Annotated in this window: 56 protein-coding genes, 1 tRNA gene, 1 other RNA gene and 1 riboswitch (1 of these 59 running past the window's edge); of the genes, 32 read left to right on the top strand and 26 right to left on the bottom strand. The window is 72.5% G+C overall.

Features of this window, described 5'->3' with window-relative positions; genetic code table 11:
* Positions 1-36: the 5' portion of a VanZ family protein gene (locus NUV38_RS12690; protein ID WP_257729467.1), read on the bottom strand. Its footprint begins 495 nt before the window's first position; 36 of the gene's 531 nt are visible here — the first part of the coding sequence; the start codon lies at positions 34-36; its stop codon lies off the left edge, out of view.
* Positions 37-124: 88 nt separating this feature from the next.
* Between NUV38_RS12690 and NUV38_RS12685 the strand changes: the two genes are divergently transcribed.
* Positions 125-1,165 (top strand): hypothetical protein, encoded by a 1,041-nt coding sequence (locus NUV38_RS12685; RefSeq protein ID WP_257729466.1) that lies wholly within the window; start codon positions 125-127, stop codon positions 1,163-1,165.
* Positions 1,166-1,228: 63 nt separating this feature from the next.
* Positions 1,229-2,593, top strand: a complete 1,365-nt coding sequence (locus NUV38_RS12680) for an NAD(P)/FAD-dependent oxidoreductase (RefSeq protein ID WP_257729465.1) — start codon at positions 1,229-1,231, stop codon at positions 2,591-2,593.
* A gap of 120 nt (positions 2,594-2,713) precedes the next feature.
* Here NUV38_RS12680 and NUV38_RS12675 read toward each other — a convergent pair whose 3' ends face one another.
* The 6 genes from NUV38_RS12675 to icmF all read right to left on the bottom strand — a co-directional run bounded on the left by NUV38_RS12675 (position 2,714) and on the right by icmF (position 9,029).
* On the bottom strand, positions 2,714-3,466 hold the full coding sequence (locus NUV38_RS12675) for a helical backbone metal receptor (RefSeq protein ID WP_257729464.1): 753 nt from the start codon (positions 3,464-3,466) through the stop codon (positions 2,714-2,716).
* Positions 3,463-3,630 carry an MmpS family transport accessory protein gene (locus NUV38_RS12670; RefSeq protein ID WP_257729463.1) on the bottom strand — a complete coding sequence of 56 codons (168 nt, stop codon included), beginning with the start codon at positions 3,628-3,630 and terminating at the stop codon, positions 3,463-3,465. Before NUV38_RS12670 ends, NUV38_RS12675 begins: the two co-directional genes overlap by 4 nt.
* Positions 3,631-3,691: 61 nt before the next feature.
* On the bottom strand, positions 3,692-4,192 hold the full coding sequence (locus NUV38_RS12665) for a thioesterase family protein (protein WP_257729462.1): 501 nt from the start codon (positions 4,190-4,192) through the stop codon (positions 3,692-3,694).
* Between the two features lie 79 nt (positions 4,193-4,271).
* Positions 4,272-4,967, bottom strand: coding sequence for a hypothetical protein (locus NUV38_RS12660; protein WP_257729461.1), 696 nt, complete (start codon positions 4,965-4,967; stop codon positions 4,272-4,274).
* Positions 4,968-5,078: 111 nt separating this feature from the next.
* On the bottom strand, positions 5,079-5,636 hold the full coding sequence (locus NUV38_RS12655) for a hypothetical protein (protein WP_257729460.1): 558 nt from the start codon (positions 5,634-5,636) through the stop codon (positions 5,079-5,081).
* Positions 5,637-5,801: 165 nt separating this feature from the next.
* Positions 5,802-9,029, bottom strand: a complete 3,228-nt coding sequence (gene icmF / locus NUV38_RS12650) for a fused isobutyryl-CoA mutase/GTPase IcmF (RefSeq protein ID WP_257729459.1) — start codon at positions 9,027-9,029, stop codon at positions 5,802-5,804.
* A gap of 56 nt (positions 9,030-9,085) precedes the next feature.
* On the opposite strand from icmF, the gene NUV38_RS12645 reads away from it, so the two are divergent.
* From NUV38_RS12645 to NUV38_RS12635, 3 genes are all read left to right on the top strand, one after another.
* Positions 9,086-9,592, top strand: a complete 507-nt coding sequence (locus NUV38_RS12645; RefSeq protein ID WP_257729458.1) for a MarR family winged helix-turn-helix transcriptional regulator — start codon at positions 9,086-9,088, stop codon at positions 9,590-9,592.
* Positions 9,589-9,957, top strand: coding sequence for a hypothetical protein (locus NUV38_RS12640; RefSeq protein WP_257729457.1), 369 nt, complete (start codon positions 9,589-9,591; stop codon positions 9,955-9,957). The genes NUV38_RS12645 and NUV38_RS12640 overlap by 4 nt, the downstream gene beginning before the upstream one ends.
* An 830-nt stretch (positions 9,958-10,787) precedes the next feature.
* A complete protein-coding gene (locus NUV38_RS12635; RefSeq protein WP_257729456.1) occupies positions 10,788-12,161 on the top strand; it encodes a GntP family permease in 1,374 nt (457 codons plus the stop codon).
* A gap of 45 nt (positions 12,162-12,206) precedes the next feature.
* Here NUV38_RS12635 and NUV38_RS12630 read toward each other — a convergent pair whose 3' ends face one another.
* The 3 genes from NUV38_RS12630 to NUV38_RS12620 form a co-directional block, all read right to left on the bottom strand.
* Complete coding sequence (locus NUV38_RS12630) at positions 12,207-12,659, bottom strand: hypothetical protein (RefSeq protein WP_257729455.1); 453 nt, start codon at positions 12,657-12,659, stop codon at positions 12,207-12,209.
* On the bottom strand, positions 12,656-14,557 hold the full coding sequence (locus NUV38_RS12625) for an acyl-CoA dehydrogenase (RefSeq protein WP_257729454.1): 1,902 nt from the start codon (positions 14,555-14,557) through the stop codon (positions 12,656-12,658). The genes NUV38_RS12630 and NUV38_RS12625 overlap by 4 nt, the downstream gene beginning before the upstream one ends.
* An 89-nt stretch (positions 14,558-14,646) precedes the next feature.
* Complete coding sequence (locus tag NUV38_RS12620; protein WP_308219696.1) at positions 14,647-15,342, bottom strand: metal-dependent transcriptional regulator; 696 nt, start codon at positions 15,340-15,342, stop codon at positions 14,647-14,649.
* Between the two features lie 96 nt (positions 15,343-15,438).
* Here NUV38_RS12620 and NUV38_RS12615 point away from each other — a divergent pair, with 96 nt between their 5' ends.
* From NUV38_RS12615 to NUV38_RS12565, 10 genes are all read left to right on the top strand, one after another.
* On the top strand, positions 15,439-15,591 hold the full coding sequence (locus NUV38_RS12615; protein ID WP_257729453.1) for a hypothetical protein: 153 nt from the start codon (positions 15,439-15,441) through the stop codon (positions 15,589-15,591).
* A gap of 86 nt (positions 15,592-15,677) precedes the next feature.
* Positions 15,678-16,166 carry a ribonuclease E activity regulator RraA gene (gene rraA / locus NUV38_RS12610; RefSeq protein ID WP_257729452.1) on the top strand — a complete coding sequence of 163 codons (489 nt, stop codon included), beginning with the start codon at positions 15,678-15,680 and terminating at the stop codon, positions 16,164-16,166.
* 95 nt (positions 16,167-16,261) lie between these two features.
* A riboswitch (cobalamin riboswitch) is annotated at positions 16,262-16,331 on the top strand.
* Positions 16,332-16,416: 85 nt separating this feature from the next.
* Positions 16,417-18,285, top strand: a complete 1,869-nt coding sequence (locus tag NUV38_RS17105) for a hypothetical protein (protein WP_308219695.1) — start codon at positions 16,417-16,419, stop codon at positions 18,283-18,285.
* Positions 18,282-19,133 carry an LPXTG cell wall anchor domain-containing protein gene (locus NUV38_RS12595; protein WP_257729451.1) on the top strand — a complete coding sequence of 284 codons (852 nt, stop codon included), beginning with the start codon at positions 18,282-18,284 and terminating at the stop codon, positions 19,131-19,133. Before NUV38_RS17105 ends, NUV38_RS12595 begins: the two co-directional genes overlap by 4 nt.
* A gap of 22 nt (positions 19,134-19,155) precedes the next feature.
* Positions 19,156-20,301, top strand: coding sequence for an energy-coupling factor transporter transmembrane protein EcfT (locus NUV38_RS12590; RefSeq protein ID WP_257729450.1), 1,146 nt, complete (start codon positions 19,156-19,158; stop codon positions 20,299-20,301).
* The gene (locus NUV38_RS12585) at positions 20,285-21,955 is read left to right on the top strand and encodes an ABC transporter ATP-binding protein (RefSeq protein ID WP_257729449.1); all 1,671 of its coding nucleotides are present in this window, start codon (positions 20,285-20,287) and stop codon (positions 21,953-21,955) included. Before NUV38_RS12590 ends, NUV38_RS12585 begins: the two co-directional genes overlap by 17 nt.
* Positions 21,952-22,758 (top strand): ECF transporter S component, encoded by an 807-nt coding sequence (locus NUV38_RS12580; RefSeq protein ID WP_257729448.1) that lies wholly within the window; start codon positions 21,952-21,954, stop codon positions 22,756-22,758. The genes NUV38_RS12585 and NUV38_RS12580 overlap by 4 nt, the downstream gene beginning before the upstream one ends.
* A gap of 31 nt (positions 22,759-22,789) precedes the next feature.
* On the top strand, positions 22,790-23,434 hold the full coding sequence (locus NUV38_RS12575) for a hypothetical protein (protein ID WP_257729447.1): 645 nt from the start codon (positions 22,790-22,792) through the stop codon (positions 23,432-23,434).
* A gap of 29 nt (positions 23,435-23,463) precedes the next feature.
* Positions 23,464-24,219, top strand: coding sequence for a 2-phosphosulfolactate phosphatase (locus NUV38_RS12570; protein ID WP_257729446.1), 756 nt, complete (start codon positions 23,464-23,466; stop codon positions 24,217-24,219).
* Positions 24,220-24,312: 93 nt separating this feature from the next.
* Positions 24,313-24,645: an Lsr2 family protein gene (locus NUV38_RS12565; RefSeq protein WP_257729445.1), complete on the top strand. Its 333-nt coding sequence runs from the start codon at positions 24,313-24,315 to the stop codon at positions 24,643-24,645.
* A 15-nt stretch (positions 24,646-24,660) separates the two neighbouring features.
* Here the strand turns inward: NUV38_RS12565 and NUV38_RS12560 are convergent, their stop codons facing one another.
* A complete protein-coding gene (locus NUV38_RS12560) occupies positions 24,661-25,599 on the bottom strand; it encodes an SDR family oxidoreductase (RefSeq protein ID WP_257729444.1) in 939 nt (312 codons plus the stop codon).
* A gap of 120 nt (positions 25,600-25,719) precedes the next feature.
* Here NUV38_RS12560 and NUV38_RS12555 point away from each other — a divergent pair, with 120 nt between their 5' ends.
* Complete coding sequence (locus NUV38_RS12555) at positions 25,720-26,556, top strand: helix-turn-helix transcriptional regulator (protein ID WP_257729443.1); 837 nt, start codon at positions 25,720-25,722, stop codon at positions 26,554-26,556.
* A 108-nt stretch (positions 26,557-26,664) separates the two neighbouring features.
* Here the strand turns inward: NUV38_RS12555 and NUV38_RS12550 are convergent, their stop codons facing one another.
* Complete coding sequence (locus NUV38_RS12550) at positions 26,665-27,813, bottom strand: TDT family transporter (protein WP_257729442.1); 1,149 nt, start codon at positions 27,811-27,813, stop codon at positions 26,665-26,667.
* A 93-nt stretch (positions 27,814-27,906) separates the two neighbouring features.
* Here NUV38_RS12550 and NUV38_RS12545 point away from each other — a divergent pair, with 93 nt between their 5' ends.
* On the top strand, positions 27,907-28,812 hold the full coding sequence (locus NUV38_RS12545; protein ID WP_257729441.1) for a LysR family transcriptional regulator: 906 nt from the start codon (positions 27,907-27,909) through the stop codon (positions 28,810-28,812).
* 171 nt (positions 28,813-28,983) lie between these two features.
* Here the strand turns inward: NUV38_RS12545 and NUV38_RS12540 are convergent, their stop codons facing one another.
* Positions 28,984-31,140 carry an MMPL family transporter gene (locus tag NUV38_RS12540; protein WP_257729440.1) on the bottom strand — a complete coding sequence of 719 codons (2,157 nt, stop codon included), beginning with the start codon at positions 31,138-31,140 and terminating at the stop codon, positions 28,984-28,986.
* Between the two features lie 147 nt (positions 31,141-31,287).
* On the opposite strand from NUV38_RS12540, the gene NUV38_RS12535 reads away from it, so the two are divergent.
* Entirely contained in the window at positions 31,288-31,689 is a 402-nt protein-coding gene (locus NUV38_RS12535) for a DUF302 domain-containing protein (protein WP_257729439.1), read from the top strand.
* A gap of 435 nt (positions 31,690-32,124) precedes the next feature.
* Here the strand turns inward: NUV38_RS12535 and NUV38_RS12530 are convergent.
* Positions 32,125-32,209: transfer RNA gene (locus NUV38_RS12530), tRNA-Ser, on the bottom strand.
* A gap of 62 nt (positions 32,210-32,271) precedes the next feature.
* On the opposite strand from NUV38_RS12530, the gene ffs reads away from it, so the two are divergent.
* Both ffs and NUV38_RS12520 read left to right on the top strand, forming a co-directional pair.
* Positions 32,272-32,367, top strand: an RNA gene (gene ffs / locus NUV38_RS12525) — signal recognition particle sRNA small type.
* A 58-nt stretch (positions 32,368-32,425) separates the two neighbouring features.
* Positions 32,426-33,211, top strand: coding sequence for a hypothetical protein (locus NUV38_RS12520; RefSeq protein WP_257729438.1), 786 nt, complete (start codon positions 32,426-32,428; stop codon positions 33,209-33,211).
* Here NUV38_RS12520 and NUV38_RS12515 read toward each other — a convergent pair.
* From NUV38_RS12515 to NUV38_RS12490, 6 genes are all read right to left on the bottom strand, one after another.
* Positions 33,201-34,016, bottom strand: a complete 816-nt coding sequence (locus tag NUV38_RS12515) for an ABC transporter permease (RefSeq protein ID WP_257729437.1) — start codon at positions 34,014-34,016, stop codon at positions 33,201-33,203. The genes NUV38_RS12520 and NUV38_RS12515 overlap by 11 nt on opposite strands.
* Positions 34,013-34,900 carry an ABC transporter ATP-binding protein gene (locus NUV38_RS12510; RefSeq protein WP_257729436.1) on the bottom strand — a complete coding sequence of 296 codons (888 nt, stop codon included), beginning with the start codon at positions 34,898-34,900 and terminating at the stop codon, positions 34,013-34,015. The genes NUV38_RS12515 and NUV38_RS12510 overlap by 4 nt, the downstream gene beginning before the upstream one ends.
* Entirely contained in the window at positions 34,897-35,991 is a 1,095-nt protein-coding gene (locus NUV38_RS12505; protein ID WP_257729435.1) for a sigma-E factor regulatory protein RseB domain-containing protein, read from the bottom strand. The genes NUV38_RS12510 and NUV38_RS12505 overlap by 4 nt, the downstream gene beginning before the upstream one ends.
* Positions 35,992-36,176: 185 nt before the next feature.
* Positions 36,177-37,313, bottom strand: a complete 1,137-nt coding sequence (locus tag NUV38_RS12500; RefSeq protein WP_257729434.1) for an acyl-CoA dehydrogenase family protein — start codon at positions 37,311-37,313, stop codon at positions 36,177-36,179.
* Positions 37,314-37,320: 7 nt separating this feature from the next.
* On the bottom strand, positions 37,321-38,478 hold the full coding sequence (locus tag NUV38_RS12495; RefSeq protein WP_257729433.1) for an acyl-CoA dehydrogenase family protein: 1,158 nt from the start codon (positions 38,476-38,478) through the stop codon (positions 37,321-37,323).
* Between the two features lie 118 nt (positions 38,479-38,596).
* Entirely contained in the window at positions 38,597-39,910 is a 1,314-nt protein-coding gene (locus tag NUV38_RS12490; protein WP_257729432.1) for a threonine/serine exporter ThrE family protein, read from the bottom strand.
* Between the two features lie 109 nt (positions 39,911-40,019).
* Here NUV38_RS12490 and NUV38_RS12485 point away from each other — a divergent pair, with 109 nt between their 5' ends.
* Entirely contained in the window at positions 40,020-40,715 is a 696-nt protein-coding gene (locus NUV38_RS12485; protein ID WP_257729431.1) for a GAF and ANTAR domain-containing protein, read from the top strand.
* Positions 40,716-40,718: 3 nt separating this feature from the next.
* Here NUV38_RS12485 and NUV38_RS12480 read toward each other — a convergent pair whose 3' ends face one another.
* Together NUV38_RS12480 and NUV38_RS12475 are read right to left on the bottom strand one after the other, a co-directional pair.
* Complete coding sequence (locus NUV38_RS12480) at positions 40,719-41,468, bottom strand: GAF and ANTAR domain-containing protein (RefSeq protein ID WP_257729430.1); 750 nt, start codon at positions 41,466-41,468, stop codon at positions 40,719-40,721.
* Positions 41,469-41,547: 79 nt separating this feature from the next.
* Complete coding sequence (locus NUV38_RS12475) at positions 41,548-42,099, bottom strand: hemerythrin domain-containing protein (RefSeq protein ID WP_055966146.1); 552 nt, start codon at positions 42,097-42,099, stop codon at positions 41,548-41,550.
* 74 nt (positions 42,100-42,173) lie between these two features.
* On the opposite strand from NUV38_RS12475, the gene NUV38_RS12470 reads away from it, so the two are divergent.
* The 4 genes from NUV38_RS12470 to NUV38_RS12455 are packed head-to-tail and all read left to right on the top strand — an operon-like array spanning position 42,174 to position 45,527.
* The gene (locus NUV38_RS12470) at positions 42,174-42,806 is read left to right on the top strand and encodes a hypothetical protein (RefSeq protein WP_257729429.1); all 633 of its coding nucleotides are present in this window, start codon (positions 42,174-42,176) and stop codon (positions 42,804-42,806) included.
* Positions 42,803-43,660 (top strand): SDR family oxidoreductase, encoded by an 858-nt coding sequence (locus tag NUV38_RS12465; RefSeq protein ID WP_257729428.1) that lies wholly within the window; start codon positions 42,803-42,805, stop codon positions 43,658-43,660. Before NUV38_RS12470 ends, NUV38_RS12465 begins: the two co-directional genes overlap by 4 nt.
* A 34-nt stretch (positions 43,661-43,694) precedes the next feature.
* Positions 43,695-43,973 (top strand): Rho termination factor N-terminal domain-containing protein, encoded by a 279-nt coding sequence (locus NUV38_RS12460; protein WP_257729427.1) that lies wholly within the window; start codon positions 43,695-43,697, stop codon positions 43,971-43,973.
* Between the two features lie 48 nt (positions 43,974-44,021).
* Positions 44,022-45,527 carry a fused MFS/spermidine synthase gene (locus tag NUV38_RS12455; RefSeq protein WP_257729426.1) on the top strand — a complete coding sequence of 502 codons (1,506 nt, stop codon included), beginning with the start codon at positions 44,022-44,024 and terminating at the stop codon, positions 45,525-45,527.
* Between the two features lie 161 nt (positions 45,528-45,688).
* Here NUV38_RS12455 and NUV38_RS12450 read toward each other — a convergent pair whose 3' ends face one another.
* Positions 45,689-46,345 (bottom strand): sigma-70 family RNA polymerase sigma factor, encoded by a 657-nt coding sequence (locus NUV38_RS12450; protein ID WP_257729425.1) that lies wholly within the window; start codon positions 46,343-46,345, stop codon positions 45,689-45,691.
* A gap of 118 nt (positions 46,346-46,463) precedes the next feature.
* On the opposite strand from NUV38_RS12450, the gene NUV38_RS12445 reads away from it, so the two are divergent.
* The 3 genes from NUV38_RS12445 (at position 46,464) to NUV38_RS12435 (ending at position 48,234) form a co-directional block, all read left to right on the top strand.
* Positions 46,464-47,126: a class I SAM-dependent methyltransferase gene (locus tag NUV38_RS12445; protein WP_257729424.1), complete on the top strand. Its 663-nt coding sequence runs from the start codon at positions 46,464-46,466 to the stop codon at positions 47,124-47,126.
* A gap of 75 nt (positions 47,127-47,201) precedes the next feature.
* Positions 47,202-47,987 (top strand): sigma-70 family RNA polymerase sigma factor, encoded by a 786-nt coding sequence (locus NUV38_RS12440; RefSeq protein ID WP_257729423.1) that lies wholly within the window; start codon positions 47,202-47,204, stop codon positions 47,985-47,987.
* A gap of 73 nt (positions 47,988-48,060) precedes the next feature.
* On the top strand, positions 48,061-48,234 hold the full coding sequence (locus NUV38_RS12435) for a hypothetical protein (protein ID WP_257729422.1): 174 nt from the start codon (positions 48,061-48,063) through the stop codon (positions 48,232-48,234).
* A 47-nt stretch (positions 48,235-48,281) separates the two neighbouring features.
* On the opposite strand, the gene NUV38_RS12430 is transcribed toward NUV38_RS12435, so the two are convergent.
* On the bottom strand, positions 48,282-48,791 hold the full coding sequence (locus tag NUV38_RS12430) for a hypothetical protein (protein ID WP_257729421.1): 510 nt from the start codon (positions 48,789-48,791) through the stop codon (positions 48,282-48,284).
* A gap of 147 nt (positions 48,792-48,938) precedes the next feature.
* Here NUV38_RS12430 and NUV38_RS12425 point away from each other — a divergent pair, with 147 nt between their 5' ends.
* A complete protein-coding gene (locus NUV38_RS12425; RefSeq protein ID WP_257729420.1) occupies positions 48,939-50,123 on the top strand; it encodes a zinc-dependent alcohol dehydrogenase in 1,185 nt (394 codons plus the stop codon).
* 24 nt (positions 50,124-50,147) lie between these two features.
* Here NUV38_RS12425 and NUV38_RS12420 read toward each other — a convergent pair whose 3' ends face one another.
* Together NUV38_RS12420 and NUV38_RS12415 are read right to left on the bottom strand one after the other, a co-directional pair.
* Positions 50,148-50,363: a CDGSH iron-sulfur domain-containing protein gene (locus NUV38_RS12420; RefSeq protein ID WP_257729419.1), complete on the bottom strand. Its 216-nt coding sequence runs from the start codon at positions 50,361-50,363 to the stop codon at positions 50,148-50,150.
* Positions 50,360-51,292: an iron-containing redox enzyme family protein gene (locus NUV38_RS12415; protein WP_257729418.1), complete on the bottom strand. Its 933-nt coding sequence runs from the start codon at positions 51,290-51,292 to the stop codon at positions 50,360-50,362. Before NUV38_RS12415 ends, NUV38_RS12420 begins: the two co-directional genes overlap by 4 nt.
* 212 nt (positions 51,293-51,504) lie before the next feature.
* Between NUV38_RS12415 and NUV38_RS12410 the strand changes: the two genes are divergently transcribed.
* The 3 genes from NUV38_RS12410 to NUV38_RS12400 form a co-directional block, all read left to right on the top strand.
* On the top strand, positions 51,505-52,518 hold the full coding sequence (locus tag NUV38_RS12410; RefSeq protein WP_257729417.1) for an alpha/beta hydrolase: 1,014 nt from the start codon (positions 51,505-51,507) through the stop codon (positions 52,516-52,518).
* Between the two features lie 19 nt (positions 52,519-52,537).
* Positions 52,538-53,125, top strand: a complete 588-nt coding sequence (locus NUV38_RS12405; RefSeq protein ID WP_257729480.1) for an LON peptidase substrate-binding domain-containing protein — start codon at positions 52,538-52,540, stop codon at positions 53,123-53,125.
* A 115-nt stretch (positions 53,126-53,240) separates the two neighbouring features.
* On the top strand, positions 53,241-54,440 hold a 1,200-nt coding region (locus NUV38_RS12400; protein WP_257729416.1), incomplete at its 3' end, for a DNA polymerase III subunit gamma and tau.

Raw genomic sequence — 54,440 nt, 5'->3', positions numbered from 1 at the left:
GAGCACGACGGGCCAGACGGGGACCTCGCGAAACATCCGTCGTGCTCCTCTCGTGGTCCACCGGTCGGCCGGCCCATCGTGCACCACGCGGAGTCGGTGGGCCGTGCTGGCTAGGGTGGTCGACATGGCAGAACGCCCTCCGAGGCCACAGGCCCTGACCCTCACCTGCATCTTCGTGGGCGTGGGGTCGGCGCTCCTGCTCGTGAACCTGGTCTCGACGTTGTCGTCGTGGGGCTCCATCGAGCTGCAGGACGCGGTGCGCGAGGCGCTGGCCACCGAGCCGCTGAAGGAGGCCGGGATCGGCCTCGACCAGGCGCTCGACGCCCTGCGGTACGCCGCCTACGTCGGGGTGGTGCTCACGGCCTCGGCAGCGGTCTTCGCGCTCTACGCCGCCCGAGGTCATCGGACGTCGCGGGTCATGCTGACCATCCTGTGCGGCCTGGCGTTCCTGGTGTTCGCGGCGATGGGACTCCCGGGCCTGCTCCCGGCCGCCTTCGCCGGCGTGTGCGGATGGTCGTTGTGGACGGCCGAGTCGCGGCGCTGGTTCGACCAGGTGAACGGTCGGGCCGTGCCTGCTCTCGCGACGGCCACCCGCACCGGCGCGGCTGATCCCTTCGCAGCCGTGCCGCCGTCGTCGTCGCCCGAGGTCGGGGCCCCGGCGGCCTTCCCGTCCGACGGCGAGCAGCCCGCGAACCCCACATCGTCGCACCCCGTGCCGCCGCGCGCCGCCCCCGCCGCTCGACCACGGTCGGTCACCGTCGCCGTGGTCACCACCGTCGTCTCGTGCGCCGTGGTCGGCTTCTTCGGGCTGATCGCCCTGCTGGTGTCGACGATCGGGGCCGACGCCTACCGGTCCGCTCTCACCGAGCCAGGGATGGCGCAGGACTGGCTCCGCTCCGCCGGGGTCGACGCCGACCAGGTCATCGGGCTGCTGCGTCTGTCGTCGGCGGTCTGGCTCGTGCTCAGCGCCATCGGCCTGGCCGCCGCGATCGCCACCGCCAAGCGGCTGCCGGCCGGCGTCGTGACGCTCAGGATCGTCGCGGCCCTGACGGTGGGCGTGTCCGTCTTCTTCCTCCCGCTCGGCATCGTCACGGCTGCAGCGGCCGTGGTCGTGGTCGTGCAGCTGCGCCGCCCCGACGCGCGCGCCTGGCTCGCGCGGGCGTGACCGGGCTCACTGACCCCCTCGTCGGGAGGCGGCCCCCGGAACGGCGCGAGTAGAGTCTGAGGCATGAGCAGCAACGTCGTTCCCGCCCGAAAGCGCCCCCACGTCGTCGTGGTCGGAGGCGGATTCGGAGGCCTGTCGCTCGTCCGCAAGCTCAAGCGCGCCGACGTCGACATCACCCTCATCGACCGGCACACGTACAACACCTTCCAGCCGCTGCTGTACCAGGTCGCGACCGCGTCGCTGAACCCCGGCGACATCACCTGGTTCCTGCGTGCGGTGCGCGCCGACCAGAAGAACGTGCGCTTCGTGAAGGGCATCGTCACGAACATCGACCACCAGGCCAAGGTGCTGAGCCTGCACGGCGAGGTCTCGGTGACGTACGACTACCTGGTGCTCGCCAACGGAGTCACCACCAACTTCTTCGGCACCCCCGGGGCGGAGGAGTTCTCGCTCCCGCTCTACAAGCGTTCGCAGGCGCTGCAGGTGCGCGACCGGTTGTTCGAGAACCTCGAGGAGTTCGCGATCAACGGCCAGGACGAGGACCTGCGCATCATCGTCGTGGGCGGCGGTGCGACCGGCGTCGAGACCGCCGGCGCGTTCGCGGAGTTCCGCAACAACGACATGCCGACGACGTACCCCGAGCTCGACCGCGCGCGGATCCACGTCACCCTGCTCGAGATGGCCCCGAACGTCCTGGGCCCGTTCGACGAGAAGCTCCGTGCCTACGCCGAGCGGTCGCTGCTCAAGCGCGACGTCGACCTGCGGCTCAACACGGCCGTCAAGGAGGTCCGCGAGGACGGCGTGGTCGTCGAGAAGGACGGCGAGACCGAGTTCCTGTCGGCCGGCATCGTGGTGTGGGCCACGGGTGTCACGGCGCACCCGACGGTGCTCGACTGGGACGTGCCGCAGGGCCGCGGCGGCCGCATCGAGGTCGACGAGCACCTGCGCGTCAAGGATCGCGCCGACACGTTCGCCATCGGTGACATCGCGATCGGCCCCGACCCGCTCCCGCAGCTCGCGCAGCCCGCGATCCAGGGCGGCAAGCACGTCGCCAAGCTGATCAAGGCCGAGCTCAAGGGCAAGGCCGACCGGGTGAAGCCGTTCAAGTACTCCGACAAGGGCACCATGGCCACGATCGGCAAGTCGTCGGCCGTCGCGGAGATCACCTACATGCCGAAGCTTACGGGCTTCCCGGCCTGGATCATCTGGGTGGCCCTGCACATCGCGACCCTGCTGGGCAACCGCAACCGGTTCGCGACGCTCATCAACCTGTCGAGCAAGTACCTGTTCTCCGGCAGCCACAACGCGATCGTCGGCGAGACGCCCTACGTGGTGTCCAAGCACAAGCTCGAGATCACCCCCCTGGAGAAGCAGAAGGCCGAGCGTCGCGTGCTCGAGCGCAAGGCCGCCTCGCAGCGCCAGTCCTGACCCGCCCGGGTTCGCGATTCCCATCACCTGATGGGAATCGTGAGCTCACCGGCGGAACACCCCACTCACCATGGCGTGCACGCCATGGTGAGTGAGTGATCTCCAGGGTGAGTGGACGCCTCAGAGGTCGAGGGCGGTTCGCGCCTCGACCAGCGACGGTCCGTACCAGGTGAGCAGCCGGCCCGACACGAGCCGCGTCGGCGCCGACGTGAACGCCTCGGGACCGTCGTCGGGCCCGAACACGTAGGGCTCGTCGGGCAGCAGCACCAGGTCGACGTCCGGAGTGTCGACGTCGGCCAGTTCGACGTGCGGGTACCGCTCGGCGCTCGGTGCCCACCGCCCCACCGACACCGTCCACCCGAGCCGGCGCAGCAGGTCGGCGGTGAACGTGCGCGGACCGACGACCATCCACGGGTCACGCCAGATCGGCACGACCACGGTGCCGCGCGCCGCCGGCGCCGGGCCGCTCCAGGCGTCCTCCGCCGCGACGAGCCAGTCGGGCACACCCCACCCGAGCGCCTCGTCGAACAGACGACGCAGCGACCCGAGCGCCTCGTCCACGGTCTCGATCCGGGTGACCCACACCGGCACGCCGGCTTCCCGCAGACGTCGGACGTCGAGCTCGCGGTTCTCCTCCTGGTTCGCCACCACGAGGTCCGGACGCAGCTGCTCGATCGCGGCGCGATCGGGGTTCTTGGTGCCACGCACGCGCGCGACCTCGAGGTCGGTGGGGTGGGTGCACCAGTCGGTGGCGCCCACGAGCGCGTCGGGGCGGGCGACGGCCAGGCCCTCGGTGATGGACGGCACGAGGCTCACCACGCGGCGCGCCACGCGGGGGACGTCGACGTCGTGGCCGAGGTCGTCGAGCGTCACGACGGGCCGGACTCGTCCTCGCGCCGGGCCTGCGCCCGCTGTCTCGCCTCGGCCTGTGCCGCCCGACGCTCGGCGCCGTCACGGCCCCGCCACGAGGCGATGCCGAACCCAGCGACCACCAGCACCACCACGACTGCGACCGCGATCCAGACCCAGCCATCCATGAGTGTCCCTCTCGTCGATGTCCTTGCTACCCCATCGGGGGTCGCCTCGCCCGTCGAGACGTCAGCGACGCACTCCGAGGCCGCCGCTGAGGGGAAGGTCCCAGTCGGTGCGGTCGGTGGCGATGGCGGCGTCGAGCAGGGCGGCGACGTCGTCGGGGAAGGGGGTCGGCCGGCGGGTCGCGAAGTCGACGTGGACCGAGACCGCCTCCATCACGCAGGACAGCTCCTGCCGGGTGTGGTTGGTCATCAGCGCCGCGGCGTGGAGCACCTTGTCACTGCGGTCGACGATGATCACGCTCACCCCGATCCGGTCGCCCTCGAGGGACTCGCCGAGGTAGCGCAGGTGCTGCTCCGCGGTGAACGTGGTGAGGCCCCGCTCGGAGATGTAGGTCTCCGGCATGCCCAGCTCGTCCTGGTGACGGGCCCAGATCGCGTGCCCGCCGAAGGTGAAGTAGTGCCCGATGTTCATGTGGCGGTTCTCGTCGAGGTGCTCGGGCCCCACCACGTGCTCGTGCACCGTCGGGAGGGCTGCGACCTGGGCGTAGGTGGGGTGCGTCGTCACCTGACCGACCGTATCGGGCGCCGAGCGCGACGAACCCCGGGGCCACGACGTCGGTCGCGGACCCCGGGCTCGCTCCGGCTCAGCGGCCGAGGCCCTCGCGGTCGACCTTGCGGTGGAAGTGCATGCCCGCCAGTCCGCCGAGCATGGCGCCGACGAGTGCGGCCGCGACCACGCCGACGAGGAGCACGACGGCGGCGAGGCTCAGGTCGGACAGGTCGCTCGGGATGCGCGGGAAGGCGTTGAGCTGGTCGAAGACGTCGTAGCGGGTCCCGGCCACGGCACCGAGGACCGCGACGACGATCGCCGCGACGACGGCCCACGCGAAGACGGCGATGCCCTGACGGATGCCGTCGAAGCGCGCCATGCGGCCGGCCACGTAGCCGCCGCTGTAGTACGACACGAGGACGGCGACCAGCACCAGCGCGACGCCGGCCCAGCCGATCTCGTCGGCCGACAAGCCCTGGTCGGCGGCGGCGTCGGTGACGTCGGTGCCCGACACCAGGCCGACCCCGGCGCCGGCCGCGGCGACGAGCGCGGTGAGCAGCACCGTCATGCCGGTCGCGGTGACCCAGCCGAAGAACGCGCAGACGATCTTGACGCCGCCGAAGCGCTCCTTCTGCCTCTCGACGACCTCCTTGCGGTCGACGACCGGTGTCCGGTGGTCGACGTCCGCGGTCGTGTCGGCCTGCCTCGGCTCGTCGTGCCTCGGGTCAGCGTGCCTCGGGTCAGCGTGCCTCGGGTCGGGGGCGGCGGGGTCGTGGTCGTGCGTGCTCATGGCGAGCTCCTTGTCATGGGGCCTGATCGACGACCGGAGGCGTGGACACGAACGTAGACCGGGACCCGAGGCGGCGCGACTCGATGAGCGGCGCCGCCTCCGTGCCGACGCTCAGGCCCGGGGCGGGGACGTGCGGTGCTCGCCCGGCGTCTCGAACGGCTCCGGGTCGACGACGGGTCGATCGGTCACGCCGTGCCCGTCCGCGACGTGCGAGCCATGCGCCGTCGGGTCGGCGGCCGGCGCCTCGGTGCCCGGGGTCAGCGGAGCCTCGCCGACCGAGCCCTGGTCCGTCGCCCGGTGGTCACGCCCGGCGTCGGGCACGTCGGGGTCGAGGCGATCGGCCTCGGCGAGCCGGTCGTCGGCTGCTCCCTGCACCTCGGCGGCCTCGTTCTCGAGGTCGACGGCGTGCTTCTCCAGGCGGTCGGCCTCCAGACGGGCCTCGTCCGCATCGGCGCGCGCGACGGCGGCGCCGGCCTCGGTCTGCTGGGCGGCCACGGCGGCCTCGCGCGCCTCGTCACGGAGCGTGCCGGCCTTCTGCCGATCCCGCTGCTCCTGCTCGAGCCGGTGACGGCGCTTGGCGTCGGCGCTCTTGCGGGCCACCGACACCACGAGGCCGAGCAGCAGCAGTGCCACCACGACGGCGATGACGATCCAGATCCAGGTGTCCATCTCGATTCCCTCCGAGTCCGCGGCCGCACCGTCGGGTGCTGGGGGGCCGCGTCCTACCCCTCCTTGGTAGCGCAGATGGAGCGCGGGCGCGCGTCGGCGGGAGCGAACAGGAGGGGCTCGAGCGGCGTTCCGTGCGTGGGTGGCGGGAGCGCGCGAGACCCTGTCCTAGACGTTGCGCCGGTACTGACCGCCCACCTCGAAGAACGCCTCGGTGACCTGCTGGAGGGAGCAGACGCGGGCGGCGTCCATGAGCACGGCGAACACGTTGTCGCCCTCGACCGCAGCCTGCTTGAGTCGGGCGATCGCGGCCTCGGCCTCGGAGCGGTGCGTCTCCTGGAAGGCGTGCACGCGGTCGAGCTGCGACTGCTTCTCGGCCTCCGTGGCACGGGCCAGCTCGACCGTCGGCGCCTCGACCTCCGACTCCGGACGTCGGAACGTGTTCACGCCGATGATCGGCAGGGAGCCGTCGTGCTTGCGGTGCTCGTAGAGCATCGACTCGTCCTGGATGCGTCCGCGCTGGTAGCCCGTCTCCATCGCGCCCAGCACGCCGCCGCGCTCGTTGATGGCGTCGAACTCGGCCAGCACGGCGTTCTCCACGAGGTCGGTCAGCTCGTCGATGATGAACGAGCCCTGGAGCGGGTTCTCGTTCATGGCCAGCCCCCACTCGCGGTTGATGATGAGCTGGATCGCAAGCGCGCGGCGCACGGACTCCGCGCTCGGGGTCGTGACGGCCTCGTCGTAGGCGTTGGTGTGGAGGCTGTTGGCGTTGTCGTAGATCGCGATGAGCGCCTGCAGCGTGGTGCGGATGTCGTTGAAGTCCATCTCCTGCGCGTGCAGGGAACGACCCGACGTCTGCACGTGGTACTTCAGCTTCTGGCTGCGGTCGTTCGCGCCGTACTTCTCCTTCATCGCCACGGCCCAGATGCGTCGTGCCACCCGGCCGAGCACCGAGTACTCCGGGTCCATGCCGTTGGAGAAGAAGAACGACAGGTTGGGCGCGAAGTCGTCGATGTCCATGCCGCGCGCCAGGTACGACTCGACGTACGTGAACCCGTTGGCGAGGGTGAAGGCGAGCTGGCTGATGGGGTTCGCCCCGGCCTCGGCGATGTGGTAGCCGGAGATGGAGACGGAGTAGAAGTTCCGCACGCCCTCGTCGATGAAGAACTGCTGGATGTCGCCCATCATCCGCAGGCTGAACTCGGTGGAGAACAGGCAGGTGTTCTGGCCCTGGTCCTCCTTGAGGATGTCGGCCTGCACGGTGCCGCGGACGTTCTTGAGCGCGTAGGAGCGCAGCTCGGCGTGCTCGGACTCGGTGGGCTCGCGGCCCTCCTTCTCCCGGAAGCGGGCCACCTGCTGGTCGACGACGGTGTTGAGGAAGAAGGCCAGCACCGTGGGCGCGGGACCGTTGATGGTCATCGAGACCGACGTGGACGGCGACACGAGGTCGAAGCCGTCGTAGAGCGCCTCCATGTCGTCGAGCGTGGCCACGGAGACCCCCGACGTGCCGACCTTGCCGTAGACGTCGGGGCGCGGGTCGGGGTCGCGGCCGTACAGCGTCACCGAGTCGAAGGCGGTCGACAGGCGGGTCGCGTCGCCGTCCTCGCTCAGCAGCTTGAAGCGGCGGTTGGTCCGGAACGGGTCGCCCTCGCCGGCGAACATGCGGGCCGGGTCCTCGCCGTCGCGCTTGAACGAGAAGACGCCCGCCGTGTACGGGAAGTGCCCGGGCAGGTTCTCGCGCCGCCAGAAGCGCACGAGGTCGCCGTGGCCGGTGAAGCGGGGCAGCGAGACGCGCGGGACCTTGGTGCCCGAGAGCGACTCCCGCGTGAGCTGGGTGACGATCTCCTTGTCGCGGACCGTCACGACCTGCTCGTCGCCGGAGTAGGCCTCGACGACGGCCGGCCACTGCTCGATCTGGTCGGCGACGTCGTGCGGGACGGCCTTGCGGGCGGTCTCGAGCAGCGCGGTGACTCCCGAGGCGTCGAGGTCGGCGTCGGCGAGCTCGGTCGCGGTCGTCTCCAGGCGCTGGGCGCGGTCAGCCGCGTCGGCGAGACGCTCGGTCTCGGCGTGGTAGCCGCGCACCGTCTCGGTGATCTCGGACAGGTACCGCACACGGTCGGCGGGCACGACGGCCTGGATGCCGCTGGAGTACCGCACGTCCACGGGCGGCAGCACGCCCTCGGCGACGGGCAGCCCGCGCTCGCCCAGGGCGTCGCGCAGGTGCTGGTAGAGCGCGGTCACGCCGTCGTCGTTGAAGGTGGCGGCCGACGTGCCGAAGATCGGCATGTCCTCGGGCTTCTTGCCGAAGGCCTCGCGGTTGCGGACCAGCTGGCGGCCGACGTCGCGGTAGGCGTCCTTGGCCCCGCGCCGCTCGAACTTGTTGATCGCCACGACGTCGGCGAAGTCGAGCATGTCGATCTTCTCCAGCTGCGACGCGGCGCCGAACTCCGGCGTCATCACGTACATCGAGGTGTCGACGTGCGGGACGATCGCGGCGTCGCCCTGGCCGATGCCGGGGGTCTCGACGACCACGAGGTCGAACGCAGCGGCCTTGAGCACGGCGACGACGTCGTCGAGGCAGTCGGGCAGCTCGTGGGAGCCACGGGTGGCCAGCGACCGGAAGTACGCCCGCTCCCCGTCGAGGGAGTTCATCCGGATGCGGTCGCCGAGCAGGGCGCCGCCGCCGCGACGCCGGGTGGGGTCGACGGCGAGGACGGCCACGCGCAGCTTGTCCTGCTGGTCGACGCGGAAGCGACGCACGAGCTCGTCGGTGAGCGAGGACTTGCCTGATCCGCCGGTGCCGGTGATGCCGAGGACGGGGGAGGGGTGCGCGGCTGCGGCGTCCTGCAGGCGCTGGCGGTCGGCGTCGGCGAGGCGCCCGGTCTCGGCGAGCGTGATGGCCCGGGCGACGGCTGCGCGGTCGCCGGCGAGCACCGCGTCCACGTCGAAGTCGCCGAGGGTGGTGAGGTCGACGTCGCAGTCGCGGACGACGGAGTTGATCATGCCCACGAGACCGAGGCGCTGGCCGTCCTCGGGGGAGAAGATCGTGACGCCGGAGTCGCGGAGCCGGGCGATCTCCTCGGGCACGATGACACCGCCGCCACCCCCGACCACGCGGACGTGGCCGGCGCCCTGCTCCCGCAGCGACTCGACCAGGTACTCGAAGTACTCGACGTGCCCGCCCTGGTAGGACGAGACCGCGACGCCCTGCACGTCCTCCTCGATGGCGGCGTCGACGACCTCCTTGACGGAGCGGTTGTGCCCGAGGTGGATCACCTCGGCGCCCTGGCTCTGGAAGATGCGCCGCATGATGTTGATCGAGGCGTCGTGGCCGTCGAAGAGCGCCGACGCGGTGACGAGTCGGACCGGGTTCGACGGGACGTGGAGGTCAGCCATAGGAACCACAATAGTCGGACATCCAACTAATCGTCCACCCTGGGTAGACTGCCGCCATGACCTCCGTGCCCCCCACGCCGCGGCTCGCGTTCGACCCGCTGGAACGGGCCGGGGAGCTGTGGGAGGAGCGCATCGGCGACGCCACGGCCATGCGGCTCGCGACGTCGATCATGCGGGTGCAGCAGCTGGTGATCGGTCGGCTCGACGCGGCGCTGAAGCCGCACGGCATCACGTTCGCCCGGTTCGAGGTGCTCCGGCTCATCTCGTTCAGCCGCGAGGGGCGCCTGCCGCTCAGCAAGATCGGCGAACGGCTCATGGTGCATCCTACGTCGGTCACGAACGCGATCGACAGGCTCGAGGCGCACGGACTCGTGGTCCGCGAGCCCGATCCGGCCGACCGGCGGCGCACCTTCGCGACCCTCACGCCCGAGGGTGAGCGTGTGGTCGAGGCGGCCACCGAGGCCCTCATGGACGTGAAGTTCGGCGTGGCCGAGCTCGACGCCGACGACCAGCAGGCGGCCTACACGCTGCTGCGGGGGCTGCGGCAGGTCGACTTCACGTGACCGCGCCGACGGCCCCGGCGACGGTGCCGTTGGTCGCGCGGCCGTGGGTGTGGGTGGTGGGCGCGCTGACGGTGCCGTTCCTGCTGCGCCTCGTGCTCGGTGAGGGCGCCCGCCCGTTCGGTTCGGTCGTCCTCTGGATCGGTGTCGTGGGAGCGGTGGTTGCGACCATCGCCAAGGCGCACCGCTGGGCGACGCGGAGGACGCAGGTGGTGGCCTGGGTGAGCGGGATCGGGACGCTCGTCGGCTTCGTCTACGCCTGGACGCGACCGGAGTACGACGCCGGGATCGGCGACGCCGGGCTCGTCCTTCTCGTGACGATGGTGCACGTGGGCGTCGCCTGGGGCACGCGGCCGCCGTCGCGCTGAACCTCGACCTGCGGATGCGGCTGCGTCGGCTCCGAGTGGACCTGCTGGTGCAGCGTCGTCCCGGGTGGGTCTTCCGCTGCTGCTGCGTCGCCGTGGCTGCGAGTCGACCTGCGCTCCGAAAGGGCCTCGACCGGCGGACGGGTCCGGGGTCGGGCGAGCACGCGGAGCGTGGCTCGGGGGACGCAGGGTTCTGCGGTCGTGCGTGAAACGTCGAAGGATGCTGCGTTCGTGGTCGGATCCCGTAGCGAACGCAGCATCGTTCGGGCTTCTGCACTTGAAGGCAGAATCGTGCGTCCCCGGTGGGCGGGAGTGGGCAGGGATTCTCCCTTCTCGTGGACCGTTCCACGGAGAGGGAGAATCCCTGCCCATATGGGCCCCTGTCGTCGCCACGATGCTTCCTTCGCGAGGCACGGTCCACGCGAAGGACCAATCGTTCGTGGATCACGCGCAGATGAAGAATGGTGGCCGCGCCCCGCAGACCCACCCGAGCCCAGACCCCCCGCCCGGTCGAGGCCCTTTCGGAGACCGCCCCGACTCGGAGCCACAGCGACGCAGCAGCAAGCGAGAACCCGGCCGCGCCCCGCAGACCCGGCCGGGCGCAGACCCACCGCTCCGGTCGAGGCCGTCTCGGAGACCGACCCGACTCGGAGCGACAGCGACGCAGCAGCAAGCGAGCGCTCGGCCGACGCGACGCGACGCAGCCGCAGGCCAGCGCCCGACCGAGGCGACGCCGCCGCCGGCGACGACTCGCGCAGCGCAGCCGCAGGCGTCGACCCGGTCGAGCCGACGTCGCCTAGGGTGAGCCCCACATCGAACGAGGGGGGATCGACGTGGAGGTCGTCCACACAGCCATCGCCATTGTGCTGGTCGTCGGGCTGATCATCTGGGTGAAGGTCGATCCGGTGATCTCGCTGGTGATCGCCTCGCTCTACCTCGGCCTCGCGGCCGGGGTCGGGTTCGCGGACACGATCACGGCGATCACCGAGGGCTTCGGCTCGATCATGGCCGAGGTGGGCCTGCTCATCGGCTTCGGCGTGCTCATCGGGGCGCTCCTGCACTCGCTCGGGACCTTCCGCAAGCTCGTGCACGCCCTGCTCAAGGTCGTGGGCGCGAAGCGTCTGCCCTACGCCCTCACCGGCGCACTCTCCACCGTCTTCCCGTCCATCTACGTCGACGTCCAGGTCGTGCTCGCCGCGCCCATCGCGCGCTCGTCGGCACCCCACGTCGGCCCACGCGGCCTGGCGCACCTCGCCGGCGCGATCGGCACCGGGATCTTCGCCGGCTACGTGTTCGTGATCCCCGGGCTCGCGGCGGTCTCGATCGCGGGACTCCTCGACGTCCCCCTCGGCACGTGGATGCTCTACGGCATCGTCCTCGGTCCGCTCACCGCCGTCATCACCACCTACCTGTTCGGGCTGATGCTGCGGGCCGGCTGGTGGAAGCCCGAGGCCGACGAGGCCGAGGACGACCCGATCGACTACGACGACGGCGTCGAGCAGAACACCGCCGGCACTGGCCCGGGCGAGCGCGACACGCTCCACGACGTCGAGGTGCCGCTGTTCACGTCGCTGCTGCCGATCCTCGTGCCGCTCGTGATGATCGCCTTCGGTGCGTTCGCGGAGCTGCTCGACTTCTCCAACGCCTTCATCGCCTTCATCGGCAACGCCAACGTCGCCCTCTTCGTGGGACTGCTCGGCGCCTACGTCCTCGCCCGCGCGGCCGCGGGCACCGAGCGGACCGACAAGGCGCTCAAGACCGGCTTCCACACGACGGGCGAGATCCTGCTGATCACCGGCATCGGCGGCTCGCTCGGCGCCGTCATCGAGGCCACCGGGCTCGACGCCACGCTCGCCGGGCTGTTCTCGGCCAGCGAGGGCGCGGCCGTGGTCACGAGCGTCCTGCTCGCCTGGTTCATCGCCGCCGTCCTGCACCTGGCCATCGGCTCCGTCTCGGTCGCCGCCATCACCGCCGCGGGCATCATCGGCCCGGTGCTCACCTCCATCGAGGTGGCGCCGATCGCCATCGGCCTCGCGATCGCCTCCGGTGCGATGTTCGCGCTGACGGTGAACTCCAACTTCTTCTGGATGTTCAAGTCGTTGCTCGGCCTGACCACCCAGGGCGCCCTGAAGTCGATGACCGTGGTCACCAGCATCGCGTCGCTGGTCAGCCTGCCGATGGTGCTGGCGATCGCCTTCGTGGTGTGACGTCCCACCGCCGAGCGCCCAGGTCCGAGCGCCCAGGTCCGAGCGTCAGGGGTCGACGCGGTAGCGGCCCTCCAGGAACACGTCGACGCCCTGGATCTTCGGCAGGTCGATGCAACCGCTGACGACGCCGAGCACCACCGCGTCGGGACGGATCTCGACCTCCACCTGGTACTCGGCGGGGACAGCCTCCCGGACCCGGTCGGCCAGGTCGGCCGGTGCCGGCTCGGCGAGCTCGAGCGTCGCGTCGACCCGGTGCCGGACCCGGCTCAGGTCGTCGGGGTCGCACCGCTGCGTGTCCGCCAGCCCGGCCAGCTCGTCGTCCGGGGACAGCGCGATCCGCGAGCCGGCCGCGTCGAGGGCGGATCGGAACGCGTCGTCGGTGCGGTCCTGCCAGCGCGCGACGCCCTCGACGTCGACGTCCGGGGAGGTGCATCCGGACGTCGACGTGACGAGGAGGACCGTCGCGCCGACGGCACCCGCGAGGCGTCGAGGGGTCACTGCTTGAGCAGCATCGCGGCGCCGAGCGTCTCCTCCGGCACGCCCAGGCCCTCGATGAGGGTGAGCAGGTGCGGGCGCAGCTCGCCCAGCTGCTCGTTGAGCAGCTGGGTCACGGCCTTGGCGCGCTGGTCGGAGATCCGGTTGTGGGCCATGTACCAGGCGAGGTCGTCCTCGATGACGCTCAGCGCGTACAGCGTGCAGACCTTGCGCAGCAGGTCGGCGGCTTCGGGGTCCTCGCAGCGCGCGATGCCGGCGGTGAACGCCTCGAGCACCACCCGGTCGACGTGCGCCCGTCCGCACCGGATCAGGTGGTCCTGCGCGTCGTTGAAGATGCGGAAGGCCTCGTCGCCCTCGGCCTTCGCGGCCCGCTGCAGACGCCGGGCGGCGGTCTCGATCAGGTGTTCCTCACGGTCCTCGAACAGGCTCAGCTGCGTGCCGCGATCGAGCAGGTCGTGCGCCTCGCCACCGGTGGGCGCGGCGTCGATGAGCCGCTGGATGAGCTGGCTGGCGGCCGTCCGCTCACGAACCGTCTCGGCCACGGTCTCGGCCACGAACCGCACCATGCCGACCGCGTCGAGCCCACCGACCTCCTTGGCGTACGACGTGAGCAGCTCCTTGCTGAGCAGCTGGAGCATCACGTGGTTGTCGCCCTCGAAGGTGGTGAAGACGTCGATGTCGCCGCGCAGCACGGTAAGGCGGTTCTCGGCGAGGTAGCCGGCGCCGCCGCACATCTCGCGCGACTCGTTGATGGTCCGCGACGCGTGCCAGGTCATGATCGCCTTGAGGCCGGCGGCGCGGCCCTCGAGCTCACGCTGCTCCTGCAGGTCGGGGTCCGTCGAGCGCTGCAGCCGGTCCATGCGCGAGACCTGCTGGTTCTGGGCGAACCGGTAGGCGTACGAACGGGCGATGAGCGGGAGCAGGCGACGCTGGTGCACGCGGTAGTCCGCCAGCAGCACCTCGGGCTCGCCGTCCTGGCCGAACTGGCGCCGTTCCAGGGCGTAGCGTCCGGCGATGCTGAGGGCCACCTCGGCGGCGGCGAGTGCCGACCCCCCGACGCTGATGCGTCCGCGCACGAGCGTGCCGAGCATCGTGAAGAACCGTCGGTTCACGTCCTCGATGGGCGAGGTGTAGGTGCCGTCCTCGGCCACGTCGCCGTACTTGTTGAGCAGGTTCTCGCGTGGGATGCGCACCTGGTGGAAGGCGAGACGGCCGTTGTCGACGCCGCCGAGCCCACCCTTGTGACGGTCGTCGCCGATCTCCACGCCGGCGCAGGTCTGCCCCTTCTCGTCGCGGATCGGCACGATGAAGCAGTGCACACCGTGGTTCTCGCCCCGGGTGACCAGCTGGGCGTAGACCGCGGCGACCGTGGCGTGGGCGGCGGCGTTGCCGATGTAGTCCTTCGTGGCCGACGGCGTGGGGGAGTCGACGACGAACTCCTGCGTGTCCGCGTCGAAGGTGGCGGTCGTCTCGAGATGCTGCACGTTGCTGCCGTGGCCGATCTCGGTCATGGCGTAGCAGCCCACGAGGTCGAGCGAGATGAGCCGCGGGATGAGGTCGCGGTGGCGCTCGGTGCCGAGGTTCTCGACCGCGCCGCCGAACAGACCCCACTGCACCCCCGCCTTCACCATGAGCGAGAGGTCGAACTGGGCCAGCATCTCGATGCCGGTGACCGCCATGCCGGGATCGCCGCCACCGCCGTGCTCGGTGCGGAAGCCGGCGGCGGGGACGCCGGTGTCGACGAGACCCTCCAGCTGGCGCAGCGTCCGCTCGCGGGCGGCGTCGATGTCGAGGTCGAGGTCGTACGCCAGGTCCATCTCGGCGAGCTCCCTGCGGGACTGCTCGCGCACGTGGCGCCACTTGCCGTCGAGGGCGATGCGGACTTCTTCGGACAGGCTCATGGACGAAACGCTACTCGTGGGTCGCTTCCGCCGCAGCGGTCCGCGCGAGGTCGGTGGCCAGGACGCCGGGTGGTGGCGTGCAGAGGGTCTCAGGCGGGCGAGACGAAGATCGCCGCCGCAGCCACGTGGCCGACGTCGAGCGTGCGGCCGTCGATCCGGACGGCCAGGGTGCCCGCGAAGTCGTGCCGCTCGTCCAGGTGCACACGGACCCCGAGGACGAGCCCGAGCTCGACGAGGTGGCGCAGCAGGGCCGGGTCGTCGTCGGAGACGCGCACCACGACGAGGTCGGCAGGTGCCTCGACGTCGACGAGTCGGCGTGCGTCGAGCGCGGGCAGTCGACCGTCGGCCGTCGGGATGGGGTCGCCGTGGGGGTCGAACTCGGGGTGGTCGAGCCGCTCAGCGAGCCGCTCGACGAAGTCGTCGCTCACGGCGTGCTCCAGGACCTCGGCCTCGTCGTGCACCTCGTCCCAGGCGTAGCCGAGGTACTCGACGAGGAAGGTCTCGACGAGCCGGTGGCGGCGGACCATCGCGAGCGCGGCCGACCGACCCGACGCCGTGAGGGTGACCGCTCCGTAGCGTCGGTGGTCGACGAGCCCCTGGGCGGCGAGCTTCTTGAGCGCCTCGGAGACCGTCGAGGGCGTCACGCCGAAGCGGTCGGCGAGCGCCTTGGACGAGATGGGGGTGTCGTCCCACTCCTGGCTCGTCCAGATGACCTTGAGGTAGTCCTGCATCGAGGAGGACAGCGTCGCGGAGGGCGGCGTCGAGGAGGGGTGGGCGTCGGGCACCGATCCAGGGTATCGATGGACGGCCGCGGCATCGGCGGCACGAATCTTCGGTGCACCGAACTTCCATGTTGGCCCCGGCCTGGTAGTGTCTGCGGCATGGCGAACATCGCGCACTCCGGCTCGAGCCGTCCGGCACCTCGCCGGCTCACGGCCGCCGAGTCGCGCCTGCTGCGCACCGGCCTGCTCCGCACGGTGCTCTTCGTGGCGGCCTTCGTCGCGTTCCTGGCGATCGGCTCTGCTCTCTCCTGAGGTGTTGCGTGCGTTGCGTACGTCACCGCCGGGCGCGAGCCGCGGCGCACGCGTAGCGTCCTGCTGAGTCGACCGATGGAGGACCCATGACCAGCTGGACCACGCCCGACCTCTGCGACACCCACCTCCCGGATCGGCTGGCGGTCGTCCAGCCGGGTCTGCTGCGTGGCTTCGGTGGCCGCGAGGCGTTCAGCGGCTCGGTCGAGACGGTCGCCTGCTTCGAGGACAACTCGCACGTCAAGCGCCTCGCCGACGAGCCGGGCGACGGCCGCGTCCTCGTCGTCGACGGCGGCGGGTCGCTGCGGCGTGCGCTCCTCGGTGACGTGATCGCCGCCCGCTTCGTCGAGAACGGGTGGTCCGGGCTGGTCATCCACGGTGCCGTGCGCGACGTCGAGATCCTGCGCGACCTCGACCTCGGGGTGCAGGCGATCGCCCCGTGCCCCGTCCGCACGAAGAAGCGCGGCCTCGGCGACGTCGGCGTGGCGCTGACCTTCGGCGGCGTGACGATCCGGTCCGGCCAGTGGGTCTACGCCGACGCCAACGGCGTGGTCGTGGCCGACGCGCCCCTGGTCTGAGACCCTCGTCGCACCTGCGACGCCGGGACGCAGGGCTGTCGTGGGTGATACGGTCCGCCTGTCACTCGACACACAACTCCACGTGCCCGAATGCGGGGAAGCCGGTCCAAGTCCGGCGCTGACCCGCAACCGTAGCCCTCGCTCCGCGAGGGGAGCCGGAACGCCGCATCGGGCGCCTGACCAATCACGCTGTCGCGGTCGCAGCGGGTCCCCTCGGGATCCTCCTGCCTTTGCAGCGGGTGAGGACCCCATGAAGAAGTCCCTGCGTCGCGGCCTCGTCGCGACCGCCGCCGCCGTGGCCCTCGCAGGTGCAGCCGTCGCGGTGCCCACCTCGGCACAGGCCGACGTCGCCGACACCACCGGTGCCTGGCTCGCCGGCGAGCTCGACGACCGCCTGCTGCCGGGCCAGTTCGGGTCCCCGGACTACGGCCTCAGCGTCGACGCGCTGCTGTCGCTCGACGTGCTCGGCGTCCAGGCCGGGGCGATCGGCGACATCGCCGACGCGCTCGCCAAGGACCCGCAGGCCTACATCAGCGGGGAGGCGTTCGGCGACGAGGGCAGCACGTACGCCGGCGCCACCGGCAAGCTCGCCGTCGGTGCCGCGACCGCGGGTCGTGATCCGCAGTCCTTCGGCGGCGTCGACCTGGTCGAGCGGCTGCGGAGCACCATCGCAGCGCAGGGCGAGGAGGCAGGCCGTGCCTCCGACGTCTCGGACTTCGGTGACTACTCCAACACGCTCGGCCAGACCTTCGTGGTCCGCGCACTCGTGGACGCCGGCGACGACCTGGCCCTCGACGCGATCGACTACCTGCTGAAGCAGCAGTGTGCCGACGGCTCGTTCCGCATCGGCATGTTCGCCGAGGCGGTCCCGGACGACCCCGAGACCGAGTGGGACGACAGCATCGCTCCGGTGGACCGGGAGTGCGGCGACCCGACGACCAAGGGCGACGACACGATCAGCTACGACGCGACGGCGCTGGCGGTCACCGCGCTCGTGGAGGCCGAGGACGCCGGCATCGACGGACTCGGCGACGCGATCGACGACGGCGCCGCGGCCCTGGCCGACGCCCAGGCCTCCGACGGCAGCCTGCAGGACGACGGCGTCGCCAACGCCAACACCACCGGCCTCGCGGCCCTCGCCCTCGCCGACGCCGGCGACCTCGACGCAGCGACCGCTGCCGCCGAGTTCGTCGCGACCCTGCGGGTGCCCGACGACGCGAGCGGCGCGCTCGCCGACGAGCGGGGTGCGATCGCCTTCGACCAGGCGGCCTTCGACGCCGCGCAGACGGCCGGTCTGCCCGAGTCGCGTGACCAGTGGCGCCGCGCCACCGCGCAGGCGGCCGGTTCGCTCGCGCTGCTGCCCGACTCCGCCACGCTCACCGTCACCACCGCGACCGACGGCTTCGCTGGGACCGGCCAGGACGTCGGGGTCGTCATCGAGGGCCTGGAGGCCGGCGAGCCGGTGACCGTCACCGCCGGCGACGACGTCGCGAAGGGCGCCGCCGACGACGACGGGCGCGCGGAGCTCGACGTCACCATGCCGTCGGCCGCCGGCACGGTGTCCATCGACGCCCAGGGCGGCTCGCCCGAGCGGACCGGCTCCACGAGCGTCCAGGTGCTCGCCCCTGCCACGTTCGAGCTCGGCGCCCCGGCGTCGGTCGAGGCGGGCGAGTCCTTCGCGCTGGACGTCGACGGGCTCGTCGACGGTGAGGGCTACGAGGCAACGTTCGAGCAGGGCGGCAGCGGCGACGCTGCCCCGGCCGCACGGGCCCTGCCCTCCGGTGGGACTGGCTCCCTGGCGACCCTCGCGGTCTCCGGCGTGGTCGCTCCCGAGGAGCCGGGCGAGTACACGCTGTCCGTGGTCAGCACGGTCCCCGAGCGCAGCGGCAGCACGACGCTCACCGTCGTGGCCGCCGACGCCGGGCCCGGCGCAGGCGGCGACGGTTCCGAGGGCTCCGAGGGCGCCGGCTCCTCCGACGGCGGCGCCACCGACACCGGCTCGCTGCTCCCGTCGGCCGGAACCACGGTCTCCCTGGTGGTCGTGGCCGCCGCGCTCCTGGCGGTGCTGCTCGGTGCGGTGCTGACGCTGCGCCGTCGCCGCGCCGAGGGCGGCGCGTGATCCGCCGCGGCCTCGCGACCCTCCTGGTCTGCCTGGTCGGGGCGGGGAGCCTGGTGGCGCTCGCGGCGGCGCCCGCATCGGCCGCCCCCTGCCCCCGGGGCACCGGGGTGACCGTGGTCGTCGATGGCAACCAGCTCGGTGGCCTCAGCACCACCTGCGTGCCCGGCGGCGGCCGCAGCGCCGCCTCGGCGTTCTCCGCCGCCGGCGTCGCCATGACCTACGCCGCCCGGCAGCAGGGATTCGTCTGCCGCGTGAACGGGGCCCCCGCGAACGCCGGCTGCGTGAACGCCTCCCCGGCCAACGCCTACTGGTCGCTGTGGACGTCCTCGGGCAACGGCGTGTGGAGCTATGCCTCGACGGGCGTCGGCGGCGCGTCGATCCCCGCCGGTGGCTGGGTGGCCTGGAGCTGGCAGGGGCAGTCGGCCAGGTCCGCGCCGAGCGTGACGCCGCAGGGGCCCGCGCCAGCGCCCTCCCCCACGAGCAAGCCGGTCGGCGGCGGCACGTCGTCGGGAGGCTCGAGCTCCGGGTCGGACCCGAAGAAGGCCGACCCGGCGAAGAAGTCCACCCCCGAGAAGTCCGCGACGGCGCAAGCCGCGCGAAAGCAAGAGGCTCAGGAGGGAGCCGCTGCGCAGGAGAAGCAGGAGGCGGCCAAGAAGAAGGCCGCTGCCGACGCCTCCCCGAGCGCCACCGCGCCGTCCGACGACGCCACGTCGCCCGACGACGAGACCCGCGCGACGTCGGCCGACGCCGGGTCGCCGTGGCCCACGCTGGTCGGTGTCGCGGCCGTGCTGGTGCTGCTCGGTGCCGCCGGGATCATCGCGTGGCGGCGGAGGGGAAGCACGCCCTGACCCCCTCTGCCGCGGGGCGGCGATGACCGCTCCCGCCCGTGACCTGCATCCCGGAGCCTGGTGGCTCTGGGCGCTCGGTCTCGCCGCGGCGGCGTCGTTCACCCTCAACCCGCTGGTGCTCGCGTTGATCGCGGCGGTGGTGGTCCTCGTGGTGATGGCCCGCCGCAGCGAGGCGCCATGGGCGATGTCGTTCCGGTTCTACATGTACTTCGCGCTGTTCGTCGTGGTGCTGCGGGTCGTGTACCGGATCCTGTTCGGCGGTGGAGCGCTCGAGGGCGACACGATCGTGCTGCACCTGCCCGAGATCCCGTTGCCCGACGCGGCCCGTGGCATCCAGCTCCTGGGCGACGTGACGTCGACGGCGCTGCTCGGTGCGCTCTACGACGGCATGCGGCTGGCCGTGATCATCCTGTGCGTCGGCGCCGCGAACTCCCTGGCGAACCCCCGTCGCCTCCTGGCCGCGGTGCCCCCCGCGTTCTACGAGGTCGGAACCGCCGTGGTCGTGGCTCTCTCGGTCTTCCCGCAACTCGCCGAGAGCGTGCAGCGGGTCAACCGTGCGCGTCGGCTGAGGGGTGACGCCGGCAAGGGGGTCGGCCGGCTCCGGCGCGTGGTCGTGCCGGTGCTGGAGGACGCCCTGGAGCGGTCGATGACCCTGGCCGCCGGGATGGACGCGCGTGGCTACGGGCGCTCCGGCACCGCGACGTCGCGCGAGCGGCTCGTCACCGGGGTGCTCATGCTCACCGGGCTCGGCGCGCTCTGCGTCGGTGCCTACGCCTACCTCGACGGCACCGCGCCCCGTCTGCTCGCGGGGCCCGTGCTCGTGCTCGGGGTCCTGCTCGCCGCCGCTGCGCTGTGGTTGGCCGGCCGGCGCGTGCAGCGCACCCGCTACCGCCCGGACCGGTGGCGTCGGCCCGAGGTCCTGACGGCGCTGTGCGGCGTCGTGGTCGCCGTCGGGGTCGACCGCGCCTTCGACCTCGACCCGTACGTGGTGGTCCCCGACCTCGAGCGGTGGCCCACGATCGGCGTCCCGCTCGTGCTCGTGCTGCTGGTCGGTGTGCTTCCGGCGTTCCTGGCCCCGCCGCCGGCCCCCGACGTCGCCGGGGGCGCCGACCGCGCCGGTGGCTCGGGGCGCGACGCGGAGGAGGTGGACCGTGCTCGAGCTGCGTGACGTGACCTTCTCCTACGACGACGCGACCGGGACCGGGACGGCGGAGCCGACGCTGCGCGACGTCGGCCTGGTGCTGCCCGACGGCGAGCTGCACCTGGTGTGCGGCCGCACCGGGTCGGGCAAGTCGACGCTGCTCGGCCTGTTCAACGGCCTCGTCCCGCACTTCAGTGGCGGCCTGCTCGAGGGCGACGTGCGCGTCGACGGCACGTCCATCGTGGGCACACCGCCGCGCGAGCTGGCACACCTCGTCGGGTACGTGCCGCAGGACCCGCTGTCGGGGTTCGTGAGCGACGTCGTGGAGGACGAGCTGGCCTACGGCATGGAGCAGCTCGGGCTCGACCCGCAGACCATGCGACGTCGGGTGGAGGAGACGCTCGACCTGCTGGGCATCGCCGACCTCCGACGTCGCGCGCTGCGCACGCTGTCGGGCGGCCAGCAGCAGCGGGTCGCGATCGGCGCCGTGCTCACGATGCACCCCCGGATGCTGGTGCTCGACGAGCCGACGTCGGCGCTCGACCCCACGGCGGCCGAGGACGTGCTGGCCACGGTCGCCCGGCTCGTGGCCGACGTCGGGCTCGGGGTGGTGGTGGCCGAGCACCGGATGGAGCGGGTGATCCCCTTCGCAGACCGTCTCGTCGTGGTGGAGGGAGGTCGGGTGCGCGACGGCGACCCGGCCGACCTGCTGCGCGAGAGTCCCGTCGCGCCGCCGCTGGTGGAGCTGGGCCGGCTCGTCGGGTGGGAGCCGCTTCCGCTCACCGTCCGCGACGCGCGGCGTCGGGCCAGCGACCTGCGACCTCGGCTCGCGGGGGCGCCGACCCGGACCCCGCCGGTGCCGACGGGCCCCCCGGTGCTGCGGGCGCGCGACATCTCGGTCGACTACCGCCGGCACCGTGCGGTCAGCAGCGTCGACCTGACGGTCGACCCCGGCCAGGTCGTCGCGCTCATGGGCCGGAACGGATCGGGCAAGTCGTCGCTGCTGTGGGCGCTGCAGGGCGGACTCAAGCGCGCGAGTGGCTCCGTGGCCGTCGGGGCCGACGGGCTCGACCCGGCGGGCCTGTCGCCCGCGGCCGCCCGCGCCCTGGTGGGGCTCGTGCCCCAGACCGCGTCCGACCTGCTCTACCTCGAGACCGTGGACGACGAGTGCTCGGCGGCCGACACCCACGCGGAAGCCGAGCCTGGACGCTGCCGCGGTCTGCTCGACCGGCTCGCCCCGGGCATCGCCGGATCGCACCACCCCCGCGACCTGTCCGAGGGCCAGCGGCTCGCCCTCGTGCTGGCCATCGTGCTCACGACCTCGCCCCGTGTCCTGTTGCTCGACGAGCCGACGCGTGGTCTCGACTACGCCGCGAAGGCGCAGCTGGCGGCCATCCTGCACACCCAGGCGGCCGAGGGTCGCGGCGTCGTCGTGTCGACCCACGACGTGGAGTTCGTCGCGCAGGTGGCCGACGCCGTCGTCGTCCTCGCCGAGGGTGAGGTGGTCTCGGCCGGGGGCGTGTCCAAGGTCCTGGCCGAGTCGCCCGCCTTCGCCCCCCAGGTCTCCAAGGTGCTGGGCTCGGACTGGCTCACCGTCGCCGACGTCGAGGGAGCGCTCGCACGACCGCCCTCCACCGACGGGTGCGGCCACGCGTCGACCCAGGACGGGGGACGACGATGACGGCGCGGCTGGGCCTGCGCTCGGCCCTCGTGCTCGGCGTCGCGTCGCTCGCGGGCCTGGTCATGTTCCTGTGGCCGTTGTTCATCGAGCCGACCGCAGGGGCGGAGCGGGTCGACCAGCCGTTCCTGTTCATGGCGCTCCTGCCGATCGTCGTCATGGTGGTGGTCGCCGAGCTCACCGAGGGCGGCATGGACGCCAAGGCCCTGGCGATGCTCGGTGTGCTGACGGCGGTGAACGCGGCACTGAGACCCCTGGGTGCCGGGACGGCCGGCATCGAGACGGTGTTCTTCGTCCTCGTCCTCGCCGGGCGGGTGTTCGGGCCGGGGTTCGGCTTCGTGCTGGGGTGCACCTCGTTGTTCGCGTCGGCCCTGCTCACGTCGGGCGTGGGGCCGTGGCTGCCGTTCCAGATGATGTGCGCCGCGTGGATCGGGCTGGGCGCGGGTCTGCTGCCGCGGCGGGTCACGGGACGGGCGGAGATCGCGATGCTCGTGGTCTACGCCGTGGTCGTGGCGTACCTGTTCGGCATGTTGATGAACCTGTCGTCGTGGCCGTTCCAGCTCGGCATCGCCGCCCCCGGGGCCGAGGAGACGCTGCAGCTGGTGCCGGGTGCGCCGATCCTGGAGAACCTGCACCGCTTCCTGGTGTTCAACCTCGTCACGTCGACCTGGGGCTGGGACACGGGCCGAGCCCTCACGAACGCGCTGCTCGTGGCCACCCTCGGACCCGCCGTCCTGGTGACCCTGCGCCGGGCGGCTCGGCGCGCTCGGTACGGGCGGGCGGCGGAGTCGGTCCCGCAGGCCTGAGTCACGCACGCCGTCTGTGACGATGGACGACATGCTTCGCCACGTCCACCACCTGCTGTCCGTCGTCGTCTGCACCGCTGCACTGGCGGTCGCTCCGTCTGCGGCGCAGGCAGCCACCGAGGGTGAGTGCGGGCCCGACGACGTCGTGGTGGTGGTCGAGCCCGCGACGCTCGACGGTGATCGGCTCGTCCGCTGCGCCACGGACCTCGCCGACGACGCCAGCGCCTACGACGCTCTCCAGGCGGCCGGTCTCGACGTCGAGGAGACGCAGGGCTCCGCACCCTTCGTCTGCCGGATCGACGGTCGGCCGGACGCGGCGCAGGAGTCGTGCGGCGCCTCGCTCTCCGGCGACGGGTACTGGGCCTTCCTCACCGCCGACGAGGGCGGCGAGTGGGCCTACGCCCAGACCGGCGTGCGCGACCACGACGTCGCGGTGGGCGAGTTCCTCGCCCTGCGGTACCAGCTGCTCGCGGACGGGGAGGACGTCGTCGTCGAGACGGCCCCCACCGAGCAGACCCGCGCGGCCGCCGAGCTCGTGGCGACGCCTGGCGAGACCGACGACGTGGCCACCTCCACCGGGTACGCCGTCGGGTGGGTCGAGGTCGTCGTCTTCGTCCTCGTGCTCGGCTTGCTCGTGGTCGGCGCCGTGGTCCTGGCACGCCGCCGTCGACCCTGACGGTTCTCGCTGCCCGGCACACTGGGCCCATGCTCACGACTCACCAGCCGGGCCACACGGTCCGCTTCGACTGGGGCCCGGTCGGCGGCCGCGCGATCTCCGAAGGAGCAGACGTCGCCGTCGTCGTCGACGTGCTGTCGTTCACCACGGCGCTGGGGGTGGCGGTGGAGCGCGGCAGCGTCGTGGTGCCGTACCCGACCGGTCGCGCGGACGCGGCCGAGGTCGCGGCGCAGACCGGCGCGGTGCTGGCCGCCGACCGGGTCTCGGCGGGCCCGGACGAGCCCACGCTCTCGCCGGCGCGGCTGCTGCGGGTCCCGCTGCCGGGTCGTCTGGTGCTGCCGTCACCGAACGGGTCGGCCGTGGCGCACGCGCTCGCGGGCTCGGCCACGACGGTGGTGGGCGCGAGCCTGCGCAACGCGGCCGCCGTCGCTGCGTGGATCGCGCGGGAGCACGACGCCGACGACACCGTGGTCGCCGTGGTCGCCGCGGGGGAGCGGTGGAGCGACGGCTCGTTGCGACCCGCGCTCGAGGACCTGTGGGGTGCCGGTGCGGTGCTCGCGGCGCTCGAGGACTTCGAGTGGCCGGGCCTGTCGCCGGAGGCCGCCGCCGCAGCCGACGCCTACCGGCTCGTGCAGGGTCGCGAGGCCGCGCACCTGACGGCCTGCGCGAGTGGCGAGGAGCTCGTCGCGGCGGGCTGGTCCGACGACGTCGGCGTGGCGTCCGAGGTCGGTGCCAGCAGCGTCGTGCCGGTGCTGAGCGACCGCGGTTTCGTCGCCGCGCCGTGAAAGTCGGCGCATTCTGAAACTATTCATGACTTTGGTCCTGAATGCTCCCGTGAAATGCCCGCATTATTGGGTGCTGAGCGATATGGTTCCGGCATGGCGAAAAAGACCGTGGAAAAGTTCTACTCCGACCTGAGTGGCGACGAGATCGACACCCCGGCACCGACGGTGTCGTTCACGTTCGATGGAGTGGGCTACCAGGTCGACCTCACCGAGTCCGAGCGCCAGGCCTTCGCCGACGCCGTGGCTCCCTACATCGCCGTCGGCCGCCGCGCCGCCGGTCGCACCACCCGAAGCTCCTCCTCGGGGGGAGGTTCCGGCGTCGACGCCAAGGCCGTGCGCGCCTGGGCCCAGGAGCAGGGCCTCGACGTCCCGGCCCGTGGCCGCGTCCCGTCCTCGCTCATCGAGGCCTACCAGTCCGCCAACTGACCCGGGCCGGCCGGCTCATCGCTGCCCGAACACCACGCCGGTGAGACGCTCGGAGAGGTCCCAGGACCGCGCGGCGTCGTCGAGGTCGCCGAGCGGCTTCCAGAGGTCCTGCGGACCTGGCGCGCCGCCGGTACCGCCCAGGCCCTGCGGCCCGTAGAAGGACGCCGGGTCCGGGGCCGTCGCTGCCACCAGCGCGGGGAGCGCAGCGCTCTCGGAGGTGCCGACGAGCACGCCCAGCGCGGAGAGCCGGCGGATGACCCGCACGCCTAGCGTGTCGCCCGACCGGCCGACCTCCGGCCGCGCCGCGAGCAGGCTGGTCGGCGCCACGCCCGGGTGGGAGAGGTTGCTCGTGATGCCCCAACCCTGGGCCCGGCTCCGGCGGTCGAGCTCGAGGCCGAACAGGCCCAGGGCGATCTTGGACTGCCGGTACGCGCGCATGCCGTCGTAGGCGCGCTCGAACCCGGGGTCGTCCCAGTTGATGGTGCCGCTCCTGGCCGCAACGCTGACCTGCGACGTCACCCGTGCCCCGCCGGCCACGAGGAGCGGGAGCAGGTGGGCGGTGAGCGCGACGTGGGCGAGATGGTTCGTGCCGAGCTGCAGCTCGAAGCCGTCCTGCGTCGTCTGGCGCTCCGGCGGCGTCATGACACCCGCGTTGTTGACGAGCAGGTGGATCGGATCGCCCTCCGCCCGCATCGTGGTGGCGAAGGCCTCGACCGACGCGAGCGACGAGAGGTCGAGGTCGTGGAGGGTCAGGCGTGCCTGCGGGTGCCGGTCGCGGATCGTCCGCACGGCCGCGTCTCCCTTGGCGCGGTTCCGGACCGGCAGGACCACGTCGGCTCCTGCGGAGGCGAGCGTCCGGGCGATGACGAGCCCGATCCCGTCGCTCCCCCCGGTGATGACCGCGCGCCGACCGGTGAGGTCGGGGACGTCGATGTCGTAGGTCCTGGGTGCCACGGTGTCTCCTGACGATCGGGGCGGCACCTGCCGCCGACCCCACCCTTCGGCACTGCCCCGACCGGATCCAGGGTCTGACGATCCGTGGATGCGCGGACCGGTACGGGGCACGATGGAGCCATGATCGACAGGCCAGGGCTGGCGGACTTCCTCCGCGTCCGGCGCGAGGCCCTGCAGCCGGAGGACGTCGGACTCCCGCGCGGGCACCGGCGCCGCACGTCCGGACTGCGTCGCGAGGAGGTGGCGGTGCTGTGCCACATGTCGGCCGACTACTACACCCGCCTGGAGCAGGAGCGCGGCCCGCAGCCCTCGGAGCAGATGGTCGCGGCCATGGCCCAGGGGCTGCACCTGACCCTCGACGAGCGTGACCACCTCTTCCACCTCGCCGGGCACCGTGCGCCGGAGCGCGGCGCCGAGAGCGACCACGTGAGCCCCGGGATGCTGAGGATCCTCGACCGGCTCGAGGACACGCCGGCGGAGATCGTCACCGAGCTGGGCGAGACGCTGCGCCAGACCCGCCTGGGGGTGGCGCTCGTCGGTGACCTCGCCCGTTTCGTCGGACCCGAGCGCAGCATCGGCTACCGCTGGTTCGCCGTCCCCGGGGCGCGCGACCTCCACCCGCCGGAGGACCACGAGCACTTCTCCCGGATGTACGTCTCCGGTCTGCGCGGCATCGCGGCCCGTCGCGGCCCGACGTCGAGGGCGGCCCGCCTCGCCGCTCACCTCGTGGAGCGGAACGAGGAGTTCCGCGAGCTCTGGGACCGGCACGAGGTGGGCATCGTGCCGCACGAGCTCAAGAGGTACGACCACCCGATGGTCGGACGCCTGGAGCTGAGCTGCCAGATCCTGCAGGACACGCGGCAGGCGCACTCGCTCCTGGTCTACACCGCCGTGCCCGGCAGCGAGAGCCACGAGCGGCTGCAGCTGTTGTCGGTCGTCGGCGCCACGTCGGCCTGACCGGGGTCGCCGGCCTCGGCGACCGACATCGGCACGCGGGTCGGCCCGAGCTGGCTGGCGCCGTGACGTCCGGCCAGGACGTGCGACGTGCGAGGCGTCGTCCAGAGGTCAGGGCTTCTTCAGCAGCGACCCGGTGTGCACGCCGCGAGCGGTGCGGACGGCGACCAGGGCCCAGGCGCCGAGCAGGAGGACGAACAGGGCGCCGGCTGCGACCTGGAGCACGTGGTTGCCGGTCAGCTGGGCGAGCCCGGAGGTGCCGGTGACCACCGTGCCGACCGGGAAGGTGAAGGACCACCAGGTCAGGCTGAACGGAAGTCCTTGCCTGGCCGTGCGTGCGGTGAGGGTGACGGCGATGGCCAGCCACAGCATCGCGAAACCCCACAGGGGAACGCCGTAGACCAGGGCGAAGGCGTGGAACGCGGTGCCGTAGGGGGTGCCCAGCACGCCGGGAGCCACGGTGCCGAGGTGGTGGGCCGCGGTGATCGACTGCCCGATCGGGCCGAGGACGATCCAGAGGGTGGGGACCGCCCCGGCGGCCCCGACCCCGTGGTGCAGGAGACGGTTCCAGATGAGCACGATCATAACGACGCTGCACAGGAGCGTGAGGCCGAAGAACATGTAGCAGGCCAGCAGCATCGTCTGCTGCGCCTGACCGGCCGGGAGGTGGGGCACGAGGGCCGCGCCGGTGGCGGCGCTGACCATGGGTGGCACCACCGGCATGAGCCAGCCGCCGAAGGCGGAGTCCTCCTGGACCTCGTGCGCGGTGAAGGCGCGGATCGGCACCAATACCGCCGTGGTCAGACCGAGCAGGGTCCCGGAGGTCCACAGCACCCAGTCCAGCGTCAGCGCGGCGGTCATGCCGATCAGGTGGTGTCCCACGAGCACCCCGCCGGCGCCGACGGTCATGAGCCCCATCGCGGGGGCGCCGTAGAAGTGCGACATCACCGGGTCGTCCAGGTGGCCACGAGCCACCTCGCCGTGGAGCCGCCAGTGGCCGGCGGTCGCCACGACGACCACGACGAGCAGCGCGAGAGCGAGGACCCAGACCGCGACGGCGAGTCCGGTGATCCCGGGCACCGTGAAGGGCAGGGAGGCCGCAGCGACGGCGACGATGCCGGTGCCCATCACCGAGGCGAACCAGTTGGGTCCGATGAAGCCGAGCGCCGGAGCGCCCTCGAGCTCGCGCAGCCAGGTCGATCCGTCGCGAGGTCCGCGACCGGTGTGCTCCCCGGTCGTTGCGAGACGTGCGGTGGTCATGGCTCCACCGTGGTCCCGTCGAGCCGTCGGCGGTAGAACCCGTCTGCCTGTGGTTCCACAGGTCGAGCCTGTGGACAGGAGTAGCCTGGGGAGGTGCGCAACGTCCCCGACCTCGCGGCCCTCCAGCTCCTGGTGGACGTGGGCACCCACGGGAGCATCGGCGCCGCGGGCCGCGCGAACGGCATCACGCAGCAGTCGGCGTCCGAACGGCTGAGAGCCCTCGAGGCGCAGACGGGGCTGACTCTCCTGCGGCGCGCTGCAGGAGGGTCCACGCTCACCGAGTCGGGAGTCCTGGTGGTGGGCTGGGCTGCTCGGCTGATCGATCTCGCGCGGGAGATCGACGAGTCCATCGTCACCTTGCGCGAGGGGCGGGCCCACCAGCTGAGCGTCGCGGCGAGCATGACCGTCGCCGAGCACCTGCTGCCGCTGTGGCTCGTGCGTCTTCGCCAGCAGCACGACACCGTCGTCAGCCTGACCGCCACCAACAGCGAGCACGTGCGGACGGCCGTGGCGGACGGCTCGGTCGACATCGGCTTCGTGGAGGACGGTGCCGATCCCGGCGGACTGGCATCGCTGGTCGTCGCTCGCGACGAGCTGGGCCTGTACGCGGCACCGCACGACCCATGGGCTCGGCAGGGTTCCCCGCTGACGCCCCACGAGCTCGTCTCCCGACCACTGACGTGGCGCGAGCAGGGGTCCGGAACGCGACGCGTCGTCGACGACGCGCTCGCGGGGCTCGGTCTGACCGCCGCGGTACCGGCCGTCGAGCTGACCACCACGTCCGGCATCCGGTCGGTCGTCGGTGCAGGCAGCCCGCCTGCGTTCATGAGCCGGCGCACGGTACGCAGCGACGTGGAGGCCGGGCGGCTCGTCGAGGTGTCGACCACGGGGCTGGACCTCTCGCGGGACCTCACCGCGCTGTGGGTCGGCAGCGGCCGCCCGCCCGCGGGCCCCGTCCGTGACCTGCTCGCGATCGCCACCAGACCCCAGCCGTCATGACGGTGGGTCCACGCCCCCGCTGGTCCACGCCTCCACCGCGCCCTCGACGCCGAGGAGGACGAGGGTGCCGGCGAGGGCCATGACGGCGCGGTCGATGTTCATGGTGGTGAGGGCGAAGGGGTGGGGCCGGCCCGCTCCGGGGGATGGGGCGGGCCGACCCCGGTCCGGGGGTCAGTCGTGCGCGAAGGTGATGCTCGGCAGGATGCGCCTGAGCCATGCCGGGACGTACCAGGCGGCATGGCCGGTCAGGCGCAGCAGGACGGGCAGGAGCACCAGCCGGACGAGGAACGCATCGAGCAGGACGGCGACGCCGAGCACGACACCCATCTCCTTGGGCGGCAGCGGGCCGGACAGGGCGAAGGTGAAGAACACCGCCACCATGACCGCGCCGGCGGCGAAGATCACCCGGCCGGAGTGCGCGAGGGCTCCGACCATCGCCTCCTTCGGGTCGCCGCTGCGCTCGTAGTGCTCCTTGGCCGAGGCCAGCAGGAAGACGGTGTAGTCCATCGCGATCGCGAAGATCATGGCGAAGAAGAACACCGGCGCCCAGGCGTCGAGGAAGCCCTGGCTCTCGAAGCCGAGTAGCCCTGAGCCCCAGCCCTCCTGGAAGACGAGGCGGGCGACGCCGAACGCGGCCGCCGTCGAGAGCAGGCTGACCAGTGTCCCGAGCAGGGAGATGAGCGGTGCCTGCAGGGCGACGAGCAGCAGCAGGAAGCCCAAGATGAGGATGACGCCGATGACCAGCGGGGTGGAGTCGTCGAGCTGGGTCTTCAGGTCGAGGTTCTCCACGGCGGCACCGCCGACCTGCGCGGTGTCGGGGAGCTCGGCGCGCAACCGGTCGACGGTCGCGGCAAGGGCCGGGTCCGACGGATCGACGGTCGGGACGGCCTGGATCATGGCCAGGTCCGAGCCGTCGGGTGCGGGCTGGGCGGGCATGGCGGCGGCGATGCCGTCGTCGGCACCGATGGTCGCGCCGGCGGCCTGGGCCTGTTCCTTGGCGACGACGATCTGCAGGGTGCCGGGGGCGCCCGGGCCGAACGCCTCCTGGACGCGGTCGTACCCGACGCGGGCGGACGCGTCCTCGGGCAGCACCGTGATGGACGGCATCGCGGTGCTCAGGCCGACGACCGGGGCGGCGAGCGCGACGAGCACGACCAGGGCGGCGGTGCCCCAGAGGAGGGGTCGACGCCAGAGACGCTCTCCCCAGGCGGCGAAGCGTGGCGAGCGGTGCTCACCGGTCCTGACCCAGGGCAGCGCGAGCTTGTTGATGCGGTGGTCGAGCCTGACCAGCACCAGGGGCAGCAGGGTCAGGGTCGCGGCGAGCACGAAGACGACGGAGAGCATGATGCCGCCGGCCATCGAGCGGAACGACGGCGAGGGCACGAGCATCACCGCGGACAGGGAGATGAGCACGGTCAGGCCGGAGAGCAGGACGGCCTTCCCGGCGGTGTCCATCGTCTGGGCGATGGCGCGTTGCGCGGTGAGCTTGGCTCCCATGCGGGCGGCGCGGTAGCGGACCACGAGGAACAGGGCGTAGTCGATGCCCAGGGCCAGGGAGAACATCATGGCGAAGTTCATCGCCCAGATGGAGACCGGGACGAGCTCGTTGATGAGCACCAGGGAGCCGGCCGAGGCGACCAGGCCGGACAGGGTCAGCAGGAGCGGGAGGCCGGCGGCGACCAGGGCTCCGAAGGCGAGGACGAGGATGGCCAGGGTCACGGGCCAGGAGACCATCTCGGACTTCAGCATGGCCTCGAGGTTGGCCTCGTTGAAGTCCGACCACAGCAGCGAGGAGCCGGTCGGGTTGACCTGGATGCCGTTGCCGGACAGGTCCTGCAGGGGGTCCTTGAGGTCGGTGGCGACGCGGACCATCTCGTTGGTGTCGGCACCGGCGCCGGCGAGCACGATGGCCGTGGAGCCGTCCTGGCTCAGGGTCGCTCCGGGCTGGGGTGCGACGACGTCGGCGATGCGCGGCTCGTCCTCGAGCAGGGCGGTGACCTTCGCGATGGTCTCGGCGCCACGCCCCTCGGTGACCTGGCCGCCGTCGCTGTGGACGACGACCTGGATGGCCGAGGAGGCGTTCCCGCCGAAGTGCTCGCGGGCCAGCTCGCGGGCGGCGACGGACTCGGATCCGTTGGCCTGCCAGCCGGCGCCGGACAGGTTGTGCTCGACCTTGGGTGCGAAGACGCCGAGGCCGATGACCAGCAGCAGCCAGGTGATGGTCACGACCTGGCCGTGGGTGGCGACCCAGGTGCCGAGGCGACCGAGTGGGCCGGAGGAGATCGGCGTCTCCCGTCCAGGAGCGGGTGGGTCGATCGTCGATGTCATGCGTTCTCCAGGTGCCGAAGTGAGTGGCCGGGAGGACGATCTTTTATCCCCCCGGGGGGTTCGGCGAGGAATCTAGCACATCCCCCCAGGGGGATGTATGGTCGAGGGTGACGGCACCGCCCGGTGCCCTCGGAACCGAGGAGCGACATGACCCAGCTGACGATGAAGGTGACGACCGCGAAGGGCTACGACGAGACGGTCGAGCTGGTCCGTGCCAGCCTCGGCGACGCCGGCTTCGGCGTGCTCACCGAGATCGACATCAAGGCCACCCTGAAGACCAAGCTCGACGTCGACGTCGAGCCGCAGGTCATCCTCGGCGCCTGCCGACCCCAGCTCGCGCACGCCGCCCTGCAGGCCGACCCGTCGATCGCGGCGCTCCTGCCCTGCAACGTCGTCGTGCGCGCCGACGGCGACCGGACCGTGGTCGAGGCGTTCGACCCCCAGGCCATGACCGCGATGGCCCCTGACGCGGCGGTCGAGCTGCGCGACATCGCCGCAGATGCCCGAGCGCGCCTCCAGGGCGCGCTCGAGACGGTGGAGAACGCCTGACGGAGGAGCCGCGGTCGTGCACGGCTCCCCACGGGGTGGGCGGAGGACAGGCGACTCCGTCGCTCGCAGAGCTCGGTCCTTTCCGTATCCGCTCGCTCGAATCAGCGTCCGGGAACCCCTCGGCGCGGTCGGGAACGACGGAACCCCTCGGGAGGCTCGGCGATCTTGACCGCGGGGGCTGCGGCTGGGGGCGCGCTGGGCCGTCGCGGCTGAAGGCGAGCCTCCGCCGGCTCGTCTCGCACATCACCAGCGCAACGACAAGGAGCCGCACTCGTGTGCGGCTCCTTGCTCGGCGGCGGAGGATAGGGGACTCCGTCCCTCGCAGAGCTCGGTCCTCCCCGAATCCGCCACCCTGGATGTCGGCCGCAGCCCCTCGGCGCCGGCGAGCATGACGAAGCCCCTCGAGCTCGATGAGCCGAGGGGCCACGTCCGACGCGGAGGATAGGGGATTCGAACCCCTGAGAGCTTTCACTCAACCCGCTTTCCAAGCGAGCGCACTAGGCCACTATGCGAATCCTCCGCCGACGAGCGTACCCGTCGCATCCCGCCTGGAGGGCACCGGGTCAGCCCCCGTATGCTGGCCGCAGCCCCTCGCGTGGCGCTATCTCACCCAATCCCCCAGGGCCGGAAGGCAGCAAGGGTCAGTGGGCTCTAGTGGGTGCGCGAGGGGTCCTCACGTTCCCGGGGCTCCTTCGAGCCCGCGCCTCGCTCAGGGGTCGTCGGCGAGGATGGGCCCGTGCTCGACGACCTCGCGCCGCAGCGGCGGCGCACCTTGCTGGCGGGGTCGGCGCTGCTCGTGGCCGTGGCGCTGGTCGCGGCCGGCATCGGGGTCGTCCGCGCGCTCGACCGCGCCGAGCCCGCGCCGCAGGACGAGCTCGGACCCGTGCTCCTCGTCTCGGGCTACGGCGGGCGCGTGGCGTCGCTCGACCCTCTCCGTGACGCGCTCCGGTCGGCCGGTCGCGACGTCGAGGTGCTCGAGCCCGACGGCGACGGCAGGGGAGACCTGCGCGCCCAGGCCGCTGCACTCGGCCGCGCCGCCGACGCGGCGCTCGACCGCTCGGGCGCGGACTCGGTCGACGTCGTGGGGTACTCCGCCGGCGGTGTCGTGGCCCGGTTGTGGGTGCGCGACGAGGGCGGTGCGGACGTGGCTCGACGGGTGCTGACCATCGGCTCGCCCCACCACGGCACCGACGTCGCCGCGCTGGCGGTCGAGATCGCGGGCAGCTGCCCTACTGCGTGCGAGCAGCTCGTGCCCGACAGCGACCTCCTGCGTGGCTTGAACGCCAGCGACGAGACCCCCGCCGGACCCGAGTGGGTCACGCTGCGCTCCGACGCCGACCGGGTGGTCGTCCCCACGGACTCCGCGGAGCTCGAGGGCGCGCTCAACCTGCGGGTGCAGCAGCTCTGCCCGCGCGCGGGCACCACGCACCGCGCGCTGCCCGGTGACGCCGCGGTGCTCGCGACGGTGGCCTCGGCGCTCGGTCGTGGCGCCGTTCGAGCGCCGACCGACGTCAGCTGCTGACGTCCTTGCTCGAGAAGTTGGCCCACGCCGCGCCCAGGAAGACGACCAGGTAGGCCGTCTGGGCGGCGACGCCGCGCACCACCTCGGTCCACCGGATGGGGTCGCGGAACAGGTCGACGAACGCGAGCCAGTAGCGGGTCGGCAGGTACGGCTGCAGCACGTCGGCCGCCTCGAGGCCGAGGAGCACCGTCGAGCCGATGAGCACCGCCACCGTCCCGAGCGCGGCGGTCAGCCCGGACTCCACGATCGTGGAGAGCAGCAGCGCGAGCGCGGCCACGCCCAGCATCATCCAGGTCACGTAGCCGAGCGCCAGGACCGTCCGCTGGATCATCTCCGTCTGGCTGAGGGTGGAGCCGGAGACGCTGGTGACCGTGCCGCTCGGATCCCCGTCGCCGAGCAGCAGCCGTCCGAGGACGTAGGCGACGACCGCCACGACCAGCACGGCCACGAGCACGAAGGCCACGACGCTCACCAGCTTCGCCACCAGCAGCCGGGTGCGACCGACGGGGCGGACGAGCAGGTAGCGCAACGTGCCGGTCTGCGACTCGCCGGCGATGGCGTCGCCCGCTACGACCGCCACCGCGACCGGCAGGAACAGCGGGAGCACGATGCCGAGCGCGGCCAGCGGGAACAGGGTGCCGTCGGTCAGGACGGCGGACAGGAACGGGGGCCCGGTGCCCGGTCGCGGACCGAGCTGCGTGGTCGCGAGCAGCACCGCCACGAGCGCGGGCAGGGCGTTCAGCATCGCGATGACCACCCACGTGCGTCGGCGCCGCAGCATCGCGGCCAGCTCCACCCGGATCATGTGGCCTCGCTCGCGCGCAGCACGACGTCCTCCAAGCTGACGCGCAGCGGCCCCACGGAGTCGACGCGGACGCCGGCGGACACCAGCCGTGCGTTCACCCGGGCCGGGTCGTCGGACACCACCACCAGGCGCTCCCCGGCGGACGACTCCACGGCCTCGCCGAGCAGGGCGACGGCACGCTCGACGTCGCGGGTGCCCACCACGACGCGCCCGCTGGGAGCCACGAGGGTCTCGAGCTGGTCCTGCAGCACCAACCGCCCGCGGTCGAGCACCCCCACACGGGTGCACATCTGCTCGATCTCGCTCATGAGGTGGCTGGACAGGAAGATCGTGGTGCCGTCGCGGTTGAGTGACAGCAGCAGCTCGCGGATCTCCCGGATCCCTTGTGGGTCGAGTCCGTTGGTGGGCTCGTCGAGCACCAGCAGCCGCGGCCGACGCAGCAGCGCACCGGCCAGGCCCAGGCGTTGGCGCATGCCGAGCGAGTACGCACGCACGGGCCGTCGGTCGGCCGGGTCCAGGCCCACCTGCTCGAGCACCTCGACGATGCGACCGGACCGTCCCCGCCGCCGCGCGTCGGGCCCGGCGGCGTCGAAGGTGGCGAGGTTCCTGCGCCCCGACAGGTACGGGTAGGCGCCGGGTCCCTCCACCAGGGCGCCGACGCGCGGGAGGACCGACGCGGCCGACGCGGGCATCGCCTCGCCGAGCACCTCGGCCTCCCCGGAGGTGGGCAGCACGAGGCCCAGCAGCATCCGCACCGTCGTGGTCTTGCCGGAGCCGTTGGCGCCGAGGAACCCATAGACGTCGCCCTCGCGCACGTCGAGGTCGATGCCGTCGACGGCCGGCACGCCGCGGTAGCGCTTCGTCAGCGCACGGGTGCGGATCATCGCTGCCCCACCTGCTCGGCCAGCTCGGCTGCGGCGTCCGCAAGCACGTCGGGCGTCACCGTCCCGGCCAGCAGGAAGGTGCCCCGCCCTCGACCGCCCTCGGTGAGCAGCACCGAGAGCGGACCGATCTCCAGTGAGGTGCCCGCGTCGGTCCGGACGGCCGCCGACCTGTCCAGCTGCTCGCGCACCTGGCCGGCGAGGCCGCGGCGCAGCGGCACCGCCACCAACGCGGTGGGTCCGCGGCCGTAGACGCCGACGGCCCCGAGCTCCTCGGGGTCGCCCCGGCGCTCGAGCCCCGCGACGGCGTCGGGGAGCGTGAACGGCGCGAAGGCGTTGGCGCCCGCGGCGACGTCGATCGCGTCGCGGAAGCCCACACGGGCGCCCGGGGGAGCGGTGAACGTGGTGGTGCCCGGATCGGGGGTCGTCGGGTCGAACCGGGTGACGGTGGTGGACACCACGGGCAGGTCCGAGGCGGTGCCCACCACGTCGACGCGCAGCGCCAGACCGGTCTCGGCGTCCGCCCACACGTCGACCTGCTCGATGGTCGACTGCTCGTCGGCCGGCTCCAGCCGCAGCCCGGGCGCCGACCGGCCCGCCACGCGTCGCTCCGGCAGACGGGACAGCTCGGCGGGCTCGGCCCCGGCGAGCAGCCGCCGGGCCAGCCGTGACGGCACGAGGTCGGACGCGTCGGGCAGGCGGACCGTGGCGTAGGGGGACGACGTGGCGCGCTCGGACTCGAAGCGCCAGGTGGTGAGCAGCTCGCCCTCGCGCACCAGGTCGGTCTCGCCGCTCGACCGGACACGGTCCACGCGCCACTGCTCGTCCGAGCGCCACCAGACGCGCAGGGTGCTGGTGTCGCCCAGCAGGTCGGCGACCCCGGCGAACGAGTCGGTCTCCGGGATCTGCAGCGAGCCGCGGCTGCGCACCTCGCCCGACCACCCCAGGTCGCGTGATGCGGTGATCCGCTCGAGCAAACGGCTCGCCGAGACGTCGGAGGCGTCGGCCGGGAGCAGGCGGGGAAGCACCGGCGCCGCGGCCAGCAGGGCCGACACCAGTGCCACGAGCAGCCAGCGTCGGGCGGAGGGCTTCATCTGCTCACCACGGTACGAGGTGGGGCCCCGCCCCGCCGGGTGGAGCGGGGTGGATCCGGGGCCGTCGAGTGCGCCGGTGGCGCGCGGTGGCGCGGCTGCCCTCGACGCACGACAGCCGCACGTGGCGCCGGAAAAGGATCTGCGCCACGTGCGGCTGGATCGTGGGTCGAGCCGCGCTCCGCCCGTCAGCCGATGGGGTCGACGACGCCGTGGTCGGCCACCGAGCGGGCCAGCGTGAGCAGGTGCTCCGAGCCGTCGCCGAGCGTGTGGTCGATCGCGGTCAGACGGCTCGTGTAGTGGCCGACGGAGTACTCCGCGGTCATGCCGATGCCGCCGTGCAGCTGGATCGCCTCCTGGCCGATGTGACGGCCCGTGCGGGAGACGAGCCGCTTCGCCCGCGCGGCGGCCTCGACGGCCCGGTCCGGATCGTCCTGGAGGACCAGGGTGGCCCAGGTGACGATGCTGCGGGCCAGCTCCGCCGACACGTACAGGTCAGCGGCACGGAACGTGAGCGCCTGGAACGTGTTGAGGGTGACGCCGAACTGCTTGCGCGTCTTCAGGTACTCGGTGGTCGTGCGCAGCGCGACCTCCATGGCGCCGACGGCCTCGTGCGACAGCGCGATCTGCCCTCGCGCGACGGCCTTCGCGACGGCAGCCTCGGCGTCCGCGCCCGCGTCGCCCAGGGGCGTGGCCGCAGCGCCGTCGAACGCCACGCGCGCCGCGCGACCGCCGTCGTGCGTGCGGTAGCCGATGCGGTCCACGCCACCGGCGGAGGGGTCGACGACGAACACGCCGACGCCGGCGTCGGTACGGGCCGTGACGACCAGCAGGTCGGCACGCTCACCGTGGAGCACGGGCTCCTTGACGCCCGTGAGCGCCCACGCCGCTTGCCCAGAGCCTGTCGAAGGGCCGGACTCGGCGGCCACGACCGCGTCGTCGACGTCGTGGTGGGCGAAGGAGAGCACCAGGGCGCCCTCGGCCACGCGGCCGATGACGTCGGCGCGCTGCTCGGCCGAGCCGAGGTCGGCCACCAGGCCGGCGGCCAGGATCGTCTCGAGGTACGGCTCGGGCGCGAGCACCCGTCCGATCTCCTCGGCCACGATCGCGACCTCCACGGGTCCGGCGCCGAAGCCGCCGTCCTCCTCGGAGAACGGCAGTCCGAGCGCACCGAGCTCGGCGAGCTGCTGCCAGGCCTTCTCGGAGAACCCGGGGTCGGTCTTGGTGACCTCGCGGCGGGTCTCCGACGAGTCGTAGGTCTTGCTCAGCAGGCCGCGCACCGCGTCACGCAGGGCGGTCTGCTCGGAGTCGAGGGTGAAGTCCATGGCTGCCTCACAGTTCCAGGATGGTCTTGGCGATGATCTGACGCTGCACCTCGTTGGAGCCGCCGTAGATCGACGCCTTCCGGAAGTTGAGGTACTGCGGGGTGCTGACGCGAGCCCAGTCGGGCACGTCGGAGCCGTCTCCGGCGCCGGACGCGAGCGAGAGCGGGCCGGCGAGGTCGACGTAGAGCTCGGTGACGGCCTGCTGCAGCTCGGTGCCGCGCAGCTTGAGCACCGACGACGCCGGGTGCGGCTTGCCGTCGGCGGAGTGGGCCACGACGCGCAGCGCCGTCAGCTCGAGGGCGAGGATCTCGTTCTCGAGATCCGCCACGCGAGCCGCGAGCAGCGGGTCCGACGTGAGTCGTTCACCCGCCGCCTCCTTGGCGGCGGACAGCCAGCGCTTCGTCGAGCCCACGGGCGCCACGCCGACGCGCTCGTTGCCGAGCAGGAACTTGGCGTAGTCCCAGCCGCGGTTCTCCTCGCCCACGAGGTTCTCGGCCGGCACGCGCACGTCCTCGAAGAAGACCTCGTTGACCTCGTGGCCACCGTCGATGAGCTCGATGGGACGCACGGTCAGGCCGGGCGACGTCATGTCGATGAGCAGGAATGAGATGCCCTGCTGCTTCTTGGGCGCGTCGGGGTCGGTCCGCACGAGCGTGAAGATCCAGTCGCCGTACTGGCCCAGGGTGGTCCACGTCTTCTGGCCGTTGACGACGTACTCGTCGCCCTCGCGCCGGGCCGTGGTGCGCAACGACGCGAGGTCGGAACCGGCGTCGGGCTCGGAGAAGCCCTGGGACCACCAGATGTCGAGGTTGGCCGTGGCGGGCAGGAAGCGTTCCTTGAGCTCCTGGGAGCCGAACGCGGCGATGACCGGACCGACCATGGACGCGTTGAACGCGAGCGGGATCGGCACGCAGGCCAGCTGCATCTCCTCGTGCCAGATGTGGCGCTGCAGTGGGGTCCAGTCCTTGCCGCCCCACTCGACGGGCCAGTTCGGCACGGCGAGACCGGCGGCGTTCAGCGTCTGCTGCGCCTCGACGATCTGCTCCTTGCTGAGCTCGCGCCGAGCGGCGACGGTGTCGCGGATGTGCTGCGGGACCTGGGTGGTGAAGAACGTGCGCATCTCCTCGCGGAATGCGGCGTCCTCCTCGGACAGACGAAGCTTCATGGGGACTCTCCGGGTGGGTAAGCGCTTGCTTAATCGTCACGATACGCGCTGCACCCGTCACCCTGCCAGGTGCCGGGCCCCACGGCTCGACGAACGACGGCCCTGCGGGCCGGCTCGGTCAGCCCTTCTGGCGACGGGCGGCGGCAGCGCGCAGCGGCCCGACGAGGCGGGGTCCGGCCAGTCGACGCTCGAGGCGACGTGCCTCGCGTCCGAGCGGCTGGGCCACGTACTGTCCGAGCAGCACGCCGGAGGCGAGCGCCACGGCGACGCCCGCCGCGGTGATCATCCAGAGCAGCCCGAGGAGGTTCTCGGCAGCCAGCAGCGACAGTGCACGGAAGATCGACAGGCCCGGCAGCAGCGGCACGATGCACGAGACGACGACGACGAGTGGCGGCACCCTGAAGCGACGGGCCACCGAGTAGCCGACGAAGCCGACGGCGAACGCAGCGAAGCCCGCCGCGGCGGGTCGCCCGACGTCGGCCTGGGTGAGTGCGGCGTAGGCGCCCGAGGTGACGGCGGCGAGCAGCCCGATGGGCACGACGATGCGCTTGGGGGAGTAGGCCGAGAGCGCGAAGGCACCGGCCGTCACGCCGGCCCCGGCCATCACCTGGGGCAGCTGCGAGAGGCCGGAGGCCCCCGGGTCCAGGGCGAAGTCGACCCCCAGCCACGCGCCGACCTGCAGGCCGGCGGAGACGCCGACGATGATGCCGACGGTCGCGATCATCACCTCCATGATCCGGGCGTTGGCCGTGATCGAGAAGCCGGTGAGCGCGTCCTGGATGGCACCGATGAAGCCGAGTCCGGCGAGCAGCATGATGATGGCGGCCGTCACCACCAGGGACGGGTTGACCATCGCGGGCGTCGCGGCCACGGCCACGGCGATGAGCGTGGCGAGGAGCGCTCCGGCCACCTGGGAGTAGAAGAAGGGCAGCCGCAGACGCTCGATCCGTCGTTGCAGGACCTCGATCGCGGCGCCGGCGACCCCGGCCACGGCCAGCACGATCCAGTCGCCGCCCAGCAGGAGCGCCACGCCCGCACCGGTGAGGCCCCAGCTGGCCGTGATCGCCCAACGCGGCCGGGGGTGGCCGGTGGAGGCGATCCGAGCGACGCGGGACGCGGCCTCCTCGCGGTCGATCTCGTCGGTGAGCAGCGCGGTGACGAGCAGGTCGACGGCGGTCAGGTCGGCGTAGTCGACCTCGCGGTGGGTCACGTGCCGGCGCATCACGATCGGCAGGTCGTCCACGCTCTCCTGGTGGCTCAGCGTGAGCGACGTGAAGGTCACGTCGACGAGCGTCTGCCGCAGTCCGAGGTGGTGGGTCACCGAGGCCATCGTGGCGGTCACGTCGGCCGCGCCCGCACCGTTGGACAGCAGCATCTCGCCGATCCTCAGGGCGAGGTCGAGCGTGCGCTGCACGTCCTTGGAGTCCGTCATGATCACCATGGTGCCGAATGGTCTGGAGGCTCTCTACGGGTGGCCCGGCGCGATCGCACGGCCGCTGGGAGACCGGCTCGGTATCCTCCCCTGGAGGAGGAACTTCGACATGGCGGAACAGGTGGACGACGGGCTCGACGACCGGCTGGCGGCGATGGCCCGCGAGCTGGCCACGCAACCCACGGCGGAGCGCACCGCCGAGCGGCTGACGTCGTTGGCGCTCGAGCTGGTCCGTGGTGCCTCCGACGCGGGAGTCTCGCTGGTGCGGGCCCGCCGCCGGATCGAGACCGTGGCCCCGACCAGCGAGCTCGTGGCCCGGGCCGACGACCTGCAGCACAGGCTCCACGAGGGTCCGTGCGTCGACGCTCTGGACGCCGACGAGATCGACGCCCCTGACCTCACGAGTGACGAGCGTTGGCCACGGTGGCGTCCCGAGGTGGTCCAGGCCGGTGTCCGGGCCATGTTCTGCGTGCAGCTGAACCTCGACGACCGGGGCCTGGGTGCCCTGAACCTGTACGGCAGCTCCGTCGACGCCTTCGACGAGGAGGACCGCGACGCAGCCCGTCACCTCGCGAGCCACGCTGCCATCGCCATCGCGTCGTCGCAGGAGCGGGAGTCCCTGCAGGAGGCCCTCGCCAGCCGCACGGTGATCGGCCAGGCCGAGGGCATCCTCATGGAGCGCTTCGGCGTCGACGCCGACCAGGCGTTCGCGGTGCTCGTGCGGTACTCGCAGCACCACAACGTGAAGCTGGCGCAGGTGGCGCGCGACCTGGTCCACACGCGCAGCCTGCCCGGGATCGACTGAGCGTCAGTCCTGCGAGGTCCCCTCGTCCGGCAGGTCGCCTTCCTCGACCAGTCGACGCGCGACGTCGCGGAGCTTGACGTTGTGGTGCTGGGAGTGGCGGACGAGCACCTGGAAGGCCGCGTCGACCGTCAGCCGGTAGCGCTCCACCAGCACGCCGACCGCGATGCCGATGTCGCCACGCGCGTCGAGGGCGCGACGCAGGCCGTCGCGGTCGTGCGCGACGCCGAGCGTGACCGAGGCGAGGCCACCCAGCTCGGTGGCGCGCAGGCGCGCCTCGTCGTCGAACGCGTCCGGGTCCGCGGCGTACAGCTCGAGCCGGCCGGGCTCGCCGCTGCGGCTGGACAATGGCACCACGACGACCGACCGGTGACCCACCGCTGCGACCTGGCGACCCCAGGCGCGCCAGCGCGGGTCATCGACGACGTCCCGGACGTGGACGTGGGCGGCGGGTCCGACGTCGGCGAGCGTGAGGCCGGCTCCTGGGCCTCCAGGGAGGCCGAGCGCCTCCATCGCCTCGGGCGACGTCGCCGCGAGCGCCGGTCGGCCCGAGGCATCCGGCACCATCACGGCCGCTGCGTCGCACGGGACCACGGCGAGTGCGAGCGAGGCGATGCGGTGCGCGACCGACTCGGTGGGCGGCGGCTCGACGCGGTGCGCCGAGGACGCCGAGGGGCTCGGCCCGAGCGGCGTGGAGCCCGAGTCCTCGGGCGAGGACGGCGACGAGGGTGGAGCAGGACGGGTCAGCGCGACCACCTCCTGGTGCGTGAGGTCGTCGGCTGCTGCTCAACCGAGAGGTAGCGAACCACATCGGCGTGGTCCGACCCGCGCCGGGTCAGTCCTCGTCGATGAGACCCTCGCGCCGCGCCTCGCGGACGATGCGTCGCAGGTTGTCCAGGCGTCCGCAGTCCGCGTCGATCTGCTCGTTGCGCTCGGTCGCGAAGGCCTCGCCGAGCTTCGCGAGGACCTCGGGTCCGAGCTCCTCGCGCGCCGGGTTGAGGATGGTCAGCTCCTCCTCGGTGAGGTGGTGGCTGACGAGTCGGGTCAGCTCCTCGACGGCGTCGTCGAACTTCTGCGTGTCGGTGGCGGCGCACTCCATGACCGCGAGCAGGGCCTCGTTGCCCTCGGCGTGCTCGTGCTCGCCGTGGTCGGCCTCGTGCGCGTCGACGGCGCGACGCTTCTTGAGCTGCGGGTACACGTGTCGCTCCTCGGCCTCGGCGTGCGCGACGTGCAGGGCCGAGAACGCCTGACGCACGGCGTCGCGGTCGGAGGCGGTGCTGCGCAGCTGGCGCAGCAGGTCCTCGAAGCGGCGGTGGTCGTCGAGGATCAGCTCGATGACGTCACCCGAGACGGGGCGGCCCAGGTCGATGGTGGTGGAGGAGGTCATGGCGCGAGCGTAGGCACGCGCGATCGGTCGCGCACGTCGTGCATGAGTGCCTCGGTCGTGGGTACGTGCCCGCCATGACGACCCGGATCGGACTGGACCAGGGCCGACGATCGGCCCTCGTGCTGAGCATCGCCCACGCCGAGGACGTCGAGCACCTGCAGGAGCTCGAGGAGGACTCTTCCCCGGACCCGGTGCTGTGCCTGGTGCCGACCGACGTCGAGCCGGACGCGGAGGTCCAGGCGCTCTGGCACCGTGTCGCGGAGCACCGCTTCGTCGTGGTGCTGCGCTACGGCCTGCCCGGTTCCGAGGCCCCGGACCTCCGTGGGGGTGGTGAGCTGGCTGCGCCTGCGGTGCTGGCCGCCATCTCGCGCGTGGCGGCCTGGACCACCGAGCAGGACGAGCCCGGCCTGCGGCTCATGGTCCTCGAGCCCGCCGCGCAGGAGGGCGCCCGCGGGACCCTGACGGGTGAGCCCGAGATGCAGGACCCGACGATCCGCGCGAACGTCGACGTGTGCACGACAACGGAAGGAGTCACGATGACCATCGCCCCTGACGACCCGTTCGCGGTGCCCCAGCCGGACGCCGATCCCACGGCGGAGCTGGGTGCCGATCCGGAGGTCCGGCCGATCGAGCCCGACGACCCGGACGACGTGCCCGAGGTCCCCCTCGAGCCGACGCCGGCTCCCGACGAGACGGGGATCCGATGAGTGACGGCTTCCCCGCCCAGCAGCAGGACCCGCCCGGCAGCACCGCGGCGATGGATCCTCGGCCGGACCACGGCGAGCAGTCCTACGTCGGCCACGGCCGCCTCGAGGGCAAGGTCGCGCTCGTCACCGGAGGTGACTCCGGCATCGGCCGCGCGGTCGCGATCGCCTACGCACGCGAGGGAGCCGACGTCGCCTTCACCCACCTGCCCGACGAGAGCGACGACGCCGCCGAGACCGGTCGCCTGGTCGTCGAGGCCGGCCGTCGCGTGCTGGCCCTCGAGGCGGACCTGCGCGATCGCGCCGCCTGCGACGACGTGGTCGCGCAGACGGTGCGCGAGCTGGGCGGGCTCGACGTGCTGGTGAACAACGCCGGCTACCAGATGGCACGCGAGGAGGGCATCGAGGCGCTGACCGACGAGAACCTCGACCGGGTGCTCAAGACCAACCTCTACGCCGCGTTCTGGCTGACCCGCGCGGCGGTGCCGCACCTGCGGGAGCGCGGGGGCAACGTCATCAACAACACGTCGATCCAGGCCTACGAGCCGTCGACCTCGTTGCTGGACTACGCCTCGACGAAGGCGGCGCTCAACAACCTGACGGTCAACCTGGCCGCGGAGCTGGGCGCCGACGGCATCCGCGTGAACGCGGTGGCGCCCGGTCCCATCTGGACGCCGCTGCAGCCCGCCACCCAGCCGGCGGAGAAGATCGAGCAGTTCGGCTCGGACACGCCGCTGGGCCGCGCCGGCCAGCCGGCCGAGGTGGCTCCCGCCTTCGTGTTCCTGGCGTCGGAGCGCGACGCGAGCTATGTGTCGGGCACGGTGCTCGGTGTCACCGGAGGCAAGCCGGTCTTCTGACCGGACCCCACGATCGAACCACAGGAGGTGCGCCATGCCGGCAGGCAAGGACGCGAGCGACGAGCCGTCGCTGAAGAACCCCGAGATGTACGAGGCGCTACGTGACGACGGCGCCTCGAAGGAGAAGGCCGCTCGCATCTCCAACGCGGCCGCGCGCGACGGGGAGAAGACCGTCGGCAGGCGCGGAGGCGAGTCCGGCTCGTACGAGGACTGGACGGTCGAGGACCTGCGCGGCCGAGCGAAGGAGCTCGGGCTCGAGGGCTACTCGGACCTGCGCAAGGACGAGCTGATCGAGAAGCTGCGCCACCACTGAGGCGTGGTCCACCCTGCCGGGGGTGGGAACGGCTGGAAGACTGTCCGCATGACCGACGGAGAGTCCGCCAGCGTTGCTCCCGCCCCCGAGGGTGGGTCGCCCCCGCTGAGCGACCTCGCCGCCGCCGTCCTGGTGTTCGGCTCGTCCGCCGCGGTGCTGGTGGTCGAGATCGTCGCGCTGCGTCTGCTGGCCCCCTACCTCGGCCTCACCCTCGAGACGTCGACCACGGTCATCGGGCTCGCGCTGGCCGCCATCGCGGCCGGCTCGTGGGCCGGCGGCAGGGCGGCCGACACGATCGACCCGCGCCGCGCTCTCGCGCCTCTGCTCGCCGTCTCGGGCCTCGTCATCGCCGCCACGCCGTTCGCGGTGCGCAGCGTGGCCGACCCCGAGGCCGTGGGGCTGCTGTACCTGGTGGCTGCGGCGACGATCGTGGTGCCGGGCGCCCTGCTCTCGGCGGTGACGCCGATGGTCACGAAGCTGCTGCTGCGCACCCTCGACGAGACCGGCACGGTCGTCGGACGTCTCTCCGGCATCGGCACGGTCGGCGCCATCGTGGGGACCGTGCTGACCGGCTTCGTGCTCATCTCGCACGTCCGGGTGAGCGCGATCCTCGTCGGGCTGGGTGTGCTCCTGGCACTGGCCGCGGCCGTGCTGGAGCTGCGTCTGCGAGGTCCCGGCTTCGGCCTGCTCGCCGTCGGCGGCGCGATGGTCGTCGGCGGCACCGCGGCGCTGGCGCCCAGCGGGTGCGAGGTCGAGACCACCTACCACTGCGCATCGGTGGAACCCGGAGGCTCGACGCCCGACGGACGTCTGCTCGTGCTCGACGGCCTGCGTCACTCGTTCGTCGACCTCTCCGACCCCGAGTACCTCGAGTTCGCCTACACCCGGGGCTACGCCGCCGTGGTCGACGCGATGTTCCCGACCTCGGAGGCGTTGACCGCCCACCACCTCGGCGCCGGGGGCGTGACGATGCCCCGGTGGCTGGCGTCGACGCGTCCGGGCACCACGAGCGTGGTCTCGGAGATCGACGGCGGCGTGGTGCAGCTCGACCGCGACGAGCTGGGGCTCGAGACCAGCGACGCCCTCCAGGTGAAGGTGGAGGACGCCCGGCTCGGCATGCGCGACGTCGAGCCCGGCAGTCTCGACCTCGTGGTCGGTGACGCCTTCGGCGGCGTGAGCGTGCCGTGGCACCTGACCACCCGCGAGATGGTCCAGGAGGTGCACGAGGCCCTCGCCGCCGACGGCGTCTACGTGCTCAACGTGATCGACCACGGCTCGCTGGACTTCGCCCGCGCCGAGGTGCGAACCGTGCAGGAGCGCTGGCCGCACGTGGCCGTGCTCGGCTGGCCGGCCGCAGGACCCGGCCCGGGCGGCGGCAACATCGTGGTGGCGGCGTCGGAGCGACCGATCGACGTCGACGCGGTGCGCACCGGCCTCCAGGAGCGTCAGGTGGCCTGGGAGGTCACCGAGGGCGACGACCTCGACGCCTGGGTGGGTGACGCGGCGGAGCTGACGGACGACTACGCCCCGGTCGACCAGCTGCTCACGCCCTGACGGTCGCTCGGCGCCTCGTCGCTGCCGCTGGGCCCAGGGCCCCCGTACGGGCAGGGATTCTCCATCGTCGTGGAACGGTCCACGCGAAGGGAGAATCCCTGCCCCGCCCAGCCCGCGCACGGTCGCGACGTCAGGACCCGCCGACCTGGGTGCGGCCGACGTCAGGCCGCGACGTCACCCACCTCGCGGCGCAGGCGGGAGAGCAGGGCCGACAGACGACGGGAGACCTGCATCTGGCTGATGCCGAGCCGGGTCGCGATCTCGCGCTGGGGCAGCTCGTCGACGAAGCGCCACGCGAGCAGGCGTCGCTCGTCGTCGGTCAGCGTGGTGCGCAACGACCGGACCGTGAGCCAGGCGTCGACCCGGGCGTACCCGTCCTCCGTGAGGGCCGCCGCTCCCATGCCGTCGTCCAGCGTGTCGGTTGTGAAGCAGCCACCGGCAGCGAGCGCCTCCCGGACGTCGGCCACGGTCTCACCGAGCTGTGCGGCGATCGCCTCGGGACGCTCGGTCCAGGATCCTCCGACGGCCGTCTCCGCCCCGATGCGGGCCTGCAGCTCCTGGAGTCGACGCGGTGGTCGCACGCTCCAGGCGTGGTCGCGGAAGTACCGCTTGATCTCGCCACGGATGGTGCTGGCCGCGTACGGGGCGAACGCTCCGCGGTCGGCGTCGAAGCGCTCCGCGGCCTTGACGAGCGCGAGACGCGCGACCTGGAGCAGGTCGTCGTCCTCCACCCCGCGGCCGCGGTAGGTGCGAGCCAGATGGGCTGCGAGCGGTAGATGATCTTCGATGAGCGAGCCCGTGCGCATGGACTGAGCCATGTCGACCTCCCGAGTCGGGGCGACGACGGCTGCTGCTCAACCTGGGTCAACCATGACTCCGGTCACGTCTGGCCGCAACCCGGTGGTTCGCCGCGGCCGTCGGGGGTACGTCCCCGACGTGAACCCCTCAGGAGACATCGCTGCCGCCCCGACCGTGCGGACCGTGCCGTTCGGCCCGTTGTCGATCGACGTGGACGACACGGTGCTGCTGCCCCGCCCGTGGACGTACGCCCAGTCCCGGTGGGCCGCCGAGCTGCTGACCTCCCTCCCCGAGGGTGACGTGCTCGAGCTGTGCTCCGGGGCCGGCCAGATCGGTCTTGCGGCGGTCCACGGCACCGGCCGTCGCCTCGTCATGGTGGACGCTTCTCATCGCGCTTGCGAGCTCGCCCGCGTCAACGCCGCACGGGTCACCGAGGAGGTGCAGGTGCTCGAGGGCCAGTTCGACGCGGTGCTCGGCGACGACGATCGGTTCGTGCTCGTGGTCGCGGACCCGCCGTGGGTGCCCACCCAGCGGGTGGGTGAGCACCCCGCGGACCCGCTGTGGGCGATCGACGGCGGGATCGATGGGCTGGAGGTCGCGCGCCGATGCGTACGAGCTGCCGCGAAGCACCTGCGGCCCGAAGGTCGCGTCCTGCTGCAGCTGGGCACCCGCGAGCAGGTGGACCTCCTCGAGCGCCCTCTCGCGTGGGCCGGACTGGAGGTCCTCGAGGTGCGCGAGGAGGGCCAGGGAGGCTCGCGCGGCGTGCTGGCGCTCCTGGCGCCCACGACCCCGTCGAGTTGAAGGACCCGCCGAACCGTGGTTCCGTGGGAGACAGGTTGAGTCAGCAGCCGTTCTCGTTCGACGAGAGGCACGTGCATGACCACCACTCTTTCCAGCCCCGCCACCAGTGCGGTCCCGGATCCCGACGTCGCCACCGGTGAGCGTCTGCGTCAGGCGGCCGAGGCGTCCCCCGACCGACGTCGCGAGCTGCAGAACGACGTCGTGTCCGACTACATCCCCATGGCCGGCCGCCTCGCGCGTCGCTACCGCGGCCGTGGCATCGCCGACGACGACCTCGACCAGGTGGCGCGCCTCGGCCTGGTGAAGGCGATCCGTCGCTTCGACCCCGAGCGCCGGTCCTTCGCCGCCTACGCCGTGCCCACGGTCCTGGGCGAGCTGCGACGGCACTTCCGTGACCGCGGCTGGGCCATCAGGCCGGTGCGCTCGCTCCAGGAGCTGCAGATGTCGGTGACGGCCGCACGGGACGAGCTGCGCAGCACGGGCACGCACGAACCGAGCGCCGAGGACGTCGCCGAGCGCCTCGGGATCGGTGTGGCCGAGGTCCGCGAGGCCGACGCCGCGCACGACGCCTTCGCACCCCGCTCGCTCGACGTCCCCTCGCCGACGGACGGCTCGCCCGCGCACGAGCGCATCGGGGGGCTCGATCCCGGGCACGAGGCCGTGGAGCGCCTCGCGACCGCCATGCCCGCCCTGCGCTCGCTCGACGAGCAGGACCGTCGGCTGCTCCACATGCGCTTCGTCGAGGACCGCACGCAGCGCGACATCGGCGCCGAGCTCGGGGTCTCGCAGATGCAGGTCTCGCGCCGGTTGACCGCGGTGCTCCAGCGGGTGCGCGAGCGCATCGGACCGCTCGACGGCTGACACGGCGTGGGCGCCCGGGTCCTGGCGACTCGTTGAAGGTGTGAGGCACGCCGATCGCGGGTAGTCCTGGGGCATGAGCACCTTCGGAAGCAGCCCTCAGTCCGGTCCCGGGACCAACGACCACGCACCGGTCGACCCCGCGACGTCGCCCGACACCGAGCCCGACGCCGACCTTCCCCCGACGGAGCCGTCGCTCGACGCCTCCGAGCTGGAGGACGACGAGGAGGGCGACGACGGGTCGTCGTGACCTCGGACCAGGCGGTCGGGTAGGGCGTCCCCCCACCCGGCCACCGGTCAGCGCACGAGAGCCCGCGCCGCCGCCTGGGTGTGGGCCTGGGCGAGCCGCACCTGCTGGGCCTCCGCCTGGGCGATGAGCTCCTCGAGCTCCGTCCGGTCCAGGGCAGGGTGCACGTCGACGACCGACAGGAGTGCCTGCCAGCCGGCATGCTTGCCCGCCACGGCGGTGCGCATGGCCTCGAGCTCCACGAGGTCGGTCATGTCGGTCCGCTCGGTGAGCGAGCCGTTGGGCTTGAGCCGCCCGACCCGCTCCCCGGCGCGCGCTGCGAGGGTGAGCGCCTTGGACTCGCCGACCCCGAGGTCGTCGGCCATGCGGCGCAGCCGGCGCCGCTCGTCGAGCAGCTCACGGTGGATGTCTCGCACCATCGCACCGATGTCCGGGTCGAGCTGCGCGTCGGCGCTGCGCCCGAACAGGTCGATGCCGGCGGCGGAGCCGGCGAGGTGCGTGTGCACGTGGTGCGCGATCGGCGAGCCGCCCGGCACGATCGCGGAGATGGGGGAGGGCATGGGTGCTCCTTCGCGGCGGGCGTGGGCCCGCTCGTGGTCGAGGTCTCTGCCCAGCATGTACCCGCTCCCGGTCGGGCCATGCCACGCATGGCGTCACGCCCAGCGGGTACGCGGCGAGGGAACACCACCGACGCGAGGAGGACGACCGTGAGAGCAGTGACGTGGCAGGGCCGACGCGACATCCAGGTGCACGACGTGCCGGACCCCCGCATCGAGGATCCGGGCGACGTGGTGCTCAAGGTGACGAGGACCGGGCTGTGCGGTTCCGACCTGCACCTGTACGAGGTGATGGGTCCCTTCATGAGCACCGGTGACGTCCTGGGTCACGAGACCATGGGCGAGGTGGTGGAGGTCGGCGCCGGCATCACGAACCTCGCCGTCGGCGACCGCGTGGTGGTGCCGTTCCAGATCGCCTGCGGCGACTGCTTCATGTGTCGCAAGGGGCTGCAGACGCAGTGCGAGACCACGCAGGTGCGCGAGCACGGCACCGGCGCGGCCCTCTTCGGGTACAGCGAGCTGTACGGCAGCGTCCCGGGTGGGCAGGCCGAGTACCTGCGCGTGCCGCACGCGGACTACGGCGCCATCAAGGTGGGTCCCGACCTGCCCGACGAGCGCTACGTCTACCTGTCCGACGTGATGCCCACGGCGTGGCAGGCCGTCCGGTACGCCGACGTGCACGAGGGCGACACGCTCGCCGTCGTCGGCCTCGGCCCGATCGGCGACATGGCCGCCCGTCTCGCGCTGCACCAGGGCATCCGGGTCATCGGCATCGACCTGGTCCCCGAGCGGCTCGAGCGTGCGCGGCAGCGCGGGGTCGAGACGCTGCACGTGGAGGATGACGACGTGGTGGAGAAGGTCTTCTCGCTCACCTCGGGTCGCGGCGCGGACGGCGTGATCGACGCCGTCGGCATGGAGGCGCACGGCTCGCCGGCGCCCTCGGTGCTGCAGAAGGCGGTCGGCCTCCTTCCGGACGGCCTCGCGAAGCAGGCCATGACCTCGGCCAGCGTCGACCGGCTGGCCGCGCTGCACCTGTCCACCCAGCTGGTGCGCCGCGGCGGCACGGTCTCGCTGTCGGGCGTCTACACGGGCACGCACGACCCGATGCCCATGCAGCAGCTCTTCGACCGCCAGGTGACGCTGCGGATGGGGCAGGCCAACGTGAAGCGGTGGGTCGACGACCTGATGCCGCTCGCGGAGCGTGCTGACGACCCGCTGGGCCTCGAGTCCTTCGCCACCCACCGGTTGTCGCTGGAGGACGCGCCGCGCGCGTACGACATCTTCCAGCGCAAGGACGACGGCGCCGTCAAGGTCGTCTTCGACCCCAGCCTCTGAGGGACGCTCGCGGCCGGCTCCCCCTCACGGGTGGGAGCCGGCCGCGGCACGTCGGGCGATCAGCTTGTGCGTCCCGTCGCACCAGGGGCCGCGCGCCGTCGCGTCGCAGCGGCACAGGGCGACGACTGGCCGTTGGGCCTGCACCGCCGTCCCGTCGGCGGCCACGACGAAGCCGAGGCCGCGCACCAGGCGAGGGCCGGCCTGCGCCCCGCGGATCATCGCCTCCCTGCGGTCGCTCATGCCGGCACCGGCGCCCCGAGGAGGTCGACGGCGCAGCGTTCCTCGACGAGGACGCACACGAAGGCGCCGAACCCGACCTCGTCCTCGAGCTGCGGGTCCCCACCGGTCTCCAGCTCGCAGAGCGTGCGGGCCAGGTGCTCGTGCACCGCGTCGGCCTCCACGTGCTCGTCGTAGTAGAGCGCGACCGTCTCGTCGAAGCCGAGACGGCGCAGGCCGTGCACCATGTCGGCGCTCGGGAGCGAGCTGGTGGCCTCGAAGGCCGCCAGGTGGCCCAGGGCCGCGTGCCGCAGGCGCCGGTGCAGGCACAGCAGAGACATCGCGTTGCTGAGCGTCAACGTCTCCTCGGACGCGTCGTCGACGTAGGCGCCGTAGGTCGGGTCGAGCCCCGCCGCCTCCATCGCCCGCTCGAACAGGTGCGCGTGCAGGCGGTCCGCGTGCCCGTCGCCGAGCTCGTCGTACTGCAGCTCGGCCAGCCCGGCCTTCGCGGCGTTCCCGAGCCGCGGCAGCAGAAAGCACTGCGGGTCGGCCTCCTTGAGGTGGTAGATGCTGCGCTGGACGAGGATGCGCCGGACGTCGTCGGCGTCGGCGCTCTCCCGGACGAAGCGGGCGACGCCGGGGACGTCGCCGTCGGCCTCGACGAGGCCGGCGAGGTCGCGGGGGCCGGTGGAGGCCGCGAACGCCTCGCGCAGCCAGGCCTCGAGGTCACGGCCCAGACGGTTGCGGAGCCTCAGCACCTCGGGCGACCACTCGAGGTCGGGGTCGACGCCGTCGAAGCCTCGGTACGCGAGCTCGTACAACGTCCAGAGCGCGAGAGCGTGGTCGCGCGTGGTCGGTGCCGGTGCGTCCGGGAGGTCGGGGAGCGGGCGCAGCGTCGTCAGGTGGTCGTGCACGGCCTGGCTCACCGGGCCGCACGGCGTGGGGATCCTCATGACCTCGACGTACCCCGGGTAGGTGCCCCCACACGTGAGGTTTGACTCCTCGCGCACCGGGTACGTGAGAGGTGGGTGACGCGGCCCCGGCCCGCCTCACGCAGTGCGGGGCCGGGCCGCGCCGCCCCTGCTCCGCACAGCCGGCATGGACCAACCACGCCTCTCGCGTGGGCGCGGTCCTCTAGAGTCTCCTCGGACCCCGAGGAGGCACGATGAGCGACTGGCAGCCCGACATGCTGGGCGAGGGCTACGAGCAGCGCACGTTCGAGCTGGGGGACGACCCCGACGGCCAGGGCGAGGTGTTCGCCACGCTCGTGCGCCGCACCTGGACCGGATCCGTGGCCGCGCAGCGTGCCGTCCTCTACGTCCACGGCTTCAGCGACTACTTCTTCCAGAAGGAGCTCGCGGAGTTCTTCGTCGACCGCGGCTTCGCGTTCTACGCGCTCGACCTGCGCAAGTGCGGCCGCTCGCGTCGGGAGGGCCAGACGGCTCACCACGTCACGGACCTCGCCCTCTACGACGCCGAGCTGGACCGCGCCCTGGCCGTGGTGCGCGAGGAGGTGCCCGGGGGTCCGGTGCTGCTGTCGGGCCACTCCACGGGAGGGCTCGTGCTGCCGCTGTGGCTCCACCGCCTCAACCAGCGCCCCGGTGGCTCGCGCGGCGCGGGTGTCAGCGGGCTGGTGCTCAACAGCCCGTGGTTCGACCTGCAGGGCAAGCCGTGGATGCGGACGGTGGGCACGCTCGCCATCCGTGGCGTCGGACGGATCAAGCCGTTCGACGTGATGAAGCTGCCGCCGACGGACGCGTACGGCAGCAGCCTGCACGTGAGCGGGCACGGCGAGTGGGACTACGACACCGTGCTCAAGCCGCTCGACGGCTTCCGGGTCACGTACGGGTGGCTGGGCGCGGTCCGTGCCGGGCACGCGCGCCTGCACCGCGGCCTCGACGTCGGTGTGCCGTCGCTGGTGCTGCGCTCGGACAAGACCCGGTTCGCCCGCTCGTGGAGCGAGCAGGTCGACACCGCCGACGCCGTGCTCGACGTCAAGCAGATCGCGCGGTGGGCCGGCTGCCTCGGCGACGCCGTGACGTCGTTGCCGATCCCCGACGCCCGCCACGACGTGTTCCTCTCGCTGAAGGAGCCGCGAGAGGCCGCCTACGACGCCGTCGACGCCTGGCTGCGGGCCAACGCACTCGTGCCGTCGGCGGACGACTCCTCGGTGGGGTAGACCTGTCCCCGTGAGTGCCATGCCGATGTTCCCGCTCGGCACCGTGCTGCTGCCGGGCGGACTGCTGCCGCTGCGGCTGTTCGAGCCGCGCTACCTGGCGATGCTGCAGGACGTGCTGCAGGCCGAGGAGCCCGAGATCGGCTTCGTCCTCATCGAGCGCGGACACGAGGCCGGCGGCGGGGACGCGCGGTTCTCGACGGCCACGGTCGGGCGCATCGTCCAGGCCGAGCCGAGGGAGTCCGACGTCGCCATGGTGGTGCAGGGCGGTCGCCGCGTCGAGGTGGAGGGCTGGCTGCCCGAGGACCCGTACCCGCGAGCCCGGGTGCGTGACCTTCCCGACCTGGTGCCCGACGTCGACCGTGCCGAGGTGGCCGCGGTGCACGACCGTGCGGTCGCGGCGTCGCTTCGTCTGGGCATCATGGCGCCGGAACCGCCTCCGCACGGTCTGCTCGCCGCCTGCTGGCACCTCGCGGACGCCTGCCCACTCGGTCCCTTCGACCGGCTCGCCCTGCTGCGCTCCACCCGAGCCCGCCAGCTCCTCGCCGCCGTCGACGACGCCTACGACCAGGCGGTCCAGATGCACGAGGCGTTCGGCCCGGGCAGCTAGGGCGTGCCGCTCCACGTCGTTCGGACGACACAGGGAGACGGGCCGCGCACCGGGTCCGCCGGGGCCGTTCACGACGGCCTCGGCGATGTGGGCGCCATGTCCTAGGCTCAGGCGCGTGGATGCCCCTCTCGCCCTCTACCGCCGGTACCGTCCCGAGACGTTCGCCGAGGTGATCGGTCAGGAGCACGTCACCGACCCGCTGCGGCACGCGCTCGCGGCCAACCGGGTCAACCACGCCTACCTGTTCTCGGGGCCCCGTGGCTGCGGCAAGACCACCAGCGCCCGCATCCTCGCCCGCGCACTCAACTGCGAGCAGGCACCGGTCTCGGACCCCTGCGGCGAGTGCCAGAGCTGCCGCGACCTCGCGCGGGGCGGGCCGGGCAGCGTCGACGTCATCGAGATCGACGCCGCCAGCCACGGTGGTGTCGACGACGCCCGCGACCTGCGCGAGCGGGCGTTCTTCGCGCCGATCAGCAGCCGCTACAAGGTCTACATCATCGACGAGGCGCACATGGTGAGCCCGCAGGGCTTCAACGCGCTGCTCAAGCTGGTCGAGGAGCCGCCGCCGCACCTCAAGTTCATCTTCGCCACCACCGAGCCCGACAAGGTCATCGGCACCATCCGGTCGCGCACGCACCACTACCCCTTCCGGCTCGTGCCGCCCAAGGCGCTGGGCGACTACCTGAACCAGCTGAGCGAGACCGAGGGCGTGCGGCTCGAGCCGGCGGCCCTGCCGCTCGTGGTGCGCGCCGGCGCCGGCTCGGTGCGCGACACCCTGAGCGTGCTCGACCAGCTGCTGGGCGGCGCCGGGCCCGAGGGCGTCACCTACGACCTCGCCGTCCAGCTGCTCGGCTACACCCCCGACTCGCTGCTCGACGAGGCCGTCGCAGCGTTCGGCGCGGGTGACGGAAGCACCGTGTTCGGCGTCGTCGACAAGATCATCGAGTCCGGTCAGGACCCGCGGCGCTTCGCCGAGGACCTGCTGCAGCGCCTGCGCGACCTCGTGGTGCTGCGCGCCGTGCCCGACGCGCTGGCCACCGGCCTGCTCGACGTCCCCGGCGACCGCGCCGAGCGGCTGCAGAGCCAGGCCACGTCGTTCGGCCCGGCCGACCTGACGCGCATGGCCGACCTCGTCAACGCCGCGCTCACCGAGTTCCGCGGCGCGACCGCACCGCGGCTGCTGCTCGAGCTGATGTGTGCCCGCATCCTCGTGCCGGCCTCCGACGCCTCGGGGGTCGTGGCCCGCGTCGACCGGCTCGAGAAGCGGCTCTCCATGGGTGGGGTGCCCGCCGCGTCGGCCGCCATGGGGGCCGAC

This window comes from Aeromicrobium sp. 50.2.37 (genome assembly GCF_024655735.1).
Classification (GTDB): Bacteria; Actinomycetota; Actinomycetes; order Propionibacteriales; family Nocardioidaceae; genus Aeromicrobium.
Note: the sequence above shows the minus strand (reverse complement) of the source record. Positions and strands in the feature narration are given on the sequence as shown.

Bases quoted from the DNA above. Each gene is read 5' to 3' on its own strand.
- NUV38_RS12685 (WP_257729466.1), top strand. From the start codon at position 125: ATGGCAGAACGCCCTCCGAGGCCACAGGCCCTGACCCTCACCTGCATC.
- NUV38_RS12680 (WP_257729465.1), top strand. From the start codon at position 1,229: ATGAGCAGCAACGTCGTTCCCGCCCGAAAGCGCCCCCACGTCGTCGTG.
- NUV38_RS12670 (WP_257729463.1), bottom strand. From the start codon at position 3,630: ATGGATGGCTGGGTCTGGATCGCGGTCGCAGTCGTGGTGGTGCTGGTG.
- NUV38_RS12660 (WP_257729461.1), bottom strand. From the start codon at position 4,967: ATGAGCACGCACGACCACGACCCCGCCGCCCCCGACCCGAGGCACGCT.
- NUV38_RS12655 (WP_257729460.1), bottom strand. From the start codon at position 5,636: ATGGACACCTGGATCTGGATCGTCATCGCCGTCGTGGTGGCACTGCTG.
- icmF (WP_257729459.1), bottom strand. From the start codon at position 9,029: ATGGCTGACCTCCACGTCCCGTCGAACCCGGTCCGACTCGTCACCGCG.
- NUV38_RS12645 (WP_257729458.1), top strand. From the start codon at position 9,086: ATGACCTCCGTGCCCCCCACGCCGCGGCTCGCGTTCGACCCGCTGGAA.
- NUV38_RS12625 (WP_257729454.1), bottom strand. From the start codon at position 14,557: ATGAGCCTGTCCGAAGAAGTCCGCATCGCCCTCGACGGCAAGTGGCGC.
- NUV38_RS12615 (WP_257729453.1), top strand. From the start codon at position 15,439: ATGGCGAACATCGCGCACTCCGGCTCGAGCCGTCCGGCACCTCGCCGG.
- rraA (WP_257729452.1), top strand. From the start codon at position 15,678: ATGACCAGCTGGACCACGCCCGACCTCTGCGACACCCACCTCCCGGAT.
- NUV38_RS17105 (WP_308219695.1), top strand. From the start codon at position 16,417: ATGAAGAAGTCCCTGCGTCGCGGCCTCGTCGCGACCGCCGCCGCCGTG.
- NUV38_RS12590 (WP_257729450.1), top strand. From the start codon at position 19,156: ATGACCGCTCCCGCCCGTGACCTGCATCCCGGAGCCTGGTGGCTCTGG.
- NUV38_RS12580 (WP_257729448.1), top strand. From the start codon at position 21,952: ATGACGGCGCGGCTGGGCCTGCGCTCGGCCCTCGTGCTCGGCGTCGCG.
- NUV38_RS12575 (WP_257729447.1), top strand. From the start codon at position 22,790: ATGCTTCGCCACGTCCACCACCTGCTGTCCGTCGTCGTCTGCACCGCT.
- NUV38_RS12570 (WP_257729446.1), top strand. From the start codon at position 23,464: ATGCTCACGACTCACCAGCCGGGCCACACGGTCCGCTTCGACTGGGGC.
- NUV38_RS12565 (WP_257729445.1), top strand. From the start codon at position 24,313: ATGGCGAAAAAGACCGTGGAAAAGTTCTACTCCGACCTGAGTGGCGAC.
- NUV38_RS12555 (WP_257729443.1), top strand. From the start codon at position 25,720: ATGATCGACAGGCCAGGGCTGGCGGACTTCCTCCGCGTCCGGCGCGAG.
- NUV38_RS12550 (WP_257729442.1), bottom strand. From the start codon at position 27,813: ATGACCACCGCACGTCTCGCAACGACCGGGGAGCACACCGGTCGCGGA.
- NUV38_RS12540 (WP_257729440.1), bottom strand. From the start codon at position 31,140: ATGACATCGACGATCGACCCACCCGCTCCTGGACGGGAGACGCCGATC.
- NUV38_RS12535 (WP_257729439.1), top strand. From the start codon at position 31,288: ATGACCCAGCTGACGATGAAGGTGACGACCGCGAAGGGCTACGACGAG.
- NUV38_RS12515 (WP_257729437.1), bottom strand. From the start codon at position 34,016: ATGATCCGGGTGGAGCTGGCCGCGATGCTGCGGCGCCGACGCACGTGG.
- NUV38_RS12510 (WP_257729436.1), bottom strand. From the start codon at position 34,900: ATGATCCGCACCCGTGCGCTGACGAAGCGCTACCGCGGCGTGCCGGCC.
- NUV38_RS12505 (WP_257729435.1), bottom strand. From the start codon at position 35,991: ATGAAGCCCTCCGCCCGACGCTGGCTGCTCGTGGCACTGGTGTCGGCC.
- NUV38_RS12500 (WP_257729434.1), bottom strand. From the start codon at position 37,313: ATGGACTTCACCCTCGACTCCGAGCAGACCGCCCTGCGTGACGCGGTG.
- NUV38_RS12495 (WP_257729433.1), bottom strand. From the start codon at position 38,478: ATGAAGCTTCGTCTGTCCGAGGAGGACGCCGCATTCCGCGAGGAGATG.
- NUV38_RS12490 (WP_257729432.1), bottom strand. From the start codon at position 39,910: ATGACGGACTCCAAGGACGTGCAGCGCACGCTCGACCTCGCCCTGAGG.
- NUV38_RS12485 (WP_257729431.1), top strand. From the start codon at position 40,020: ATGGCGGAACAGGTGGACGACGGGCTCGACGACCGGCTGGCGGCGATG.
- NUV38_RS12475 (WP_055966146.1), bottom strand. From the start codon at position 42,099: ATGACCTCCTCCACCACCATCGACCTGGGCCGCCCCGTCTCGGGTGAC.
- NUV38_RS12470 (WP_257729429.1), top strand. From the start codon at position 42,174: ATGACGACCCGGATCGGACTGGACCAGGGCCGACGATCGGCCCTCGTG.
- NUV38_RS12465 (WP_257729428.1), top strand. From the start codon at position 42,803: ATGAGTGACGGCTTCCCCGCCCAGCAGCAGGACCCGCCCGGCAGCACC.
- NUV38_RS12460 (WP_257729427.1), top strand. From the start codon at position 43,695: ATGCCGGCAGGCAAGGACGCGAGCGACGAGCCGTCGCTGAAGAACCCC.
- NUV38_RS12455 (WP_257729426.1), top strand. From the start codon at position 44,022: ATGACCGACGGAGAGTCCGCCAGCGTTGCTCCCGCCCCCGAGGGTGGG.
- NUV38_RS12450 (WP_257729425.1), bottom strand. From the start codon at position 46,345: ATGGCTCAGTCCATGCGCACGGGCTCGCTCATCGAAGATCATCTACCG.
- NUV38_RS12440 (WP_257729423.1), top strand. From the start codon at position 47,202: ATGACCACCACTCTTTCCAGCCCCGCCACCAGTGCGGTCCCGGATCCC.
- NUV38_RS12435 (WP_257729422.1), top strand. From the start codon at position 48,061: ATGAGCACCTTCGGAAGCAGCCCTCAGTCCGGTCCCGGGACCAACGAC.
- NUV38_RS12430 (WP_257729421.1), bottom strand. From the start codon at position 48,791: ATGCCCTCCCCCATCTCCGCGATCGTGCCGGGCGGCTCGCCGATCGCG.
- NUV38_RS12420 (WP_257729419.1), bottom strand. From the start codon at position 50,363: ATGAGCGACCGCAGGGAGGCGATGATCCGCGGGGCGCAGGCCGGCCCT.
- NUV38_RS12415 (WP_257729418.1), bottom strand. From the start codon at position 51,292: ATGAGGATCCCCACGCCGTGCGGCCCGGTGAGCCAGGCCGTGCACGAC.
- NUV38_RS12410 (WP_257729417.1), top strand. From the start codon at position 51,505: ATGAGCGACTGGCAGCCCGACATGCTGGGCGAGGGCTACGAGCAGCGC.
- NUV38_RS12405 (WP_257729480.1), top strand. From the start codon at position 52,538: ATGCCGATGTTCCCGCTCGGCACCGTGCTGCTGCCGGGCGGACTGCTG.